We start from the raw sequence: 45130 nt of genomic DNA on the forward strand, positions 1-45130 counted from the left end.
GGGTGTCCGAGGGCAATTGCGCCACCGTATTCATTGACGCGGGGGTCATCGTCCGCGATGCCGAAGTAATCAAGGAAAGCAAGAACCTGAACAGCAAAGGCTTCGTTGACTTCAAAAAGACCAATGTCTGTGATGTCGAGACCTGCCTTGCGCAGGGCTTTTTCTGTAGCAGGAACGGGCCCAATACCCATGACTTCGGGTTCAACGCCGGCAAAGGCGAAGGAAACCATGGTCATCTTGATGCCGAGCCCAAATTCTTCTGCCGCTTGTTCGCTCGCAAGCATGCACACGGTTGCGCCATCGTTGAGGCCGCTGGCATTACCTGCTGTAACCCTTCCATGAGGGCGGAAAGGCGTTTTGAGTGCAGCTAGTCCTTCCAGAGTGGTTTCGGGTCGGGGAGCTTCGTCAACTGTTGCCAAAGTCCAACCCTCGGCAGTCTTGGCTGAAACAGGAATCAAATCTGGCTGAATGAGCCCTGCCGCATATGCGGCTGCAACTTTTTGCTGAGACCGCAGTGCATAGGCATCTGCGCGTTCCTTGGTGAGGTGGGGGAAACGGTCATGCAGTCGCTCCGCGGTGGCACCCATGTTGAGGGCATCAGCACTGACGAGCTTTTCTGCAAGAAAACGAGGGTTGGGATCTGCATTGAAGCCCATAGGGTGACGCCCCATGTGCTCCACACCACCAGCAATAACGATGTTGTAGGCACCCATCGCAATTCCACCGGCAGTCGTCGTCACAGCGGTCATTGCTCCTGCGCACATGCGGTCAATGGCATAACCAGGAACATGGCGGGGGAGCCCGGCAAGAATTCCTGCAGTTCGACCGAGGGTGAGTCCCTGATCTCCCTGCTGTGTTGTGGCAGCAATGGCCACTTCGTCGATTTCCTCTGCAGGTACTGCAGGGTTGCGCTCCAAGAGCCCCATCATTGCTTTGACAATGAGATCGTCAGCTCGGGTTTGCCAGTACATCCCCTTCTCGCCAGCACGGCCAAAAGGTGTCCGCACACCATCGACAAATACGACACGATTTCCCGCTGTCATGATTTCCTCTCGAAGCGTCATTGCTATCTTGATGCTAGTTCGTGGGATTCAGCTGTGAAAGACAGCTGTTGTTCTCTACGAATCCTCTACAGGTTCTTCAGGTACTTTTTGGTCTGCTTCGACAAAAGCGTTGGAAATCAGCGCGCAGGTCTCCGTTATTTGCCAAATTCGGGCACCGTGCTTTTTGAGTGCTTCGGTGATGCTCACTACAGTGATGGGACTGGGTGGCGCCCAGGCCAATTCACGAAGAATACTCGGGGTGAGGAGATTCTCAACGGGCATCGACAGCTCTTCTGCCCTGGCAGAAAGCACCTCACGAGCAAGTTGAAGCCGCTCTAGAGCCTCAGGCTTGCGATCAACCCATGCTCGTGGGGGAGGCAGTGTGTCGCTGGGAACGCGCATCACCGGAAGTGACTCATCCTTGAGCCCAATGAGAACAGCGTCCCACCAGGTATCCAACAAGCTTTTGCTAGCCCTGCCATTGAATTCCTTGAGCCCAATGAGTTCTGACTTGTTGGTCAAAGTTGATCGACTCGCGGCGACGATGGCGCTGTCAGGAATGAGTCGACCTGGAGACACATCTCGTCTCTGAGCAACCTCATCGCGTGCGGTCCATAATGCCCTGGCAACAGCAAGCTGTCGAGGGGTTCTGAGTGTATGAAGTCCAGAAATTCGGCGCCATGGTTCAGCGCTGACAACCTTCTCCGGTTTGTCTAAAGTGGCCTGAAATTCTTCCTGTGCCCAGGCGAGCTTGTCGGATTCAATGAGTAACTTTTCAATCTCATCGCGTACGTCAACGAGTAGCTCAACATCGAGAGCGGCGTATTTGAGCCACGGTTCTGGAAGTGGACGGGTAGACCAGTCTGCAGCGCTGTGTTCCTTGGCAAGGTGAATTCCCAAGAGAGATTCGACGACAGGTCCCAGCCCAACCCGTTCCATTCCGAGAAGTCGAGCAGATAGTTCAGTATCAAAAATGCGGGTCGGTGTGATTCCCACCTCTCGCAAGCAGGCTAGATCCTGGCTTGCAGCGTGGAGAACCCATTCTTGATCTGCGTTTTGCAGGAAGAGTTCTGACATGTCACCAATGGCAGGAGGGTCGAAGAGAAAAGTGCCAGCCTCGCGACGGTGAACCTGAATCAAATAAGCGCGTTGTGAATAGGTGAAACCAGAGGCTCTCTCTGCGTCAATGGCGAGAGGGCCAGTACCTGCTGAGATGACATCACACGCTTCAAGGAACTCTTGTGCGTTATCTATAACGCGAACGCTAACCACGCTCCCTGCGGCGGGCAGTGAGGCTAACAGCATCTGCGGTTGGAGGGAGACCTGCCAACATGCACAGGAGTTCACCCCACGCTTCTGCTTGTTCACCCATGTGAGGGGAGGCGGGAGACCATGATGCGCGAAGTTCTATTTGAGCGCCTTCGCCGGAATCAGCCAGTTCACCAAAACCTGTTGAAAGAATCCGTGTTGCTGTTCCGGAAGCATTGAAATAATCAGCTTCTCGAATGGTGAGAGCATCGGTAAGCCAAGACCAGGCAACATTCGCTAAGAAGGGGTCAAGCCCAATTTCAGCTTCAAGCGGTGCTTGTGCAAAGGCAACTACTCGAAATGGACCGCCCCAGGATTCAGGTTCCGAGGGGTCGTAAAGAAGAATGAATCGACCTGTGCCATGTTGGGATTCGTGCTCATGTTCGGCAATCAGGACATCAGCAGCTAAGGCGTAACTATAAGGAGCGACGCCACCCGGAGAGTCAATCTGGCGAACGGTCAATTCTTCGCGAAAGGTCACGGCGCTGATGCTCTCAACGGCAAGTTTGAATGCCTCGGGCACGTTCTCTGTGACTGTCACATCTCGACCCTAAAGTCGCGGCATTACTGGTGCTCTACGGCTCGCCGCCAATATTGGAAAGTCATTGAGGACTTGCTCTCAGACAAAGTCGATTCGAGATCAAAATCGCCATGGTCGCAGAGAAATGGGGGCAGCGCTACATAGGGGTCATTTCCTATTCGGGTTACAGCAATGTGGTCAAACCCCCACTGTTGACCTATGAGTTGCGCAGTGGTGACGCCGCCCTCACACAAAATGTGTTCATCCTCACTCTTCAGTGAGTGAACAATCGCTTGGACGCTCGGGTATGTCATAACGCGTGCAGGATCCGGACAAGAATCCCAGGGGAGTTCTCCCGACCGAGACAACACGGCAAGGCGTCCGCGAGGAGGAAGGAACCAACCTTCTGCTCGTACAGATTCAGCACCTACGACAACAACGTCTGCGTCGGAACGAAGGATTTTTAATATGCGGCGGTCTTCTACAGATGTCAATGTGTGTGAGGTGGAATCAACACCGCGGGTTTCATCGGCAGGGCTGAGCACCATGTTGAGCCGAACACTGCGACCTAGAGGCCATGCATAGTGCTGTGAGAGCTGTTCATCGGTGAGCGAAGAACTCTCCATCTTTAGGCTTCGGTCTTCTCGCGGATCTGTCTTTTCATGCGCCATAACATTCCTGTCATCCCGCGAACGCGCAGGGGAGAGATCAGCGTATTGAGGCCTAAGGTGCTGGGGAAGTCATCAGGAATACCCAACGCCTCGTCAACAGAAAGCCCGGTAAGTCCTTGGGCAAGAATGCTGGCAAAGCCACGCGTCGTGGGAGCTTGCTCAGGCGCTGTGGCGAAAACGGCAACAGTGTTGTTTTCAACCTCGACAAAGATGTAGACCGGTGACTGACACTCCTCTACTTTTTCCAAAAGCTCGGGGTGATCTGCATACTTTGCAGGGAGATCTGGGAGCTCTTCAGCAAACTCAATGAGGAGTTGAATTTTGTCCTTGTCCCCAAGGTCGAGGAAGTCTTCTCGTGTTTCAGCGAGTACAGATGGCAGGTCAGTCATGATGAAACAATCTTCTCAGGTATTCGAGGGAAGAAAGAATGGGAGCCAACCGAAGTTGACTCCCATCTGTACTAAGCGACTAGTGCGCCGGGTTCTGTTCCCTTGACAATAGGAACGCGAACCGCGGAACCCCATTCAGTCCAAGAGCCGTCATAGTTTCGGACACCAGTGAATCCGAGGAGGTAGTTCAGAACAAACCACGTGTGGCTCGAACGTTCGCCAATACGGCAGTAAGCAATGATGTCGTCGCCTGGCTTGAGGCCAGCACCATCGAGGTAGAGGGCTTCAAGTTCAGCGCGGTCCTTGAACGTGCTGTCTTCGTTTGCTGCACGGGCCCAGGGGACACTTGCTGCGCCGGGAATGTGGCCACCACGAAGGGCGCCTTCTTCTGGATAGGCAGGCATGTGTGTGCGCTCACCGGAATACTCTTCGGGGCTACGAACATCAATCATGGGCTTGCCAATGTGGGCAAGAGTGTCGCTGAGATAAGCGCGAATAGGAGCATCGTTGCGCTCGATGACGGGGTACTGAGATGGAACAAGAGCGGGCTGATCTTTAGTGAGCTCACGTCCCTCTGCGATCCACTTGTCACGGCCGCCATCAAGGAGGCGAACATCTTCGTGGCCAAAAAGTTTGAAAACCCAGAGAGCATAGGCAGCCCACCAGTTGCTCTTGTCGCCATAAATCACAACGGTGCTCTCACGTGAGATTCCCTTAGAGCTCAAGAGTGCTGCGAAAGCCTCACCCTGGACATAATCACGAAGAACAGGGTCGTTGAGGTCGGTGTGCCAGTCAATCTTGACGGCTCCTGGAATGTGTCCGATTTCGTAGAGAAGAACATCCTCATCCGATTCAACAATGACCAAGTTAGGAGTTGAGAGGTGTTCAGCGAGCCATTCGGTGCTCACAATAGCTTCAGGGTGTGCGTATTCGGCGAATTTTGGACTGTTATCGATAGGTACGCTCATAGCTCCATGTTTCTTTCTCAAGGCACGCTACTCAAACCGGGCTGGAATAAAAGCCAATAGGCTTGAGGTGCACTTCGAGACTACGTACTGAAACACCAAGTGCCAACCCCACAGGCTCTATTCACACCTTTTGTTGAGGAATATTTCACGCGATGACTTCCACCGTTTCCCTGGTCGAACGCCATCCGACCCTTGATGCAAGCTCGATTGTGAGCAGTCTGGTTCCTCCGCCCCAGTTTGTGGATGCTCGATTCGACAATTACATCCCCAATCCTGATTTCCCTTCACAAGAAGAAGCTCGCCACATCTTGGAAGAGTTTGCAGCGAAGAACACATCTGTAATCAAACAGGCCAAACTCTTTAGCCGAGCAAAAAAGACTGAAGAAGTTCCACCAGGGGTTTATCTCGATGGTGGCTTTGGTGTGGGAAAAACACACCTACTTGCTGCTGCATGGAATGTCGCTTCCGGAAAGAAATACTTTGGCACCTTCTTGCAATACACCTCACTGGTGGGCGCATTGGGCTATGTCAAAGCAGTTGAAGCGCTCAAAGGTGCCAGCCTGATTTGTATTGATGAGTTTGAACTCGATGATCCAGGCGACACCATGATGATGACCCGCATGCTGGGTGAGCTTGTGGCTGGTGGCACGCGCATTGCTGCAACAAGTAATACACCTCCTGCTGCTTTGGGTGAGGGGCGATTCGCTGCTGCAGATTTCTTGAGAGAAATCCAGGCTTTAGCTTCTAACTTCCGAACTCTCCGCATTGATGGCACTGATTATCGTCAGCGCACAGCAGAAGGCATTTCTCGAGTTTTCAGTGCACATGATCTCACCACGTCGGTTGAGGGTAAAGCCAGCGATGGCCTAACCGTCTCGGTAGATTCCTTTGACGGACTACTTGCTCACCTCGCGACAGTTCACCCTTCTGTCTACGTTCGTTTGCTCGAGAACATTGACGTCATTGCCTTGGAAAATGTTCACGTCATTATGAATCAGACTGATGCCTTGCGTTTGGTTGCTTTCATAGACCGTGTCTATGACGCGCAGATTCCCATCATTGCTTCGGGCTCCCCGCTTTCTGAAGTTTTCGGCGGCGACATGATCAATGGCGGATACCGGAAGAAGTATCTTCGTTGCGTATCCAGGCTGATCGCACTGACAAACTCCTAAAGCGAAACCAGCTGGAAACAAAACTGCCCATTTTGTAACCTCAGCGTCACCTCAGTGAACTCATGCGGTAACCGCAACCGAGCACACTCGTGAATACAGACGGTTCTTTATCCGTCACCATTCGTGAAAGAGGTTGAAATGGATCAAGGCAACACCGCCTTCGTACTCATCAGCGCAGCTCTCGTGCTCCTGATGACTCCCGCCCTGGCATTCTTCTATGGCGGTCTCGTCAAGGCTAAGAGTGTCGTCAGCATGATGATGCTGAGCTTTGGCTCACTCGCACTGATTGGTGTGCTGTGGGTTATCTACGGTTACGCAATTGCTTTCGCTAACGAAGGTTCCGCAACCTTCTACGGCATCGATGGCGTTATCGGTATTGACACCGCCTACATTGGCCTTGAAGGTCTCCTCGAGACTCCTGAAGGCGCTGCTTTCCCACCACTTGCATTCGCTGCCTTCCAGGCAACATTCGCCATCATCACCGTCGCGCTGATCAGCGGTTCTATCGCTGACCGCGCGAAGTTCGGTGCATGGTTGGTCTTCGCGGGCATCTGGGCAACCGTTGTTTACTTCCCCGTAGCATCTTGGGTCTTCAACTTCACCATCGTGGACGGCAAGATCGTGGATGGTGGATGGATCGCCTACAACCTCGGCGCTATCGACTTTGCTGGTGGTACTGCTGTTCACATCAACGCTGGTGCTGCAGCCCTTGCTCTTGCATTGGTTCTCGGGAAGCGCATCGGTTTCGCCAAGGGTGTAGCAAAGCCTCACAACGTGCCACTGGTTCTCCTTGGTGCAGGTCTGCTTTGGTTCGGCTGGTTCGGCTTCAACGCAGGTTCTGAACTCGCTGCTGACGGTATTGCTTCGCTTGCTTTCATTAACACCATTGCCGCTCCTGCTGCTGCTGTTCTTGGATGGCTCCTCATTGAGCGCATCAAGGAAGGTAAGGCGACTTCGGTTGGTGCTGCTTCCGGTGCTGTAGCTGGTCTGGTAGCGATTACCCCTGCATGTGCGAACCTGACTCCAATGTGGGCGATTGTTCTCGGCCTGGTTGCTGGAGCAATCTGTGCACTTGCTATCGAGCTGAAGTTCACCTTCGGCTTCGATGACTCGCTCGACGTCGTGGGTATCCACCTCGTTGGTGGCCTGATTGGAACCTTGTTCCTCGGTTTCTTCGCAACCGACGTAGGACTGCTCTTCTCTGGCTCGTTCGACCAGCTGGGCAAGCAGGCCATCGCAGCCTTCACCGTCCTCATCTTCTCCTTCGTTCTCAGCTACATCATCGGAACGATCATTGAGAAGACCATGGGCTTCCGTATCAAGAACGAAGATGAGCTCGCTGGCATCGACACCATCGTTCACGGTGAAGAGGGCTACGCACTCCAGGACGCATAATCCGCGTTCATAACTGAATAGGTACGCGCTGGGCCCTGCAGAAAACTGCAGGGCTTGGCCGCGTTAACCTGTTCGAAACATAAATGCTTCACAACTGAAACGCTTGTGGCAAAGAATCTCTTCTGGAGGTTCTCATGGATACAGGTAATACCGCTTTTCTGATCATCTGCACGGCTCTCGTTCTGATGATGACGCCTGCGCTGGCCTTCTTCTATGGCGGGCTAGTCCGCGCCAAGAGCGTGATCAGCATGATGATGATGAGCTTTGGCTCCATCGCCATTGTCGGTTTGCTCTGGATTATTTATGGTTATGCCATCGCATTCCCTGCCTTTGACAGCTCTTCTTTCTATGGCATTCCCGGCGTCTTTGGCATTGATATTGCTCACATTGGTCTTGAAGATCTCCTAGTTGTTCCCGACGGCGCTTCCGTTCCTCCTCTTGTTTTTGCTGCTTTCCAGGCAACCTTTGCGATCATTACTGTCGCACTGATTTCGGGAGCTATTGCTGACCGCGCGAAGTTCGGTGCGTGGATGGTCTTTGCCGGGGTCTGGGCCACATTGGTGTATTTCCCTGTTGCGTCCTGGATCTTTAACTTCACCGTGGTGGACGGGGAAATGACCAGCGGTGGATGGCTTGTCTATAACGTGGGAGCTCTTGACTTTGCTGGGGGTACTGCCGTTGAGATCAACTCTGGCGCTGCAGCACTTGCTCTGGCGCTCGTTCTCGGTAAGCGCATTGGTTTTGCCAAGGGAATCCACAAACCTCACAACGTGCCTTTCGTTCTTCTGGGAGCTGGCCTGCTGTGGTTCGGCTGGTTTGGTTTCAATGCAGGATCCGCCATTGCAGCCGACGGTATTGCTGCCATTGCTCTGATCAACACCATGGCTGCTGGCACCACGGGAATTATCGGATGGCTCATTATTGAGCGCGTCAAGGACGGCAAAGCAACTTCGGTTGGAGCGGCATCCGGTGCTGTGGCAGGTTTGGTCGCCATTACGCCCTCCTGTGCCTATCTCACGCCTACCTGGGCGCTTGTTCTCGGTCTTGTCACTGGAGTTCTTTGTGCTCTCGCCGTTGAACTGAAGTTCACTTTTGGCTTTGATGACTCGCTCGACGTCGTGGGTATCCACCTTGTTGGCGGTCTGATTGGAACTTTGTTCCTTGGTTTCTTTGCTGCCGAAGTTGGACTTTTGTACTCCGGTTCATTCGACCAGTTGGGCAAGCAGGCAATCGCAGCCTTCAGTGTCTTGGTTTACTCCTTCGTTCTGACCTTTGCTATCGGCTGGGTCATTGAAAAGACCATGGGCTTCCGTGTTCGTAACGAAGATGAACTTGCAGGCATTGACTTGGTTATGCACGGAGAAGAAAGCTACGACTACTAAACCTGCGTGTCAGGTTTTGCGTTCGGGCAAACTTCTCGATAAAGTTCCAAGGTACTCATTAGAGTGCAACGCGGATGTGGCGCAGTGGTAGCGCATAACCTTGCCAAGGTTAGGGTCGCGAGTTCGAATCTCGTCATCCGCTCGAGTGTGGTCATTCCTAAGACTTACTCATTGTTAGCGTGGGCAACCACCTACGGTGGATTGGCCGAGAGGATAGGCAGCGGCCTGCAAAGCCGTCCACACCGGTTCGAATCCGGTATCCACCTCCAAAACTAGGTAGAAATACTTAGCTTTTGAGCGATTGGCGCAGCGGTAGCGCGCTTCCCTGACACGGAAGAGGTCGCTGGTTCGATCCCAGTATCGCTCACTGAAAACCCTCGGATTTCCGGGGGTTTTTCTTTTGGCTAGGCTGGTAGCTGAGAACAGTTCTAAGAGGAGTTCACTTCGTGTCTGATGTTTCCGGTGCACTAACCGTTCAAGCTTCCAGCGATGGCTTTGCGCTCTACACAGACCGCAGCATCGTTGCCATGCGAGTCAACGGTGAACTGCGTGACCTCGCTCATGTTCTCTCGGCGGGAGATGTCGTCGAGCCCGTCACTATCGATTCTGCTGATGGTCTCAATATTCTTCGCCACTCAGCAGCCCACGTCCTTGCCCAAGCTGTTCAGAACGTCAACCCGGAAGCCAAGCTCGGTATTGGTCCACCCGTAACCGATGGTTTCTACTACGACTTTGACGTTGCTGAAGCTTTCACACCTGAAGACATGAAGGCGCTAGAAAAGGCCATGTCTCGTATTGTGCGCGCTGGTCAACGCTTCATGCGTCGTGTCGTCACCGAAGATGAGGCACGCGCAGAACTCGCTGCTGAGCCCTACAAGCTGGAACTGATCGGTCTCAAGGGCGGAAACACCGGGGATGACAACGAAAGCGTTGAAGTTGGTGGCAATGAGCTGACCATTTACGACAACGTTGATCCCGCCACGGGGGAGACCGTGTGGAAGGACCTCTGCCGTGGTCCTCACATTCCGAACACTCGCATGATCGGTGATGGCTTTGCCCTTACTCGTCTTGCTGCCGCCTACTGGCGCGGTTCTGAGAACAACCCCCAGTTGCAGCGCATTTACGGCACGGCATGGCCTACCAAGGCAGACCTTCGCGCATACCAGGAGCGTCTAGAAGAGGCCGCCAAGCGTGACCACCGTCGTCTCGGTAGTGAGCTGGACTTGTTTAGCTTCCCCGACGAAATCGGCTCAGGACTTCCGGTCTTCCATCCCAAGGGTGGTGTGATTCGCCGCACTATGGAGGATTATTCTCGTCGTCGCCACGAAGAGGGCGGCTACGAGTTCGTCTACTCACCACACATCACGAAGTCGAACCTGTTTGAGACCAGTGGACACCTTGACTGGTATTCCGATGGCATGTTCCCTCCCATGAAGTTGGACGAGATTCGCAATGAGGCTGGAGACGTCACCCGCCAGGGAGTGGACTACTACCTCAAGCCCATGAACTGCCCTTTCCACATTTTGATTTTCAAGTCACGTTCAAAGAGCTACCGCGAATTACCTTTGCGTCTGTTCGAATTCGGTTCTGTCTATCGTTACGAGAAATCTGGTGTTGTTCACGGTTTGACTCGTGTTCGCGGCATGACTCAAGACGATGCGCACATCTTCACCACGCGCGAGAACATGAAAGAAGAGCTCACCAAGGTTCTGAACTTTGTACTCTCGTTGCTGCGTGATTACGGTCTCGATGACTTCTATCTTGAGCTTTCTACCAAGGACCCCAAGAAGTATGTTGGCGACGACGCCATCTGGGATGAAGCGACAGAAACTCTCCGTCAGGTTGCAGAGGATTCTGGTTTGACCTTGGTTCCAGATCCAGGTGGCGCTGCGTTCTATGGCCCCAAGATCTCTGTACAGGCACGTGACGCTATTGGTCGCACCTGGCAGATGTCAACGATTCAGCTTGACTTCAACTTGCCTGAGCGTTTTGATCTTGAATACACCGGGCCTGACGGAAACCGTCACCGCCCCGTGATGATTCACCGCGCACTCTTTGGTTCTATTGAACGCTTCTTCGGTGTGCTGACAGAGCACTATGCCGGCGCATTCCCGCTCTGGTTAGCTCCAGTTCAAGCCATTGGGATTGCTGTTGCTGAAGAGTATGAAGAGTATCTCTCAGGAGTTCTTGACCAACTCAAGGCTGAGGGTCTTCGAGTTCAACTTGATGCCAGCGATGACCGCATGCAGAAGAAGATTCGTAATGCTGCTGCACAGAAGGTTCCTGTTCAGATCATTGCCGGTGAAGAAGACCGAAACAACGGTGCTGTGAGTTTCCGCTTCCGAGATGGAAGCCAGCGCAACGGTATTCCGGTCAGTGAGGCAATCGCACTTCTCGTTGGTGCAGCCAAGGACCACCGTCAGGTGCTGACTGCAGAGGACCTATGAGCCACTACGGAGAGAATGAATTCGAGGGTGTAGACCTTCGATCTGCTTCTTCCTTTGCTGGCGTCCCTGACGAATTCCAGCGCCTGTGGACCCCGCATCGCCTTGCCTACATAGAAAATGGCCAGCAGCCTCCCGAGGCAGATTGTCCGTTTTGTTTGGCACCCCAGATGTCTGATGAAGAAGGCTTAATTGTTCATCGAGGCACCCACGCATTTGTCTTGCTGAACCTGTATCCCTACAACAGCGGACATTTACTTGTCTGTCCCTACAGACACGTTGCGATGTATGACGAAGCAACTGTTGAAGAGACCGCAGAAATAGCTAGTCTTACTCAGGAAGCAATGCGAGTGTTGAAAAAGGTTTCTCGCAATGACGGCTACAACATCGGCATGAATCAAGGTCGTGTTGCTGGAGCCGGAATTGCAGATCATCTTCATCAACATGTAGTGCCTAGATGGGCTACAGACTCAAATTTCTTCCCCATCATTGCCAAGAGCAAAGCTGTTACAGCTCTCCTCGGTGATGTGCGTCACGCCATTGCGCAAGCATGGTCTGAAGGCAACTAAACTTTTTCCTCTCACCCTCCACATAAAGAAGTTGTAGAAAATGACTGAAAAGAACAACGCACCCCTCACTGGTAGCAACCGTGTTAAGCGCGGACTTGCAGAGCAGCTCAAGGGCGGTGTCATCATGGACGTTGTCAACGCTGAACAGGCACGCATTGCTGAAGACGCTGGTGCTATCGCTGTCATGGCTCTCGAGCGTGTTCCTGCAGACATCCGTGCTCAGGGCGGTGTTGCACGTATGAGCGACCCAGACCTCATCGAGGGTATTCAGGCTGCGGTAAAGATTCCGGTCATGGCCAAGGCCCGTATTGGCCACTTTGTTGAAGCTCAGGTTCTTGCAGAGCTCAACGTTGACTTCATTGACGAGTCCGAAGTTCTCAGCCCCGCTGACTACATCAACCACATCGACAAGTGGGCGTTTGATGTTCCTTTCGTCTGTGGTGCAACCAACTTGGGTGAAGCACTCCGTCGTATCAACGAGGGTGCTGCCATGATTCGCTCCAAGGGTGAAGCTGGAACCGGAGACGTTTCTGAAGCTACCAAGCACATTCGTAAGATCAACTCCGAACTGCGCTGGTTGTCCTCCATGTCAAAGGACGAGCTCTACGTTGCTGCAAAGGAGCTTCAGGCTCCCTACGACCTCGTTGTTGAGGTAGCAGCTGCAGGCAAGCTTCCCGTACCCATGTTTACCGCTGGTGGTGTTGCAACCCCAGCTGATGCCGCAATGATGCTTCAGCTTGGTGCTGACGGTGTCTTCGTTGGCTCGGGTATCTTCAAGTCCGGTGACCCTGCAGCTCGCGCTAAGGCCATCGTCAAGGCTGCAGCATTCTTCGATGACCCTAAGGTCATCGTGGAAACCTCTCGTGGCCTCGGTGAAGCAATGGTGGGCATCAATGTCTCTGACATTCCTGCACCACACCGCCTCGCTGATCGTGGCTGGTAAATTTCACCACCTCAGAATTGGCGTTCTCGCCTTTCAAGGTGATGTTCGTGAGCACATCCACGTTCTGGAAGAACTGGGTGCGCAGGTAGTCAAGGTTCGTCGTCCTGACGAGCTTGCCTCCGTGGATGCCTTAGTCATTCCTGGTGGTGAATCCAGCGTGATGGACAAGCTGGTGCGCTTGTTTGGCATGCAGCTGCCACTGCGTGAAGCTATCGCCTCAGGACTACCGGTATTTGGAACCTGTGCAGGACTCATCATGATGGCTGACCACATTGTGGACGCAATCGCTGAGCAAGAATCTCTTGGTGGACTTCACGTTGATGTTCGTCGTAACGCTTTTGGTACACAGATTGATTCATTTGAAGTTGATCTAGAAATGCCTGGCGTTACTGCTGAGCCAGTTCCCGCAACATTTATTCGGGCACCGATTGTAGAACGTGTGGGCGAGGGTGTCCGGGTTATCTCACAGCTGGAAGATGGCCGAATTGTCGCTGTGGAGCAGGGATACCTTCTGGGTATCTCTTTCCATCCCGAGGTGAACGGGGATACCCGAGTTCACGAATACTTCCTTGGGCGCGTAGCCCAATCTGTTACTGAGAAGAAAGCTAGTATCTAAGGCATGTCTGGACATTCCAAATGGGCAACCACCAAGCACAAGAAGGCGATCATTGACTCTCGCCGTGCGAAGTCTTTTGCCAAACTGATTAAGAACATTGAAGTTGCGGCCAAGCTCGGTGGTGCTGATCTTTCGGGTAACCCCACCTTGGTGGATGCAATCCAGAAGGCTAAGAAGACCAGCGTTCCTAACGACAACATCGACCGCGCCGTCAAGCGTGGTGCTGGCCTGTCCGGTGAAACCGTCGAGTACACCACCATCATGTACGAAGGTTACGGACCCAACGGTGTAGCTCTGTTGATCGAATGTTTGACCGACAACAAGAACCGTGCAGCTGCAGAGGTTCGTACCGCGATGAGCCGCAACGGTGGAAACATGGCAGACCCAGGTTCTGTTGCCTATAACTTCAGTCGTAAGGGTGTCATCCGTGTTTCTGCACAAACAGGAATCGATGAAGACTCGATTTTGGCTGCTGTTCTCGACGCAGGTGCCGAAGATGTTGAAACACACAACGGTTCTTTCGAAATCACCTCAGAGCCACAGGACCTCGTCAAGGTTCGTGAAGCTTTGCAGGCTGCGGGTATCGACTACGACTCCGCTGATGCTGAGTTTGTACCCAACCTCGAAGTCGAAGTTGATGCTGACACTGCTCGAAAAGTTTTCAAACTGATTGATGCACTTGAAGACTCTGATGACGTACAGAACGTTTTCAGCAACTTCGACTTGAGCGAATCAGTTCTCGCTGAGCTCGAGCAGGACTAACTTGCGCATTCTCGGAGTTGATCCGGGTCTCACTCGTTGTGGTGTGGGCATCATTGATGCCAATCCTGATCGTTCTGTCTCTTTGGTCACGGTAACTGTGCTCAAGACGGATAAAGATCTTGAACTGCCTCAGAGGCTGTTGCAGTTGCGTTCCGAACTCGCTTTGTTGATTGAGGAGTTCAAACCAGAGCGCATCGCTGTTGAGCGAGTGTTTGCTCAGCACAATCTTCGAACTGTAATGGGAACTGCCCAGGCAAGTGCGGTTGCATTTGTTGAAGCTGCTGAGCGTGGCATTCCAGTGGATATGCACACTCCTAGCGAAGTGAAAGCATCAGTCACGGGAACAGGTCGAGCCAATAAAGTTCAGGTCGCCACCATGGTTGGGCGATTGTTGACATTGCCTGAAGGCAAGCTGCTACCTGACGCTACGGATGCACTCGCGCTTGCTATCTGCAATGCCTGGCGTGGGGGAGCAGGAACAGCTCCGAAGGGAACATTGACGCCTGCCCAGCAGCGTTGGCGCGATGCGGAGCGTCAGGCGAAGAAACGCGGCTAAGACCACTTAAGCTGGGCAGGTGATTGCCTCCCTGCGTGGCACCGTTCTTTCGGTGCGAGAGAACACCTGCATTGTTGATGTGCATGGTGTTGGTTATGCAGTGAACGTCACACCCTCACACAAGCTTTCATTGCGTATCGGAAATGAACACACTTTCCTCACCTCACTGATTGTCCGTGAGGATTCAATGACGCTCTTTGGTTTTGAAAACCCAGAAAGTCTTGAGCTTTTTGAGCTGCTTCTTTCTGTCTCAGGTGTTGGTCCTCGATCAGCTTTGGCCGTCCTTGCTGAGCTTTCCCCGGCAGATATTTTGACTGCGGTAGTTAACGAAGACGACACAGCGTTCAAGAAGGTTTCTGGCGTTGGTCCAAAGACGGCCAAGCTCATTATTGTTCAGCTCGCAGGAAAGCTCACTGCGCTTTCTCACACCGACGCCGTTGCCTCTGCAATTCCAGCAAGTTCAGCGATCACATTGAGTGTTGTTCAAGCACTGGTGGGTCTGGGCTGGAACGAGAAAACAGCGCGCGACGCTGTCGATTCGCTTGATACATCCGCCCCTACTGCAACGACAGCATCAGTTCTCAAAGACGCTTTAGCTGCCTTGGCAAGGAATAGCTAATGTCGGACAGCGACATCACCTCAGTTGAGCCACTCGACGATGCTGAGCTCGATTTCGAAGGGGCACTCCGACCTGCATCATTAGGAGAATTCGTCGGTCAGCGCCGCGTAGTTGGTCAGCTTGATCTCCTACTCAAGGCAGCAGAGATGGATGGACGCACTCCAGATCACATCTTGTTGGCAGGCCCTCCAGGTCTTGGAAAGACCACGTTGGCCATGATTGTGGCTCATGAAACTGGTCGAGCCCTGCGCATGTCCAGTGGCCCTGCTATTTCTCACGCTGGTGATTTGGCGGCGCTTCTGTCGTCTTTGGTCCCCGGTGAAGTGTTATTCATCGACGAAATCCACCGCATGGCTCGCTCGGCGGAGGAGATGCTCTATCTGGCGATGGAAGATTTCCGGATTGACATCATGGTGGGCAAGGGTGTCGGTGCTTCAAGCATTCCGCTTGAATTGCCTCCGTTTACCTTGGTTGGTGCCACAACTCGAACTGGCTTACTTGCAAACCCTTTGCGTGACCGTTTTGGTTTCACCGGCCATCTGGAATTTTATGAAACCGAAGAGCTGCTTCGAGTGCTCACGCGTTCAGCTGCACTTCTCGGGCTAGAGATTCCACAGCCCGCGCTTGCAGAAATTGCTGGACGAAGCCGAGGAACGCCTCGAATTGCAAACCGTTTGTTGCGTCGCGTCCGTGACTACATGACTGTTCACTCCTCAGAAACCGCTATTGATGCAGTGAATAACGCCCTGGCTTTGTATGACGTAGACCCCCGTGGGCTTGATCGTCTTGATAGGTCTGTTCTTGAAGTGTTGATCAACAGGTTTGCTGGGGGACCGGTGGGGGTTTCCTCACTCGCCGTCTCGATTGGTGAAGATGCTGAAACGATCGAAGCCGTTGTAGAACCTTTCTTGATCCGTGAAGGTCTCGTTGTTCGCACCCCTCGTGGGCGCGTAGCTACGGCAGCGGGTTGGCAACACCTGGGTCTCACCCCACCTGCCAATGACCCCACTCTTCTGTGACCTATACTCAATTAGCGGTGATATTTCACCAAACTTCAGCAATAACTAAGGACTTCTCGTGGATGCAATGACACTCTTCATGATGGCTGTTCTCGCCGTCTTGGTCTTCTTTATGTTCCGTAATGGACAGAAGCGTAAAAAGGCAGCTGCAGAACTGCAGAACCAAGTAGTTGTCGGCGCACACGTCATGACCACTTTTGGTGTCTACGGCACTATCAAGTCCATCGACGAAGTAGAAAACATTGTTGTTCTGGAGACCTCACCCAAGAACACTCTCAAGCTTCACCGTCAGGCAATCGCCCGTGTTGTTGAGTCTGCTGCTGTTACTCCTTCTGCAGGAGAAGCAATCGGTGCTGATCTGACTAACTTGGCTCTCAACCCTGAAGCTGAAGCCGGCAAGCTTGAAATCGACCCTCAGTTCGGTGAGCGTAAGCCTAAAAACTCGAAGTAATGGCTAAATCTCAGTCGTCGCGCAAAGCGCTGCGCTCTTTGACGTGGCTTCTTGTCCTCGTTGCGGGCCTTTTTGGAATTAACGCTGCAGGTGTCCTGTGGGGTGGCGGTTCGTGGACTCCTAAGCTCGCGCTTGACCTCGAGGGTGGAACTCAGATTGTTCTCTCGCCTCAGCTTGAAAGCGGACAAACGGTCACGACCGAACAGATGGCTCAAGCCGTCTCTATCATTCGTCAGCGTATTGACGCTGCTGGTGTCTCTGAAGCAGAAATCAACACTCAGGGCAACAACAACATTGTGGTGTCCATCCCAGGAACACCAGACGATGCAACGCTTGCTCGTATTGAAGCATCAGCAAAACTAGATTTCCGCGCTGTTCTTGAAGCTGGTGCACCAACTTCAACTTCGGTTGGGGCAGATGGTGTGGCGACTCCTGTACCTGTAGGAACGGTAGACCCTAGCCTCTCGAGTGTTCCTGCCGTCTCGCCTTCTAACGGTAGTGACCTCAACTGGGTCACCCCTGCGTTGCAGGCTCAGTATGAACAGTTTGACTGTGCATCTGAGAATGCTCAGGTAGCAAATACTGCTCCGGAAGATCAGCCGCTGATTACGTGTGACTTCACAAACACAGTGAAGTACATTCTCGGCCCTGTTGAAGTTTCTGGTGCCGATATTTCCAATGCCGGAGCAAGTATGGTCACCACCTCAACTGGTGCCACCACCGGTCAATGGGCAGTTGACCTCGCTTTCAACGGCAAGGGAACGAAAGACTTTGGTGATGTAACCACTCGACTCAATGGTCTGACGGGATCTCAGAACCAGTTCGCCATTGTTCTCGATGGCCGTGTGCTGACAGCTCCTTCCACGAACGCTGCCATCACGAACGGTAGTGCGCAGATCACCGGTGGCTTCACTCAGACCAGTGCAAAGACTCTGGCAGATCAGCTCAAGTACGGTGCTCTTCCCATTGGTTTCCAGGTGCAGTCCTCAGACACCATCTCGGCAACCCTGGGTTCGACTCAACTGATGAGCGGTCTCCTCGCAGGAGCAATTGGTCTCATCTTGGTCGTTCTTTACTCGCTGTTCCAATACCGAACCCTTGGTTTGGTCACCGTTGCTTCACTTATTGTCGCGGCAATTCTGACCTACCTGGTTGTGACAATCCTGTCTTGGCGTGAGGGCTATCGCTTGTCTCTTGCCGGTGTCGCCGGTTTGATTGTGGCCATCGGTATCACGGCAGACTCGTTCATCGTTTACTTCGAACGTATTCGTGACGAACTCCGTGATGGACGTGGCCTTGAGTCCGCAGTCGAATCAGCGTGGAAGCGTGCAATTCGAACCATTATCGCCAGTGACGCTGTGAACTTCCTTGCTGCAATTGTGCTTTTCATCCTCGCCGTTGGAAACGTTCGAGGCTTTGCATTGACACTGGGTCTGACCACTGTTGTTGACCTCTTTGTCGTGTCACTGTTTACTCACCCTGTTCTCCAGCTATTGGCTAAGACAAACTACTTCGCCAGTGGTCACAAGCTTTCTGGGCTTGACCCGCAGGCTTTGGGCGCTACCTACCGTGGCCGCGCTCAGTTCGCGCCTTCGACCTCGGTTTCTTCCGGAAAGCTCGCAAAGTCTTCTAAGGAAGCTGTGAAGCGTCAAACCATTGCGGAACGAAAAGCTCAACAATCCTCCGGTGAGAAGGGTGAGAACTAATGGCAAGTTTTTCTCAGTTCGGTAATGACCTTTACACCGGCGCTCGTTCAATCAACATTGTTGGCCGCCGTAAACTCTGGTATTCAATTTCAGCAATCCTGATTTTGATCAGCATTGTGGGTCCAATTCTTCGTGGCGGGTTCAACTTTGGAATTGAGTTCACCGGCGGTAGCGAATTCGTTGTGTCGAATGTCTCTGATACTTCACAGGCATTGGCAACAGACGCTGTTCAAGCTGTTGATCCCAACATGGTTCCCAAGGTTTCACGCCTCGGTGATTCCAGCGTTCGAGTACAGACTGAACAACTAACTGACGCTGAAACTCGTGAAATCCGTAATGGCCTAGCCGGCGCTTATTCAGTTCCTGTTGAAAACGTCACCAGCTCGTTTATTGGTGCCAGCTGGGGTCAGGACATCACTGCTCAGGCTATTCGCGGTCTTCTTGTCTTCCTTGTACTAGCTGCGTTAGTTATGGCCATTTACTTCCGCACCTGGAAGATGTCTCTCGTTGCCATCATCGCTTTGCTGCACGACTTGGTCATCACCGCGGGAATCTACGGAATCTCTGGCTTTGAGGTGACTCCTGGGGCCGTGATTGGTTTGCTCACCATTCTTGGTTACTCGCTTTATGACACCGTGGTTGTCTTCGACAAGATTCGTGAGAACACTCGAGGAACCACTCGTGAAGCTGGATATACCTTCGCTCAACAGGTGAACTTGGCTGTGAACCAAACCTTGGTTCGCTCAATCAATACCTCTGTTGTTGCGGCTCTCCCCGTGGCTTCCATCCTCTTCATCGGTGCTTTTGTGCTTGGAGCGGGAACTCTGCGAGACATTTCTTTGGCTCTGCTCATCGGAATCATCGTGGGTACCTACTCCACGATCTTCCTGGCAACGCCTCTCTACGCTCAGATTCGCTCCAGTGAGCCTGAGATCCGTAAGAGCGATAAGAAGGTTCTTGCAGCACAGGGTAAGGCTGACGCGGCTTCTGAGCCTGTTTCTGCCTAAGTGCAGATAACCCCGTCATAATGGAAACCTCAAGGAGGCGACATGGTTGATACAACGGGTTCAACATCACTGCGTCGCCTTGTGCCACGAATCTTTAGTCGTGCGCAACCTGCAGATGGTTTTGAAAAACTTCTCAAAACAGTTCGGCAGCATCATCCTCGAGCTGATCTTCTTCAACTTGAAGAGGCACATGATGTTGCCCGCAAGGCACATGAAGGCCAGAAGAGACGCTCAGGTGAGCCCTACATCACTCACCCCATCGCAGTGGCACAAATCCTGGCGGAGCTCGGCATCGGACCCAAAACAATCATTGCCGCCCTGCTTCATGACACTGTAGAAGACACCGAATACACGCTTGAACAGTGTCGTGCTCAGTTTGGCGCCGAAGTGGCCATGTTGGTCGACGGGGTCACCAAGCTTGACAAAGTGAAGTACGGCGACAGTGCACAGGCTGAAACCGTCCGCAAAATGATTGTCGCAATGTCGAAAGACATTCGTGTTCTAGTCATCAAGCTTGCAGATCGCCTTCACAACGCCCGCACCTGGGGCTTTATGCCTGTTGAATCTGCACAGCGCAAGGCTCGCGAAACACTCGAGATCTATACTCCGCTTGCTCATCGTTTAGGTATCCAGACGCTGAAGTGGGAACTGGAAGATCTCTCGTTTGCTGTTTTGCATCCCAAGATTTATCAAGAGATTGAAAACCTCGTCACTCAGCGCACCCCTCAGCGCGAATCGTTTGTTCAGTCCGTCATCAAGGACGTGGAGAACGACCTTAAAGCAGCTCGTATTCGTGGTGAGGTCAAGGGGCGCCCCAAGCAGTTCTATTCGATTTATCAAAAGATGGTTCTTCGCGGACGAGAGTTTGATGAAATTTATGACTTAGTTGGTATCCGAGTCATTGTGAACAGTGTTCGTGATTGCTATGGCATCCTCGGCTCAATTCACGCACGTTGGAACCCTATTCCTGGTCGTTTCAAGGACTACATCGCCACCCCTAAGTTCAACCTGTATCAATCTCTTCACACCACGGTGATGGGGCCGTCCGGGCGTCCGGTTGAAATTCAGATCCGCACCCCTGAAATGCATCACCGTGCAGAATTCGGTGTTGCTGCGCACTGGATGTACAAAGACCGAATGAACAGCGGTAAGAGTGATGACACGTTGGCTGTTCAAGATACCGACATGGCGTGGCTTGCTCACATCTCTGACTGGCAGGCAGAAACAGAAGACCCAGGAGAGTTCCTTGACTCTCTACGCTTTGAAATTGGCGCCAAGGAGGTTTATGTCTTCACGCCTAAGGGGCGAGTAATCGGACTGCCTTCAGGTGCTACTCCCATTGACTTTGCCTATGCTGTTCACACCGAAATCGGTCACCGGACCATGGGGGCAAAGGTCAATGGTCGCCTTGTTCCCCTTGAAAGCAAGCTTTCCAGCGGAGACGTCATTGAGGTTCTTACTTCGAAGAACCCAGATGCTGGCCCCAGCCAAGACTGGTTGAACTTCGTCCAAAGCACACGAACCCGCAACAAGATCAAGCAGTGGTTTACCAAAGAACGCCGCGATGAAGCCATCGAGCAAGGCAAAGACGCCATTGCTCGGGCAATGCGTAAACAAAACCTTCCCCTGCAGAAACTCATGACTCAGGACTCCTTAGCTGAGGTTGCAAGCAACCTTCGCTATGAAGATGTGTCCATGCTCTATGCAGCAGTGGGTGAAGGACATGTTTCTACGCAGAGTGTGATTGAGAAGATTCTCGCCAGCATCCATGAAGATGGAGACACCGAAGAGGTCGAGTTCGTCTTACCTTCGCGAGGACCTTCAAAACCACTTTTGCACAGTGACTCAGGTGTTCTTGTTCGTGGTGCGCCGGATATCTTGGTGAAGTTAGCCAAGTGCTGCACACCAGTACCTGGTGATGCCATTTCAGGCTTCGTCACTCGAGGTCAGGGTGTTTCTGTTCACCAAACAAGTTGCCACAATGTGTCGAACATGCTCAATGAGCCTGAGCGCATGATTGAGGTTGAATGGTCACCTTCGTCAAAGAGCGTCTTCTTGGTTCAGATTCAAATTGAAGCACTGGATCGCTCCGGACTGCTTTCTGACGTGACACGTGTTCTGTCAGAACACCACGTCAATATTTTGTCTGCGACGGTCAGCACAACCCAGGATCGCTTAGCTCTCAGCAGATTCGTTTTTGAGATGAGCGAAGTAACACATCTTGATCGGGTACTCAATGCCGTTCGCCGTATTGATGCGGTCTATGACGTTTATCGCGTCTCTGAGGGCTAGTTCATTAACTTCTCTAACCGTGCCAGCGCCCTGCGCTTGTGAGGAATAGACGCCATATTCTGGATAGTTCTTTCAACCAGTGCGTGTGAAAGATCAAACCTCTGCATCAATAATCGAAGTGAATCGCTTATCAACGTCGATTCATGAGCGTCAGCTTTCAACACGTCAGTCAACGTCCTCAGGGGAGTAGTCACCCCATGATTGCCGGTGAGCCAGATGTCTGAAGCTGAGAGAGTTCTTTCTTCAATTCGTAACTGAGGATTATTGGGCTCACGAATTCGTTTCCCTTTCAACGTCGATGCTGAATGGATTGGGGGCTCTGGCACTACTTGATGCGCCCAGAGAGCAGAATTCACGGTGAGAACCACAGGATGTCTTTCTCGACCAAGAACTAATGAACTCCTCGAACGCCAATCATCAACCTCGTCCCACAACAGCAGCTTGTTGTTGATTTCTCCATCAAGGCGAAGAGCAGAGAGCTCAGCCAGTGAGTAATAGTCCTGAAATGAAAAGTGGCCCATCCGCACATAATGCGTGATGGGCCACTCATAAAGTGATTACTCACTTCAAAATGTGGACAACTTACTTCAGAACAGCAAGCCATTCCTTCTGCGTTGCAATTGCTTCTTCAAGTTCTTTTGTCTTTTTGGTGTCCTTGGCTGCTTTGGCAGTGGCAAGTTCAGTTTCGAGCTTCTCAATCTTCTCTTCAAGTTGACCAGCAAGACCCTCTGAACGTGCCTGCTTTTCTGGGTTAGAGGCATTCCAGTGGTTGTCTTCTAGCTTGCGAACAGCTTGTTCAACCTTGCGCATGCGTTCTTCGGTGGGCTTGAGCTGTGCACGTGGAACTTTGCCAGCAGCGTCCCACTTCTTTTGAAGAGCGTTGAGCTTGTTGCGAGCGTCAACTCGATCTGTTGCTTCCAGAAGTGCTTCAGCTTCTAAGAGGATTGCAAGCTTCACTTCCAGGTTTCCTGCGAAGGAAGCGTCCTCAACTTCATCCTGTTCCTTCTTGGCAGCGTAGAGAGCATCTCCAGCTGCTTTGAAGCGGGTCCAGAGTGCATCATCAATCTTTTTACCTGCACGAGGGGCAAGCTTCCACTGATCTAGCAACCCGCGATACGCGGCTACTCCGTTGGAACCCTGCGAAAGGAGGGCCTCTGCCTTGGCAATGAGTTCTTCCTTTGCAGACTTGGCACCCTTGTTTTTTGAATCCAATTCAGCAAAGAATGCACGGCGGTGCTGATCGAGTTTCTGGCGCGCATCACGGAACCGCTTCCACAGTTCGTTCGACTCAGTCTTTGACAGACGTGGTCCACTCTTCTGAGCTGCCTGCCACGCTGCGAACAATTCATCTACTTTTGCCGTGGTTGTTTTCCACTGAATCTTTGCAGGGTCGGTCGAAGCAAGAGCCTCAATTTGTTCAACGATTGCTACACGTGCAAGACGAGATGCCTCAACTGCGGCAGCATTCTTCTCTTTCTCAGCTTCACTGAGTTCACTGAGAGAGGCGACGAGCTTGTCGAGGCGTTCCTGCAGAGCCGCGTAGTTACCAATCCCGTTGCGAGCTTCAATCTGCTCTGCAATCTTCTTGGAGCTTTCGCTGATCTCGGAAGCTGGTGCTCCACGCTTGGCACGCTGTTCGAGAAGAACAAGCGCCGAATTGGTGTCGTTGAACTTGCGTTCAAAGAAAGCAAGAGCTTCTTCGGGAGTGACGTCGGCATACTGACCGATCAGACGCTCGCCATCAGCTTCGACGACATACACATGGCCGGCTTCGTCGACACGCGCCGTTGTCTTTTCAGACATAACAATCCACCTCGTTGGGATAGGGAACAACCAGCCTCAAGCCTAGAGCAAGGCATCCTTCACTGGGGACTGTTACTTAACGCTGACTCCGGTCAGCGTGACAGGAACCTTTGGAGCACCATCTGCACCACCATTGGCTGTGCCTTGGCTTGTCACCTGGGCAACGAGTTCTGGTAGCCCACTGGTTATGCGGCCAATGACGGTGTAGCCGCCGGCAGCATCACTGGGGATTGTGCTGTCTTCATAAACCAAAAAGAACTGACTCCCCATTGAGTTGCCATTTCCGCCCTGACGGGCCATCGCAATAGTTCCTGCAGGATAAACGTTGTCTGCGGGAGCATTCTCTACGGGGCCATAAGAATAACCAGGTCCACCGGTTCCATCTCCTACAGGATCACCACACTGGAGGACATAGATTCCTTCAGTGGTGAGGCGGTGGCAGCTAATACCTTCATAGAACCCACTACCGATGAGAGAGATTGTGCTGGCCACAGCTTTGGGGGCCGCTTCGCCGTTGAGTTCAAAAGTAATGGGGACACCCGCAACATCCATTGCTCCGTTCCACACGCGGTATTCGCTGAGTGCAGCATCGGGGGAGCCATCGGCTGAAGCTGAGGGAGTAGAGGTCACTTCGGGGGCAGGTGAGGTGATGGAAAGAACTGCTGACGTAACCCCAATACCAACAGCGAGTGCCGTCACTCCAGAGATAGACCAGATGATGGCTCTATTCCTGGCCTTCTTAGCCTTTTGCGCGCGTTCATGAGCAGCTTTACGATCTGCATAAGACTTGATTCTGTCTCGGTCTTCTTTGGTTACGCGGTTGTCGCTCATCTTCGCCATAGGAAGCAACGCTAATCTAAAGTCCATGGCACAGGGCGATTCGACACTCGGGGGACACACAGCTCCTCTAGCTGTTCGCATGAGACCTCGGAGCCTGGCTGAAGTAGCGGGCCAAGATCAACTCCTCAAGACGGGCTCACCTCTTCAAGTGTTGGCAGCACCAGGATCGCAGAGTGCTGTGTCCGTCATTTTGTGGGGCCCTCCCGGTACGGGTAAAACCTCCTTGGCGCACGCCATTGCGACATCCTCTGATCGTCGATGTGTCGAACTTTCCGCCGTCACAGCTGGGGTGAAAGACGTCCGTACCGTCATGGAGGAGGCTCAATCCCAACGTGACTTATACGGCGTTCGCACATTGCTCTTTCTTGATGAGATTCATCGCTTTAGTAAGGCGCAACAAGATGCCCTGTTACCTGGCGTTGAAAACGGCTGGGTCACACTCATTGCTGCCACGACAGAGAATCCTTCGTTCAGTGTCGTAACTCCTTTACTTTCACGCTCACTCTTGTTACGCCTCGAGCCACTTTCAGATGCCGCATTAGATGCACTGATTCAGCGTGCTCTTGATGAACCATTTGGCCTGGCAGGAAAATTCAGCGTCGATGAACAAGCTCGAGCAGCAATCATCAATTTCGCTTCTGGGGATGCTCGACGGGTGCTGACTTCCTTAGAGGCGGCCTCTGCTATTGCCCAGCAAACCTCAAAGAAGAAAACCGGCATTATTGCGGTGACGGCTGAACATGTTTCTGCAGCAGTGGATTCGGCTCTTCTTCGCTACGACCGCAATGGTGACGAGCATTACGACGTCATTAGTGCCTTTATCAAGTCAATTCGTGGCTCTGATCCTGATGCAGCTGTTCATTATCTTGCACGCATGATTGCAGCGGGGGAGGATCCTCGGTTTATTGCTCGAAGGCTGATCATTTCTGCGTCTGAAGATATTGGTTTAGCTGACCCTCATGCACTCTCCGTGGCAACTGCTGCTGCGGATGCCGTTGCCTTTATTGGCATGCCTGAAGGCCGAATTCCTCTTTCAGAAGCCACCATATATTTAGCTACTGCCCCTAAATCGAACGCTGCCTACAATGCCATCAATGCTGCGTTAGCAGATGTTCAAGCTGGTAAATCTGGTTCTGTTCCTAAGCATCTTCGAGACGCTCATTACGCCGGCGCAAAGAAACTTGGACACGGTAAGGGATATCTGTATCCACATGACTCAGCTCTCGGCGTTGTGGAACAGCAATACCTGCCCGACACCCTGGCATCAACCGAGTACTACAAGCCCACAGACCACGGTTCTGAACGTGACGTCAAAGCGCGTTTGGAGAAACTTCGAGCCATCACAAAGAAGCGTCGATAGCCACACGTCAATAGTGATAAGGTTTTAATGTCTATTTCGACTGTGAAGCGCGGCTGCAACACAGTAACGAAAGAACTGGATGGCCCTGTAGCCGGGCACCATGACAAACCCCTCGATTTTTCGCTCTCTATGAGCGTGTTCATTTTGTTTGTTCAATCGAAAAGGAAATTGTGTCTACTAAGTCACGTACCCGTAGCAAGACCCGTCTGTCGCGTGCCCTCGGCATCGCGCTGACCCCCAAGGCAGCAAAGTACCTGGAAAAGCGTCCCTACGCTCCAGGTGAGCACGGCCGCACCAAGCGCAAGGCTGACTCTGACTACGCAGTTCGTCTGCGTGAGAAGCAGCGTCTACGCGCTCAGTACGGTATTCGCGAAGCTCAGCTGCGCAACGTATTCCAGGAAGCTCGTAAGACCCAGGGTCTGACCGGTGAGAACCTGGTTGAGCTTCTCGAAATGCGTCTCGACGCTCTCGTATTGCGTGCAGGTTTTGCTCGCACCACCGCTCAGGCACGTCAGCTGGTTGTGCACCGTCACATCCTCGTTGACGGTCAGCTGGTTGACCGTCCATCTTTCCGCGTAAAGCCTGGACAGCTCATCCACGTCAAGCCACGCTCCGAGGTTCTTGAGCCACTGCAGGTAGCTGCAGCTGGTGGCCACGCAGAGGTTCTTCCTCCCGTGCCTGCTTACCTCGAGGTTGAGCTCGACAAGCTTCACGCAACCTTGGTGCGTCGCCCCAAGCGTGCAGAAGTTCCCGTCACCTGTGACGTTCAGCTCGTGGTTGAGTACTACGCAGCTCGCTAAATACTTAGCTCAGAAAGGGTGTGGATCTTCGGATCTGCACCCTTTCTTGTTTTAGTGGATGCATATCGCTCCCGTAGACTGGAGTCTCGCATTTGCACCGTTCATCTGGAGAAATCATGAAGCAGCTCTTTTGGCTTACCGTAGGCGTTATCGCCGGCTTCTTTGTCGCGCACAAAGTAAACCAGACAGAAGAGGGCAAGGCATTCTTCGCCAACCTCGACGCCAAGACTCGTGACTTCACTGATGCACTAGTTGAGGGCTACAAAGAGCGTGAGGCAGAGCTGCGTGCAGCTCGTAACAAGTAACTATGCAAACTGCTGAAATTCGCCAACGTTGGCTTGACTTTTTTGCTGCGCGTGAGCACACCGTAGTTCCTTCTGCATCACTTGTTAGTGATGATCCCACCCTTCTTTTCACTGTGGCAGGAATGGTTCCTTTCATTCCCTACCTATCTGGTGTTGTGCCTCCGCCATACCCACGTGCCACCAGCGTTCAGAAGTGCATTCGTACTCTGGACATTGAAGAAGTAGGAAAGACCACACGTCACGGTACTTTCTTCCAAATGAACGGAAATTTCTCGTTCGGTGACTACTTCAAAGAGCAGGCAATTGAATACGCCTGGGAACTTCTCACGACCCCCGAAAATGATGGTGGACTAGGTTTCGCTGAAAAGGACCTGTGGGTCACTGTCTATGAAGACGATGACGAAGCCATCGCGTTCTGGAAGAAGACCGCTGGTCTTCCTGACGAGCGCATCCAACGACGTGGCAAGGAAGACAACTACTGGTCAACCGGCCAGCCAGGTCCTGCTGGTCCGTGTTCTGAAATTTACTTCGACCGTGGTCCTGCCTATGGCATCGAGGGTGGTCCTGTCGCTGACGAAGACCGCTACATCGAAATCTGGAACCTTGTGTTCATGCAGTACCTCCGTGGTGAGGGAACAAGCAAGACCGAGTTTGAAATCTTGGGTGAACTTCCCAACAAAAACATCGACACCGGAATGGGTCTGGAACGTGTTGCTTTCCTCAAGCAGGGCGTAGAAAACCTTTACGAAATCGACCAGGTTCGCCCAGTGCTCGATCGAGCAGCTGAACTCGCTGGAGTAACTTACGGCGCAAACCACGAGAACGATGTTCGTCTTCGTGTAGTCGCTGACCACGTTCGTTCCGCTCTCATGCTCATGGCAGATGGAGTTCAAGCTTCTAACGAAGGCCGCGGATATATCTTGCGTCGTTTGTTGCGTCGCTCTGTTCGTGCAATGCGTTTGCTCGGCGTTGACTCTGTGACCTTCCCCGAGCTGTTCACTGCTTCACGCGATGCCATGAAGTCTGCTTATCCCGATGTTGAGAACGAATACGCTCGTATTTCTCAGATCGCCTACGGTGAGGAAGAAACATTCCTCAAGACTTTGGCTTCTGGAACCACCATTCTTGATACTGCAGTGACCGAAACAAAGAAGTCTGGTGCAAAGGCGCTTGCGGGCGACACTGCATTCTTGCTCCACGACACCTTCGGTTTCCCCATCGACCTCACCCTCGAAATGGCTGAAGAAGCTGGACTGAGCGTTGATCGTGCCGCTTTCGACACTCTGATGCTGGATCAGCGCACTCGTGCCAAGGCAGATGCCAAAGCAAAGAAGTCGATTCTTGCTGACCTCTCGATTTACACCGACCTTCGCTCCAAGGGCGAAACAGTCTTTACCGGTTACACCGACTTAGAGACTGAAACCAGCATTCTTGGATTGCTCAAAGACGGCCTTCCTGTGCAGAGCGCATCAACCGGAGACATCGTTGAAGTCATCGTGGGAGCAACTTCCCTCTATGCAGAATCGGGTGGTCAAGTTTCTGACGCTGGTTCCATCATTGGTGACGGTTTTGACCTTGAAGTTCTTGATGTGCAGAAGCCTGTTAAGGGTCTCGTTTCCCACACGGTTGAGGTTCGAAGTGGTCAGGTAAACGCTGGCGCTCCTGCAACCACAGTTGTAGACAAGGCATACCGTGCTGCAGCTGCAGCTGCTCACTCTGCTACTCACCTTGTTCACGCAGCACTGCGTGAGGTTCTCGGAGAAACAGCCCACCAGGCAGGTTCCTTGAACAAGGCTGGCTACATGCGTTTCGATTTCTCGTGGAATGAAGCACTTTCTGCGGAAACACGGACTGAAATCGAAGAGATTGCCAACAATGCAATCCTGTCCGACTTCGAAGTAGTCACTCGCGAGATGGCACTCGATGACGCCAAAAAGATGGGTGCAATGGCACTCTTTGGTGAGAAGTATGGCGAGACCGTCCGCATGGTTGACATTGGAGGCCCTTGGTCCCGTGAACTGTGTGCTGGAACTCACGTTGCTCACTCCTCACAAGTAGGCCTCATCAACCTGGTGAGTGAAGCATCTGTTGGATCTTCAAACCGACGCGTTGAAGCACTCGTGGGTGCAGATGCCTTCAAGTCGTTGGCTGCTGAACGTGCCATTGTGCACGAGTTGTCCTCATCTCTGAAGGCACCCCGCGAGCAGGTCACTTCTCGTGTTGCGGACCTCGTTGCCAACCTCAAAGCTGCAGAGCGCAAGATTGCTGAATTTGAAGCAGCGGCTGTTCGCGAGCAGATTCCCGCTCTAGTGTCCAAAGCAGCTCCTGTAGGTAAGGTCACCGCAATCGTGGAGACGGTTACTGGAGTTGCTTCTGTCGATGATCTTCGTAACTTGGTTACCGGTGTTCGCGAGAAGGTTCAGTCCACCAACACCGTTATTGCTTTAGGTGCCGTTGTCGACGGCAAGCCTGCCGTGATTGTTGCCACTACAGAGGCTTCTCGAGGTGAAGGTGCAAAAGCTGGTGCTCTTGCCAAGCTCGCTGCGGGAATCCTTGGCGGTGGCGGCGGCGGTCGTGATGACATGGCTCAAGGTGGCGGAACGAATGTCGCAGAGCTTGGTTCTGCTCTTCAGGCAATCATCTCGGAGCTTCGCGGCCTCTAATGCGCACTGGCGTTCGAGTCGGCATAGATATCGGTACCGTTCGCATAGGCGTTTCCCGAAGTGATCGTGACGGCTATTTAGCGACGCCGGTAGAAACGGTAGATCGTGGTTCCGAGGCTCCACTTTCGCGACTAGTTGCACTCGTTGACGAACTTGACGCCATCGAGATCATTGTGGGATTACCGTTGTCTCTCAACGGCTCTCACACTGCCTCGACAGACGATGCACTCATGATGGCTCACGAGCTCTCGATGCAGACACGCGTGCCAATTCGTCTCATTGATGAGCGTCTGACGACTGTCTCTGCGCATTCAGCCATGCGTGCCGTGGGGAAGAAGCAAAAGCAAACTCGTTCGGTTATCGATCAGGTAGCAGCAGTCATGATTTTGCAGCACGCACTGGATTCAGAGCGTTCAACGGGAAAGCTCCCTGGTAAAGACCTCAGCGAGTTTCCAGCTCAGTCCTAAGGTGCCTCGGTAGGCTGTCAACAGTCCATTCCACGAAACAGGCTGTGATGTTAGACGAAGAATTCTCACCAAGCTCAAATTCTCCTTTGGGTTCTGCACTTCCCGATACCCCTTCCCACGCGGCCGGTAAACGAAGGAAGTCTCCTCGCAACAAAACTGCCCTGGTGATCGGTTCGATCATCGGTGTACTAGTTCTCGTTGGTGCAGTACTTGGTGGTCTTTTTTACACCGGCATTATTGGCGGTTCACAAAATGACTATTCAGGTGGGGGACATGGTGAAGTCATTTTCACTATCGGTGAAGGTGAAATTGGTGATCAAATTGCCAACAATCTTGTCGAAGCTGGCGTGACCAAAAGTTTCGATTCTTTCTACCAACTGCTCTTGGAAACCAAGCCAGAACCTGTGTTCACTCCAGGTGTCTACAAGCTGAAGCTAGAAATGTCATCTCAAGCAGCCCTTGATGCTCTTCTTGACCCCGCTAACAGGGTAGAACTCACCGTGACAATCCCTGAGGGCACCACAGAGAAGAACGTTCTCAAGATGCTTGCTGAAGGCCTCTCAATTCCATTGGCAGATTTCCAGGCTGCCGTGGCAAATCCAGCTGAATATGGAGTTCCAGCAGAAGCCACCACCCTTGAAGGTTTCTTGTTCCCCGCTACCTACACTTTTTCTCCAGGTGTAACGGCGACCGAAGTTATTCAGAGACTTGTCGATGAATCTCTCGCCGCACTTGACGCAGCAGGTGTTCCCGCTGATCAGCGCTGGGAAACAATCATTATGGCGTCGGTAATTCAGCGTGAAAGCGGTCCTGATCCCGAGGACATGTACAAAATCTCACGTGTGTTCCACAACCGTTTGGAACAAGGCATGACGATGGGGTCCGACGTCACAACCTGTTACGGAGCGGGTTTGATCGGCAAGGATTGCCTGCTCATTACGCAAGCGGCTTTAGACGACACCAGCAACCTCTACAACACCAGAATTCTGCCGGGTTTACCCATTGGTCCCATTTCAAATCCTGGTGCTGTTGCTATTGATGCTGCATTCAACCCCACTGAGGGGCCTTGGTTATTCTTTGTCACCGTAAATCTGACCACGGGTGAAACTGTCTTTACTGAGACAGCGGCAGATCATGAGGCAGCCGTAGAGCAGTATTACGCCTGGCTTGAAGCTCACCCTGAAGCTGTCGGGTAATGCGATGACGCCACAACCTCGCACTCTTGCAGTGGTCGGTCATCCCATTTCGCACTCACTTTCTCCTGCTCTGCATCAAGCCGCCTATTCACAGCTGGGGCTTTCGTGGAGCTATGAAGCTGTTGATGTTGCTCCTGGTGAGTTTGACTCCTTCTTAGCTTCGAGAGATTCGACCTTGCACGGCATATCCGTGACTATGCCTCATAAGGCTTCAGCGCTCGAAGCTGCTGACAATGTTGATTTGCTTTCAGAGCGAACAGGATCTGTGAACACGTTGTTGTGTGAATACAACGATGATGGTGTCCGTTCACTTCGGGGTTTCAATACCGACGTTTTTGGAATCGTCAATGCTCTCAAGGACAGTCAACGTGAAAATGCCCGACATGTTGCCGTTATTGGAAGTGGAGCAACAGCCTCCTCGGCAGTTGCAGCGGCGGCAGAACTTGGGGCAGAGCACGTCTCCATCATCGCGAGAACTCCTCAAAAAGCCTTCTATCTCGAAACGGTAGGCCAAGAATGTGGCGTGAATGTCTCTGTTCATTCGATTGAAGACATTTCTTCTATTTCTGAAGTTGATGTTGCGATTTCAACCCTTCCCGGAAATGTTGTTCAATCACTTTCATCGCTTTCTAGGACAACTCAGGCCACGTTGTTGGACGTCGCATACAGTCCGTGGCCGAGTTTGAGAGCAACTGAATGGGCAAGTGCTGGGGGAGAAGTGGTCAGCGGTCTTCGAATGCTTGCTCACCAAGCACTCATGCAGGTTCGAATATTCGTCGGGGGATCTCCTTTTGAAGTTCTTGCGGACGAAGAAGCTGTGAAAAGTGCAATGTTCGCTTCTGTAGGGCTTGAAACTCTCTAGAGTGCAATTCCTTCCTCCGCGTCTATGACAAACTTGATACATGCTTAGATGGCTTACCGCAGGTGAATCTCACGGACCAGAACTGATTGCTGTTCTCGAGGGATTGCCTGCTGGCGTGCCTGTGTTGGCCGAAGACATTCAGCTCGATCTTCAACGCCGTCGTCTCGGCTATGGTCGTGGTGCACGGATGAAGTTCGAGCAAGACGAACTCAACATTTCAGGTGGTGTTCGACACGGTAAAAGCCTCGGTGGACCGATTGCTCTTCGCGTGGGAAACAGTGAATGGTCTAAATGGGTCGAGGTAATGAACCCAGCTCCAGTAGACGCCTCCGTTCTTGAATCCGGTCGTGGAGCTGCACTTACCAGACCACGTCCAGGCCACGCAGACCTCGTCGGCATGCAAAAGTATGACTTTGATGAGTCACGCCCCATCTTGGAACGTGCAAGTGCACGAGAAACAGCAGCCCGTGTTGCCCTCGGCGCTGTCGCACGCTCCTTCTTGAACGAGCTGGGTATTACTCTCGTCAGTCACACGATTGCCATTGGCCCTGTTTCGGTTCCAGATGGAACTCCGCTTCCACATGCTTCAGATGTTGATGCACTCGATGCTGATCCACTCCGTTGCTTTGATAAAGCAACCAGTGACTTGATGTATGCCGAAGTGGAACAAACCCACAAGGATGGCGACACTATTGGTGGCGTTGTTGAGGTGTTGGCATATGGTTTGCCACCCGGGCTTGGTTCTCACGTTCACTGGGACCGTCGCTTAGATTCACAGCTTGCTGCAGCACTGATGGGCATTCAGGCCATCAAGGGTGTTGAAGTGGGAGATGGATTCGAGACCACCCGACGCCGTGGCTCCGTTGCACATGACGAACTCTTTGCTTCTGATGAGGGAATTGTTCGTGAAACTGATCGTGCTGGAGGCATCGAAGGTGGAATGAGCACAGGGACCGTTCTGCGTGTTCGTGCCGGAATGAAGCCCATCGCGACTGTTCCTCACGCCTTGCGCACAATCGATACTTCTACCGGAGAAGCAGCCCCTGCTCACCACCAGCGTTCTGATGTGTGTGCTGTTCCAGCTGCTGGCGTTGTTGCTGAAGCGATGGTCGCATTGACACTTGCGAATGCTGTTCTGGAGAAGTTCGGTGGCGACAGCATCGGCGAGACCAAGCGCAATCTTGAAAGCTACCTCGCCCACATTCCGGACTCCGTCCACACTGTCGGCAAGTAAGCCCGTGGCTTCGCCTGTCGTCGTCTTTATCGGTGCTCCTGCTTCGGGTAAATCAAAAATCGCCAAGCGGGTTTCGGCACTTCTCGATATTCCCAGAATTGATACCGACAAAGTAGTTGTTGAGAAGTACGGTCCCATCGCCGACATTTTCGATTCCTCTGGCGAAGCAACTTTCCGCAATTACGAACGTGCTGCCGTTGTTGATGCTCTTGCGCAGAAGGCCATTGTGAGTTTGGGTGGGGGAGCAGTGCTAGATCCTGCAACTCAGGCAGATCTCAAATCTGTTCCCGTTGTTCTCCTCTCCGTTTCCGAAGAAGCCGTTGAAGCCAGAATTCAAGACCCCAAACGCCCGCTTCTGAGGGGTGGAATTGATTCCTGGAACAAGCTTGTTGCTGCCCGCATGCCGATTTATACAGAACTGGCATGGAATACTTTTGATACATCGGCAGGCGATCTGGACAAGATAGCTGAAGACATCGTTACTTGGATCAATTCCGGCACTCCACGACAGGGCAGCGCATCATGAGTATTTCCCAGATTCACGTCACTGGTGGTGGCGACTACATGGTGAACATTGGTCGAGGAATGTTGGCCAATCCCGAACCGTTTTTTGCACCGATTTTTGGCCCTGCCGTCAATAAAGTTCTGATTATTCACCCGCCTACCATGGGTGCTATCGCGAATAAACTTCGCGAACAATTGATGGGCGAACGAGAAGTTCTTCTGGCTGAAGTTCCCGATGCTGAAAACGCTAAACGCGTAGAAGTTGCGGCGTTCTGTTGGCAAGTATTGGGGCAGGCAGACTTCACTCGTTCCGACGCCATTATTGGGCTTGGTGGTGGAGCAGTAACTGACCTTGCTGGCTTTGTTGCCGCTACGTGGCTTCGCGGAGTGAAGTTGATTCAGGTACCCACGACTGTATTGGCCATGGTTGATGCATCTGTCGGTGGAAAAACTGGTATCAATACAGCTGAGGGAAAGAACCTTGTCGGTTCTTTCTATGCGCCACATGCGGTTGTGTGTGACCTAGATGTTCTGGAAAAGCTTCCCCGTAATGAACTTCTTGCTGGTTTTGCCGAGGTAGTGAAGTGTGGATTCATTGCTGAACCTGAAATTCTCGACATCCTCGAAGCTGATGTTGATGTTGCGACTGATCCCTCTTCTCCTGAATTCCAGCGCCTCATTGAACTTTCTGTCGGCATTAAGGCCCGAGTCGTTTCTGAAGACTTCACTGAGCAGGGTCAGCGTGAAATCCTCAACTACGGTCACACTTTGGGCCATGCTATCGAGCACGCTGAGCGATACACCTGGCGTCATGGTGCAGCAATTAGTATCGGTATGGTCTTTGCGGCTGAGCTCTCTCGCATGACTCAGAATCTGCCCGATGAGGTTGTTGATCGTCATCGACGCATCCTTGAATCTCTCACTTTGCCTACGACATACGGGGCAGAGGCCTGGGAGCATTTGTTGACCACGATGAAGCGTGACAAGAAGGCGCGTGGTTCCATGTTGCGCTTTGTTGTTCTGCGCGATGTGGGGCAGCCCACCATCTTGAACGTGCCAGACACGTCGGTACTGTTCACTGCCTACCAAGAACTGACTGCGTAAGTTTCGTTAGGCTTAGCTCTATGGCACGCATTCTTGTTCTCAACGGCCCCAATCTGGGTCGTTTAGGTTCTCGTGAACCCGATGTTTACGGCAACCAAGATCTTGCTGCCCTCAAAGTTCTGCTCGAGGCAGATGCGCCTTCTCACCAAATTGATCTTCGTCAGACTGATTCAGAGCCTGAACTGATGTCTTGGTTATTCGAAGCTGTCGATTCGAAGACCCCTGTGATTTTGAACCCTGCCGCATTCACTCACTATTCCTACGCGCTGCGCGACGCAGCTGCCATGGTGACCAAAGCTGGCGTACCTCTCATAGAGGTACACATTTCCAATCCTCACTCTCGTGAAGAATTCCGCCATAACAGCGTCATTTCTGCGGTGGCCACTGGTGTTATTGCGGGCTTTGGCTTTGATTCTTACCGTTTAGCTCTGTCTCAACTCATTCGCTAGCGCTGCGATGTGCTCGTAATACTGGGCGCACACGTAGACTTATCTGTTGGGTCACTACCCATAGTTTTGCCCTCGGGCATTTTGATTCGTAAAAAAGGAACACTCATGGCTTCTACCGCTGATATCAAGAACGGCATTGTCCTCAACATTGATGGTGCTCTCTGGACAATCATTGAATTCCAGCACGTCAAGCCAGGCAAGGGTGGAGCTTTCGTTCGCACCAAGATGAAGAACCTGATGACTGGCAAGGTTGTCGACAAGACCTACAACGCTGGTACCAAGATCGACATCACGAACGTTGACCGCCGTGACTTCCAGTACCTCTACAACGATGGCAACGAATACGTTTTCATGGACAAGGGCAACTACGAGCAGCTTTCTGTCTCCGAAGTAGTTGTCGGCGATGCAAAGAACTTCATGCTGGAGAACCAGGATGTACAGATTGCACTCCACGAAGGAACTCCACTGTATGTTGAGCTTCCTGCCTCTGTCGTACTCGAGATCACCTATACCGAGCCTGGCCTCCAGGGTGATCGTTCAACCGGTGGAAACAAGCCTGCAACTGTTGAAACAGGCTTTGAAATTCAGGTTCCTTTGTTCCTGGAAATCGGCACCAAGGTTAAGGTCGACACTCGTGACGGCTCATACCAGGGTCGCGTAAACGACTAATTCATGAGTGCACGTACTAAAGCGCGCAAGCGCGCTCTCGATGTACTGTTTTCAGCTGATGTGAGAGATATCTCAATCTCTGATGCGTTGGAAGCAGAAGCAGAAAGAGCGGCCAGCGAGCCGGAGCGTTCTGCTTCATGGCTCTATGCCCGTGAAATTCTTGACGGTGTTATTGACCACAGTGTGGAAATCGATGAAACCATCGAAACTTATGCTCGTGGCTGGTCTCTGGAGCGTATGCCGGCTGTAGATCGTGCAATTGTGCGCATTGCTGTCTGGGAAATCCTTTACAACCCAGAGGTTCCGAGCGCTGTTGCGGTGGATGAAGCTGTTGAAGCAGCAAAGACCCTCTCCACGGATGAATCTTCTGGATACGTCAACGGTCTGTTGGCTACTATCGCTTCGACTGCAAACTGATACACTAACAACAACACCGACATCCTTTAATTTCCGTCCAGAGAGGCGGGGAAGGAGGTCAGAATGACTGCACGAGCCATCATGCAGGCGACTGACATGCAACGCGCACTGACGCGGATTGCTCACGAGATCCTCGAATCTAATCGAGGCGCTCAGTCCCTCATCCTTCTCGGCATTCCCACACGCGGCGTCACACTCGCTCATCGCCTTGCTGAAATCCTCGAATCAATCGTTCCCGGTTCCTCAGTACCTGTTGGTTCTCTTGATGTCACGATGTACCGCGATGATCTGTATCAGCAGCCCACACGCTCCACCGCACCGACAGAGGTGCCTGCCAGTATCGATGACATGACCGTTGTCCTGGTTGATGATGTTCTCTACAGCGGCCGAACAGTTCGCGCAGCGCTCGACGCCCTGACCGACCTTGGCCGTCCAAAGGCTGTCCGTCTTGCAGTTCTAGCTGATCGTGGTCACCGCGAACTTCCGATCAGAGCAGATTTTGTTGGCAAAAACCTTCCTTCCGCACACGGCGAGCGCATTAATGTTCGCTTGGTCGAACATGACGGAGAAGATGGCGTTGAAATAGACGAGGTGATGAGCGCATGAAGCATCTGTTGAGTACTCGTGACGTTTCTCGCGAAGAAGCAATACAGCTTCTCGATATCGCAGAGGACATGTCTGCAGTCAACGAGCGTGAGGTCAAGAAACTACCCGCGCTGCGCGGTAAGACTGTCGTGAACCTCTTCTTCGAAGACTCCACCCGCACTCGCATCTCTTTTGAAGCAGCTGAAAAGCGCCTCTCTGCAGATGTCATCAACTTTGCTGCCAAGGGTTCAAGCGTTTCTAAGGGTGAAAGCCTCAAGGATACGACCCAAACTCTCGCCGCTATGGGAATCGATGCAGTTGTCATCCGCCATGGCGCATCTGGAGCACCTCAGGTTCTTGCGCAAAGCGGATGGATTGATGCTCCCGTCATCAACGCGGGAGACGGTACGCACGAACACCCCACACAGGCGCTTCTTGATGCATTCACCATGCGAAAGCGCCTTCATGGTGCTGGTTCACGTGGGAAAGGTCTTGACGGGGTCAAGGTCACCATCGTCGGAGACATTCTGCACTCACGTGTCGCGCGCTCAAACGTGTGGCTCCTAGAAACTCTTGGCGCTGAAGTTAAATTAGTAGCTCCACCGACACTGCTTCCACATGCCGTCGACACCTGGCCTGTCTCTGTCAGCTATGACCTGGATGATGCACTTGCTCAGAGCAAGCCTGATGTGGTCATGATGCTGCGCATTCAGCAAGAACGTATGCAGGATGCTTTCTTCCCAAATGAGCGGGAATACTCCAACATGTGGGGTCTTACACAGGAACGATTCTTCTCACTGCCAGCTAAAACAATGGTGATGCACCCCGGTCCCATGAATCGTGGCTTAGAAATTAGCTCGGCTGCAGCAGATTCCCCACAATCAACAGTCCTGGAACAAGTAGCCAACGGTGTCTCTGTTCGAATGGCAGCGCTTTATATGGTTCTTACCGGCGAACGAGAGGTAACTCATGACTAATCCAGATTTGCTCATCAAAGGAGCCACGCTTCCGGATGGTTCTCGTGCTGACATTCTCATTGAAGGAATGCAGATAACTGCTGTTGGTCAGGGATTGAGTTCTGCCTCTGCAACAACTATTGATGCAGATGGCCTTGTAGTTCTGCCAGGACTTGTCGATCTGCACACACACCTGCGCGAACCGGGATATGAACAATCAGAAACTGTTCTCACCGGAACACAAGCAGCAGCACTAGGTGGTTTCACTTCTGTTTTCGCGATGGCGAACACACTTCCTGTTGCGGACACTGCAGGAGTTGTCGAACAGGTACTTCGTCTTGGTGACGAAGCAGGCTATGCCACTGTTCGTCCTATCGGTGCCGTAACCAAGGGGCTTGAGGGACTTCAGCTGGCAGAGCTGGGTGCGATGGCCAATTCACGTGCGGCAGTTCGTGTCTTCTCCGATGATGGTAAGTGTGTCTTCGATCCCTTAATCATGCGCAGAGCGCTTGAATACGTGAAAACTTTCGGTGGCGTTATCGCCCAGCATGCTCAAGAGCCTCGACTGACCGTTGATGCTCAGATGAACGAGGGTGAAGTTTCGGCTCGCCTCGGTCTTGCTGGCTGGCCTGCAGTTGCTGAAGAATCCATCATCGCTCGAGATGTGCTCTTGGCCGAGCACACTGGCTCTCGTCTCCACATTTGTCACCTCTCTACTGCTGGTTCTGTTGACGTCATTCGCTGGGCAAAGAAGCGTGGAATCAACGTCACGGCTGAAGTGACCCCGCACCACCTTTTGCTTACTGACGAACGTGCTGAAAGTTACGACGCAAGATTCAAGGTGAACCCACCACTGCGCCGTGCTGAAGATGTCATGGCACTTCGTGACGCATTAGCTGACGGAACAATCGATATTGTCGCAACTGACCACGCACCACACCCCATCGAGTCCAAAGACTGTGAATGGGGAGCTGCTGCGTTCGGCATGGTGGGACTTGAGTCAGCTCTAGCTGTAGTTCAGACCACCATGGTTGAGACCGGTTTGATTGGCTGGGCAGATGTTGCTCGGGTTCTCTCAGAAACACCTGCTCGGATTGGTGGACTTGCAACTCACGGTCAGAAGATTCAGCCAGGTATCCAAGCTGAACTTGTCTTGGTTGATCCTGCTACCCGCCGCAACTTCGGGGTTGAAGACCTCGCAAGCCTGTCTCACAACTCTCCCTACCTGGGTATTGAGCTTGCTGGTCAGGTTGTCGCCACAATCCACCAGGGATATCTCACGACCGCTGACCGAACTGTGGTTGCTGCTGATGTTGTTGCTGCACAAGCTGAGGTGGTGGCCCGTGGATAAAGTCCTCGCCACAGTTGTGGTTCTTGCTCTCATAGCTCTTGCCCTCACGGGAATGGCCATTGCGTGGCGCAAGCGCGTAGCTCGGGACAGTAGATTCCAGATCATTGCGCCCGGTGCTCCGATTGTTTCTCACAGTTCAGCACCAGCAGAGTTCTCTGGCCTGTATGTCGCAACTACTCTGGCAACTGACCCGCTACAGCGCGTAACTCTTCCGGGTCTTTCATTTCGCGCTGATGCTCATGTTCTCGTGAGCATGGACGGGCTTTCAATCGCTCCACGTGGAGAAAAGTCGACATTTATCCCTGCCGCGCAGATTGTTCAGATTCATCGCACTCAGGTAGCAATCGACAAAGCTGTAGAAAAAGATGGACTGACCGCGATTTCCTGGACAGCTTGGGACACCCTCGCTCAGGAAGATGTTGAGTTCACGTCCTTCTTCCGCTTCTCCATTCCCGAAGTTCGTCTCGCCTGCGAGAACGCCCTCACCAGTAGTTTCCCCAACGCCAAAGCCACATCGAAAGAGGTTGCCTCGTGAGTCTCACGACCCCCAATGCCGTATTAGTTCTCGAAGACGGTTCACGTTATGAAGGTCGCGCCTATGGTGCAGAAGGAACCACCTTCGGTGAGATTGTTTTTGCAACCGGCATGTCTGGTTACCAGGAGACACTCACAGACCCTTCCTATGCAGGTCAGATCGTGTTGATGACCGCTCCTCACATCGGCAATACCGGTATGAACGATAAGGACATGGAGTCTCGTCGCATTTGGGTTGCTGGCTATGCCGTACGTGACGCTTCACGCATCGTCTCTAACTTCCGTGCAGAACGAAGTCTGGATAACGATTTAGACCATGAAAGCATCGTGGGTATTCAGGGCATCGATACACGTGCCGTCACGCGCCACATTCGCTCAAAGGGCTCCATGCGCGCAGGAATCTTCTCAGGCTCTGCAGCAGCAGAATCTGCAGAAACACAGCTGACCAAGGTTCTTGAAGCAGATCAGATGGCAGGGAAGAATCTTTCCGCTCAGGTTTCAACTCAAGAAGAATACGTCGTGCCAGCCGTGGGGGAGAAGATTGGCTCGGTTGCCATTCTCGACCTCGGTGTGAAGACTTCGACAGTCAACTACATCGCTGAACGTGGCTTTGATGCCCACGTACTCCCACAGACGGTAACGGCAGAACAAATTCTGGCTATGAAGCCATCAGCCTTGTTTTTCTCGAATGGTCCAGGTGACCCTGCGGCAAGTGACAAGCACGTTGAACTCCTCAGTACTGTCCTCAAAGCAGGGATTCCCTTCTTTGGTATCTGCTTTGGAAACCAGTTGCTCGGTCGTGCGCTTGGTTTCAAGACCTACAAGTTGCCCTTCGGACACCGAGGAATCAACCAACCTGTGCTTGATAAGGCAACCGGCCGCGTTGAGATCACCAGTCAGAACCACGGTTTCGCAGTGGACGCACCGATCGAAGGTGTGCTCGAGTCTCCTTCAGGTTTCGGCCGTGTAGAAGTCAGCCACTACAGCCTGAACGATCAAGTAGTTGAGGGTTTACGCTGCCTCGACATCAATGCTTTCTCTGTCCAGTACCACCCTGAAGCTGCATCGGGACCTCACGATAGCAACTATCTCTTCGACCGATTCCGCGACATGGTCCTCGCATCCGCTACTACCTCGGGAGCATCGAACTAATGCCACGTCGTCCAGACATCAAATCAGTCCTCGTCATTGGCTCCGGTCCGATTGTTATCGGTCAGGCCTGTGAGTTTGACTACTCAGGAACTCAGGCGTGCCGCGTTCTTCGCGAAGAAGGCATCCGTGTGATCTTGGTTAACTCCAACCCGGCCACCATCATGACCGATCCTGACTTTGCCGATGCAACCTATGTGGAGCCCATCACTCCTGAGGTCATCGAAGCCATCATCATCAAGGAAAAGCCTGACGCTATTCTGCCCACCCTCGGTGGTCAGACTGCACTCAACGCTGCCATCTCACTCCACGAGAACGGTGCTCTTGAGCGTCACGGCGTTGAGCTCATTGGTGCCAAGGTGGAGGCAATTCGCAAGGGTGAAGATCGTCAGATTTTCAAGGAACTTGTTCTTGCCTCTGGTGCTGATGTTGCTAAGTCATTCATTGCTCACACACTCGAAGAGTGCATTGAAGCAGCCAAAGAATTGGGTTACCCACTCGTTGTTCGCCCCTCATTCACTATGGGTGGACTTGGCTCTGGTTTTGCCTACAACGAAGAAGATCTCATCCGCATTGCTGGTGACGGTATTCACTCCAGCCCCACTAGTGAAGTTCTTCTCGAAGAGAGCATCTTGGGTTGGAAGGAATATGAGCTCGAGCTCATGCGAGACACCGCCGACAACACTGTTGTCGTCTGTTCTATTGAAAACGTTGATCCCGTAGGTGTCCACACTGGTGACTCCATCACCGTGGCACCCGCATTGACGCTGACTGACCGCGAATACCAGAACCTCCGCGACATTGGTATTGAAATCATTCGCCTTGTTGGCGTCGATACTGGTGGTTGCAACATTCAGTTCGCCATCGATCCCAAGGATGGCCGTGTCATCGTGATCGAGATGAACCCTCGTGTATCTCGCTCCTCTGCACTTGCTTCCAAGGCAACAGGATTCCCGATCGCAAAGATCGCTGCCAAGCTGGCCATTGGTTACCGTCTGGATGAAATCCCTAACGACATCACCAAGGTGACTCCTGCGTCCTTTGAGCCGACACTTGACTATGTCGTGGTGAAGGTTCCCCGCTTCGCTTTTGAAAAGTTCCCCGCTGCTGATGCGACACTGACGACCACTATGAAGTCTGTTGGTGAGGCCATGGCAATTGGTCGCAACTACGCAACAGCACTTCAGAAAGCGCTACGTTCACTTGAAAAGCGTGGCAGCTCTTTCCACTGGGGTGAGGAATCACGTTCAGTCGATGAACTGCTCACCATCTCTCAGGTTCCTACTGACGGTCGTATCGTGACCGTTCAGCAGGCACTGCGCAAGGGTGCATCTCTTGAGCAGGTCTTTGAGGCAACCAAAATTGATCCGTGGTTCATAGACCAAATCGTTCTCATCAACGAGGTTGCTTCAGAAGTTCAGGCCGCGCCGTCCCTGGATGCGTCTGTCATTCGTTATGCGAAGGATTTCGGATTCTCTGATGCTCAAATTGCTGAACTTCGTGGACTGACTGAGCAGGAAGTGCGCGATCAGCGTCATGCGCTCGACATCCGCCCCGTGTTCAAGACTGTGGATACCTGTGCTGGTGAATTCCCGGCGTTGACCCCGTATCACTACTCGAGTTATGACCTGGAAACTGAAGTCATGCCGAGTGATCGTAAAAAGGTCGTCATCCTGGGATCTGGCCCCAACCGTATTGGTCAGGGTGTGGAGTTCGACTACTCCTGTGTTCACGCATCCTTCGCACTTTCAGATGCTGGTTATGAAACCATCATGATCAACTGCAACCCTGAGACTGTTTCGACGGACTACGACACTAGTGACCGTCTCTACTTCGAGCCCCTCACATTGGAAGACGTCCTTGAGGTCATTCACGCTGAGAGCAAATCTGGCGAACTTGTGGGTGTCGTTGTCCAGCTTGGTGGACAGACCGCACTGGGCCTTGCAAAGGGTCTCAAGGCAGCTGGAGTCCCAATCTTGGGAACTACTCCTGAAGCAATCGACCTTGCAGAAGAACGTGGTGAATTCAGCCGTATCCTCGACGCAGCAAACTTGCTTGCTCCACGCAACGGCACTGCCACCGATGTTGAAGGTGCTGTGAAGGTCGCTGAAGAGATCGGTTACCCCGTCCTTGTCCGTCCGTCCTATGTTCTTGGTGGTCGCGGCATGGAGATTGTCTTCGACACAGCAACGCTGCGAGACTACTTTGTTCGAATCGATGGTCAGGCAATTGTCGGACCAGATTCTCCACTCCTGGTGGATCGTTTCCTCGATGACGCGATCGAAATCGACGTAGATGCCCTCTTTGACGGAGAGCAACTCTATGTCGGTGGCGTGATGGAACACATCGAAGAGGCGGGTGTTCACTCCGGTGACTCGGCTTGTACTCTTCCACCCATCTCACTGGGCAAGAAAGATGTCGACCGCGTTCGCGAAGCAACCCTCGCTATAGCTCAGGGAATTGGCGTCAGAGGTCTTCTCAACGTCCAGTTCGCTATCGGTGCAGGAGTTCTCTACGTTCTAGAAGCAAACCCTCGTGCATCTCGCACTGTGCCTTTCGTTTCCAAGGCGTTGGGTATTCCTCTGGCTAAGGCTGCCAGCCGCATCATGGTGGGGGAGAGCATTCGAGATCTCATCTCTGAAGGTCTCCTTCCTATCCAGGACGGCTCTGTTGTCCCCATGGATGCACCCATCGCAGTGAAGGAAGCAGTTCTTCCCTTCAAGCGCTTCCGCACACCTGCGGGCAAGGTTGTTGACTCGCTCCTCGGCCCTGAAATGCGCTCAACTGGAGAGGTTATGGGTATGGATGTGAACTTCCCCATAGCTTTCGCCAAGGCACAAGCCGGTGCGTATGGCGGATTGCCTTCCTCAGGAACCGTGTTCATCTCTGTTGCAGACCGCGACAAGCGAAACATCATCTTGCCCGCGCTGCGTTTCTCTCAGCTGGGCTTCAAGATTGTGGCTACTGAGGGCACTGCAGAGATTCTTCAGCGCAACGGTATTCCAGCAACCATCATCGGTAAGGTCAGCGCCAAGTTAGGTGATGACACCATCGTTGAGCTCATCAACCGCAACGAAGTAGACATTGTGATCAACACTCCAAGTGGATCAGCGGCACGTGCAGATGGATACGAAATCCGCGCCTCAGCTATTGCTGCTGATAAGCCTTTGTTTACGAACATGGCTCAAGTGAGTGCTGCTGTTGCTTCTATCGACACAATCCGCGAGGGTTTTGATGTGTGCAGCTTGCAGGAATACGCCATTAAGCGTCGTGAGGCCTTGGCTCGCGCATGAGTGAATTAGGTTTCGGAGATCGACTCCAGACTGCTTTCGGGCAGTTTGGACATCTTTGCGTCGGTATTGATCCGCACCCATTCCTCTTGAACGAGTGGGAATTCGACGACACTTCAGTCAGCTTGCGTGAATTTTCCTTACGTGTCATCGATGCCTGCGTTGGACAGGTGGGGATTATTAAGCCTCAGGTTGCGTTCTATGAACGCCATGGTGCCAAGGGAATGGAAGCTCTCGAATACGTCATTAGACGTGCACGTGATGCCGGATTGATCGTTATTTCTGACTGCAAGCGCGGAGATATTGGCAGCACCATGGAGGCGTATGCTCAGGCCTGGCTCACTCCCGGTTGGAATCTCGAATCAGATGCCATCACTGTGAGCCCATACCTTGGCTCAGGAGCGCTTTCGCAGACTGTTGACTATGCCTTGTCTCATAACAAGGGAGTCTTTATTCTCGCTGCGACCAGCAACCCTGAAGCGGCAGTTCTGCAGACGGCTCAGGTTACCCAGGGTATTCATCAAGGAAAGACCGTTGCTGCAGCCATGCTCAGTGACGTCGCACGATGGTCAACCGAAGCAACACCAGCCAACTCTGTTGGTGCTGTGTTGGGCGCGACGCTAGACCTTCCCTCCTTGGGGATTCAACCCGATGACTATCCAGCGCTTCCCGTTCTCGCACCTGGCTTCGGTTTCCAAGGTGCTCGCGTTGAGGATGCTCAGCGATTATTTGGAAATCTTTCGACCAATCTGATCGTGTC

Annotated in this window: 44 protein-coding genes and 3 tRNA genes; 38 read left to right on the top strand and 9 right to left on the bottom strand. The window is 52.6% G+C overall.

The genetic code is table 11. The features are described from left to right. From Q0362_RS05510 to Q0362_RS05535, 6 genes are all read right to left on the bottom strand, one after another. Positions 1 to 1043, bottom strand: a 1043-nt coding sequence (locus Q0362_RS05510; RefSeq protein ID WP_298120939.1) for a thiolase family protein, incomplete at its 3' end; no start/stop codon positions are given. 75 nt (positions 1044 to 1118) lie between these two features. Next, positions 1119 to 2315 (bottom strand): ribonuclease D, encoded by a 1197-nt coding sequence (locus tag Q0362_RS05515; RefSeq protein ID WP_298120943.1) that lies wholly within the window; start codon positions 2313 to 2315, stop codon positions 1119 to 1121. Next, complete coding sequence (locus Q0362_RS05520) at positions 2308 to 2892, bottom strand: DUF3000 domain-containing protein (RefSeq protein WP_298120946.1); 585 nt, start codon at positions 2890 to 2892, stop codon at positions 2308 to 2310. The genes Q0362_RS05515 and Q0362_RS05520 overlap by 8 nt, the downstream gene beginning before the upstream one ends. Positions 2893 to 2915: 23 nt before the next feature. Beyond that, positions 2916 to 3497 carry a hypothetical protein gene (locus Q0362_RS05525; protein ID WP_298120949.1) on the bottom strand — a complete coding sequence of 194 codons (582 nt, stop codon included), beginning with the start codon at positions 3495 to 3497 and terminating at the stop codon, positions 2916 to 2918. 2 nt (positions 3498 to 3499) lie between these two features. Beyond that, complete coding sequence (locus Q0362_RS05530) at positions 3500 to 3931, bottom strand: SufE family protein (RefSeq protein WP_280795077.1); 432 nt, start codon at positions 3929 to 3931, stop codon at positions 3500 to 3502. A 71-nt stretch (positions 3932 to 4002) separates the two neighbouring features. After that, positions 4003 to 4899 (bottom strand): sulfurtransferase, encoded by an 897-nt coding sequence (locus tag Q0362_RS05535; protein ID WP_298120959.1) that lies wholly within the window; start codon positions 4897 to 4899, stop codon positions 4003 to 4005. A gap of 152 nt (positions 4900 to 5051) precedes the next feature. Between Q0362_RS05535 and zapE the strand changes: the two genes are divergently transcribed. The 18 genes from zapE (at position 5052) to Q0362_RS05625 (ending at position 21832) form a co-directional block, all read left to right on the top strand. Continuing rightward, entirely contained in the window at positions 5052 to 6071 is a 1020-nt protein-coding gene (gene zapE / locus Q0362_RS05540; protein WP_298120962.1) for a cell division protein ZapE, read from the top strand. A 138-nt stretch (positions 6072 to 6209) separates the two neighbouring features. Further along, the gene (locus tag Q0362_RS05545) at positions 6210 to 7466 is read left to right on the top strand and encodes an ammonium transporter (protein ID WP_298120966.1); all 1257 of its coding nucleotides are present in this window, start codon (positions 6210 to 6212) and stop codon (positions 7464 to 7466) included. A gap of 134 nt (positions 7467 to 7600) precedes the next feature. Further along, positions 7601 to 8848, top strand: a complete 1248-nt coding sequence (locus Q0362_RS05550) for an ammonium transporter (RefSeq protein ID WP_298120969.1) — start codon at positions 7601 to 7603, stop codon at positions 8846 to 8848. 70 nt (positions 8849 to 8918) lie between these two features. After that, positions 8919 to 8990, top strand: a tRNA-Gly gene (locus Q0362_RS05555). A gap of 53 nt (positions 8991 to 9043) precedes the next feature. Further along, a tRNA-Cys gene (locus Q0362_RS05560) sits at positions 9044 to 9117 on the top strand. Between the two features lie 26 nt (positions 9118 to 9143). Then, positions 9144 to 9215, top strand: a tRNA-Val gene (locus Q0362_RS05565). Positions 9216 to 9375: 160 nt separating this feature from the next. Beyond that, a complete protein-coding gene (thrS, locus tag Q0362_RS05570; RefSeq protein WP_298121063.1) occupies positions 9376 to 11295 on the top strand; it encodes a threonine--tRNA ligase in 1920 nt (639 codons plus the stop codon). Beyond that, entirely contained in the window at positions 11292 to 11861 is a 570-nt protein-coding gene (locus Q0362_RS05575; protein WP_298120971.1) for an HIT domain-containing protein, read from the top strand. Before thrS ends, Q0362_RS05575 begins: the two co-directional genes overlap by 4 nt. A gap of 40 nt (positions 11862 to 11901) precedes the next feature. Further along, positions 11902 to 12804, top strand: coding sequence for a pyridoxal 5'-phosphate synthase lyase subunit PdxS (gene pdxS / locus Q0362_RS05580; RefSeq protein ID WP_298120973.1), 903 nt, complete (start codon positions 11902 to 11904; stop codon positions 12802 to 12804). Continuing rightward, on the top strand, positions 12794 to 13420 hold the full coding sequence (gene pdxT, locus Q0362_RS05585) for a pyridoxal 5'-phosphate synthase glutaminase subunit PdxT (protein WP_298120975.1): 627 nt from the start codon (positions 12794 to 12796) through the stop codon (positions 13418 to 13420). The genes pdxS and pdxT overlap by 11 nt, the downstream gene beginning before the upstream one ends. A 3-nt stretch (positions 13421 to 13423) precedes the next feature. After that, on the top strand, positions 13424 to 14182 hold the full coding sequence (locus tag Q0362_RS05590; RefSeq protein ID WP_298120978.1) for a YebC/PmpR family DNA-binding transcriptional regulator: 759 nt from the start codon (positions 13424 to 13426) through the stop codon (positions 14180 to 14182). Position 14183: 1 nt separating this feature from the next. Continuing rightward, complete coding sequence (ruvC, locus tag Q0362_RS05595; protein WP_298120981.1) at positions 14184 to 14738, top strand: crossover junction endodeoxyribonuclease RuvC; 555 nt, start codon at positions 14184 to 14186, stop codon at positions 14736 to 14738. Positions 14739 to 14757: 19 nt separating this feature from the next. Continuing rightward, on the top strand, positions 14758 to 15357 hold the full coding sequence (ruvA, locus tag Q0362_RS05600) for a Holliday junction branch migration protein RuvA (RefSeq protein ID WP_298120984.1): 600 nt from the start codon (positions 14758 to 14760) through the stop codon (positions 15355 to 15357). After that, a complete protein-coding gene (gene ruvB, locus Q0362_RS05605) occupies positions 15357 to 16376 on the top strand; it encodes a Holliday junction branch migration DNA helicase RuvB (RefSeq protein ID WP_298120987.1) in 1020 nt (339 codons plus the stop codon). The genes ruvA and ruvB overlap by 1 nt, the downstream gene beginning before the upstream one ends. Positions 16377 to 16443: 67 nt before the next feature. Then, the gene (gene yajC / locus Q0362_RS05610; RefSeq protein WP_298121066.1) at positions 16444 to 16827 is read left to right on the top strand and encodes a preprotein translocase subunit YajC; all 384 of its coding nucleotides are present in this window, start codon (positions 16444 to 16446) and stop codon (positions 16825 to 16827) included. Further along, positions 16827 to 18533, top strand: coding sequence for a protein translocase subunit SecD (gene secD / locus Q0362_RS05615; RefSeq protein ID WP_298120990.1), 1707 nt, complete (start codon positions 16827 to 16829; stop codon positions 18531 to 18533). The genes yajC and secD overlap by 1 nt, the downstream gene beginning before the upstream one ends. Next, positions 18533 to 19540 carry a protein translocase subunit SecF gene (secF, locus tag Q0362_RS05620; protein WP_298120992.1) on the top strand — a complete coding sequence of 336 codons (1008 nt, stop codon included), beginning with the start codon at positions 18533 to 18535 and terminating at the stop codon, positions 19538 to 19540. The genes secD and secF overlap by 1 nt, the downstream gene beginning before the upstream one ends. 42 nt (positions 19541 to 19582) lie before the next feature. After that, on the top strand, positions 19583 to 21832 hold the full coding sequence (locus Q0362_RS05625) for a bifunctional (p)ppGpp synthetase/guanosine-3',5'-bis(diphosphate) 3'-pyrophosphohydrolase (protein WP_298120994.1): 2250 nt from the start codon (positions 19583 to 19585) through the stop codon (positions 21830 to 21832). On the opposite strand, the gene Q0362_RS05630 is transcribed toward Q0362_RS05625, so the two are convergent. The 3 genes from Q0362_RS05630 to Q0362_RS05640 all read right to left on the bottom strand — a co-directional run bounded on the left by Q0362_RS05630 (position 21829) and on the right by Q0362_RS05640 (position 24502). Continuing rightward, positions 21829 to 22353, bottom strand: coding sequence for a hypothetical protein (locus Q0362_RS05630; RefSeq protein ID WP_298120996.1), 525 nt, complete (start codon positions 22351 to 22353; stop codon positions 21829 to 21831). The two genes, Q0362_RS05625 and Q0362_RS05630, sit on opposite strands and share 4 nt — an antisense overlap. Positions 22354 to 22414: 61 nt before the next feature. Beyond that, positions 22415 to 23635: a DUF349 domain-containing protein gene (locus Q0362_RS05635; protein WP_298120999.1), complete on the bottom strand. Its 1221-nt coding sequence runs from the start codon at positions 23633 to 23635 to the stop codon at positions 22415 to 22417. Positions 23636 to 23707: 72 nt separating this feature from the next. Continuing rightward, on the bottom strand, positions 23708 to 24502 hold the full coding sequence (locus Q0362_RS05640) for a peptidylprolyl isomerase (protein WP_298121002.1): 795 nt from the start codon (positions 24500 to 24502) through the stop codon (positions 23708 to 23710). Here Q0362_RS05640 and Q0362_RS05645 point away from each other — a divergent pair. From Q0362_RS05645 to pyrF, 20 genes are all read left to right on the top strand, one after another. After that, a complete protein-coding gene (locus tag Q0362_RS05645; RefSeq protein WP_298121005.1) occupies positions 24501 to 25835 on the top strand; it encodes a replication-associated recombination protein A in 1335 nt (444 codons plus the stop codon). The genes Q0362_RS05640 and Q0362_RS05645 overlap by 2 nt on opposite strands. Positions 25836 to 26005: 170 nt before the next feature. Next, positions 26006 to 26635: a 30S ribosomal protein S4 gene (gene rpsD, locus Q0362_RS05650; protein WP_096381021.1), complete on the top strand. Its 630-nt coding sequence runs from the start codon at positions 26006 to 26008 to the stop codon at positions 26633 to 26635. Positions 26636 to 26751: 116 nt separating this feature from the next. Further along, entirely contained in the window at positions 26752 to 26940 is a 189-nt protein-coding gene (locus tag Q0362_RS05655; RefSeq protein ID WP_298121017.1) for a hypothetical protein, read from the top strand. A 2-nt stretch (positions 26941 to 26942) separates the two neighbouring features. After that, positions 26943 to 29603, top strand: coding sequence for an alanine--tRNA ligase (alaS, locus tag Q0362_RS05660; RefSeq protein WP_298121020.1), 2661 nt, complete (start codon positions 26943 to 26945; stop codon positions 29601 to 29603). Continuing rightward, a complete protein-coding gene (ruvX, locus tag Q0362_RS05665; RefSeq protein WP_298121023.1) occupies positions 29603 to 30070 on the top strand; it encodes a Holliday junction resolvase RuvX in 468 nt (155 codons plus the stop codon). The genes alaS and ruvX overlap by 1 nt, the downstream gene beginning before the upstream one ends. 86 nt (positions 30071 to 30156) lie before the next feature. Beyond that, the gene (mltG, locus tag Q0362_RS05670; protein WP_298121026.1) at positions 30157 to 31266 is read left to right on the top strand and encodes an endolytic transglycosylase MltG; all 1110 of its coding nucleotides are present in this window, start codon (positions 30157 to 30159) and stop codon (positions 31264 to 31266) included. Positions 31267 to 31270: 4 nt separating this feature from the next. Then, positions 31271 to 32128, top strand: coding sequence for a shikimate dehydrogenase (locus Q0362_RS05675; protein WP_298121029.1), 858 nt, complete (start codon positions 31271 to 31273; stop codon positions 32126 to 32128). 40 nt (positions 32129 to 32168) lie between these two features. Beyond that, a complete protein-coding gene (gene aroC / locus Q0362_RS05680) occupies positions 32169 to 33362 on the top strand; it encodes a chorismate synthase (protein WP_298121032.1) in 1194 nt (397 codons plus the stop codon). A 4-nt stretch (positions 33363 to 33366) separates the two neighbouring features. Then, a complete protein-coding gene (locus tag Q0362_RS05685; protein WP_298121035.1) occupies positions 33367 to 33888 on the top strand; it encodes a shikimate kinase in 522 nt (173 codons plus the stop codon). After that, positions 33885 to 34970 carry a 3-dehydroquinate synthase gene (aroB, locus tag Q0362_RS05690; protein WP_298121038.1) on the top strand — a complete coding sequence of 362 codons (1086 nt, stop codon included), beginning with the start codon at positions 33885 to 33887 and terminating at the stop codon, positions 34968 to 34970. Before Q0362_RS05685 ends, aroB begins: the two co-directional genes overlap by 4 nt. A gap of 20 nt (positions 34971 to 34990) precedes the next feature. After that, a complete protein-coding gene (locus Q0362_RS05695; protein ID WP_298121040.1) occupies positions 34991 to 35419 on the top strand; it encodes a type II 3-dehydroquinate dehydratase in 429 nt (142 codons plus the stop codon). Between the two features lie 105 nt (positions 35420 to 35524). Further along, complete coding sequence (gene efp, locus Q0362_RS05700) at positions 35525 to 36088, top strand: elongation factor P (RefSeq protein ID WP_110233253.1); 564 nt, start codon at positions 35525 to 35527, stop codon at positions 36086 to 36088. A 3-nt stretch (positions 36089 to 36091) separates the two neighbouring features. Next, positions 36092 to 36505 carry a transcription antitermination factor NusB gene (gene nusB / locus Q0362_RS05705; protein ID WP_280795104.1) on the top strand — a complete coding sequence of 138 codons (414 nt, stop codon included), beginning with the start codon at positions 36092 to 36094 and terminating at the stop codon, positions 36503 to 36505. 63 nt (positions 36506 to 36568) lie between these two features. Further along, complete coding sequence (pyrR, locus tag Q0362_RS05710; protein WP_298121044.1) at positions 36569 to 37111, top strand: bifunctional pyr operon transcriptional regulator/uracil phosphoribosyltransferase PyrR; 543 nt, start codon at positions 36569 to 36571, stop codon at positions 37109 to 37111. Continuing rightward, complete coding sequence (locus tag Q0362_RS05715) at positions 37108 to 38067, top strand: aspartate carbamoyltransferase catalytic subunit (protein ID WP_298121045.1); 960 nt, start codon at positions 37108 to 37110, stop codon at positions 38065 to 38067. The genes pyrR and Q0362_RS05715 overlap by 4 nt, the downstream gene beginning before the upstream one ends. Next, on the top strand, positions 38060 to 39397 hold the full coding sequence (locus tag Q0362_RS05720) for a dihydroorotase (RefSeq protein WP_298121049.1): 1338 nt from the start codon (positions 38060 to 38062) through the stop codon (positions 39395 to 39397). The genes Q0362_RS05715 and Q0362_RS05720 overlap by 8 nt, the downstream gene beginning before the upstream one ends. Beyond that, positions 39390 to 39932, top strand: a complete 543-nt coding sequence (locus tag Q0362_RS05725; protein ID WP_298121053.1) for a hypothetical protein — start codon at positions 39390 to 39392, stop codon at positions 39930 to 39932. Before Q0362_RS05720 ends, Q0362_RS05725 begins: the two co-directional genes overlap by 8 nt. Continuing rightward, complete coding sequence (carA, locus tag Q0362_RS05730) at positions 39929 to 41083, top strand: glutamine-hydrolyzing carbamoyl-phosphate synthase small subunit (RefSeq protein ID WP_298121056.1); 1155 nt, start codon at positions 39929 to 39931, stop codon at positions 41081 to 41083. Before Q0362_RS05725 ends, carA begins: the two co-directional genes overlap by 4 nt. Further along, positions 41083 to 44373, top strand: a complete 3291-nt coding sequence (gene carB, locus Q0362_RS05735) for a carbamoyl-phosphate synthase large subunit (protein ID WP_298121058.1) — start codon at positions 41083 to 41085, stop codon at positions 44371 to 44373. Before carA ends, carB begins: the two co-directional genes overlap by 1 nt. Next, the coding region (pyrF, locus tag Q0362_RS05740; RefSeq protein ID WP_298121061.1) for an orotidine-5'-phosphate decarboxylase at positions 44370 to 45130 on the top strand (761 nt) is incomplete at its 3' end. The genes carB and pyrF, both read left to right, overlap by 4 nt.

It is taken from the genome of uncultured Aurantimicrobium sp., assembly GCF_936931525.1.
Taxonomy (GTDB): Bacteria; Actinomycetota; Actinomycetes; order Actinomycetales; family Microbacteriaceae; genus Aurantimicrobium.

What these genes read in the sequence shown, in the direction of transcription:
- Q0362_RS05625 (WP_298120994.1), top strand. Translation starts at nt 19,583, where the DNA reads ATGGTTGATACAACGGGTTCAACATCACTGCGTCGCCTTGTGCCACGA.
- Q0362_RS05645 (WP_298121005.1), top strand. Translation starts at nt 24,501, where the DNA reads ATGGCACAGGGCGATTCGACACTCGGGGGACACACAGCTCCTCTAGCT.
- Q0362_RS05640 (WP_298121002.1), bottom strand. Translation starts at nt 24,502, where the DNA reads ATGGACTTTAGATTAGCGTTGCTTCCTATGGCGAAGATGAGCGACAAC.
- Q0362_RS05695 (WP_298121040.1), top strand. Translation starts at nt 34,991, where the DNA reads ATGGCACGCATTCTTGTTCTCAACGGCCCCAATCTGGGTCGTTTAGGT.
- Q0362_RS05545 (WP_298120966.1), top strand. Translation starts at nt 6,210, where the DNA reads ATGGATCAAGGCAACACCGCCTTCGTACTCATCAGCGCAGCTCTCGTG.
- Q0362_RS05675 (WP_298121029.1), top strand. Translation starts at nt 31,271, where the DNA reads ATGACGCCACAACCTCGCACTCTTGCAGTGGTCGGTCATCCCATTTCG.
- pdxS (WP_298120973.1), top strand. Translation starts at nt 11,902, where the DNA reads ATGACTGAAAAGAACAACGCACCCCTCACTGGTAGCAACCGTGTTAAG.
- ruvX (WP_298121023.1), top strand. Translation starts at nt 29,603, where the DNA reads ATGCGCACTGGCGTTCGAGTCGGCATAGATATCGGTACCGTTCGCATA.
- alaS (WP_298121020.1), top strand. Translation starts at nt 26,943, where the DNA reads ATGCAAACTGCTGAAATTCGCCAACGTTGGCTTGACTTTTTTGCTGCG.
- carB (WP_298121058.1), top strand. Translation starts at nt 41,083, where the DNA reads ATGCCACGTCGTCCAGACATCAAATCAGTCCTCGTCATTGGCTCCGGT.
- pyrR (WP_298121044.1), top strand. Translation starts at nt 36,569, where the DNA reads ATGACTGCACGAGCCATCATGCAGGCGACTGACATGCAACGCGCACTG.
- zapE (WP_298120962.1), top strand. Translation starts at nt 5,052, where the DNA reads ATGACTTCCACCGTTTCCCTGGTCGAACGCCATCCGACCCTTGATGCA.
- Q0362_RS05715 (WP_298121045.1), top strand. Translation starts at nt 37,108, where the DNA reads ATGAAGCATCTGTTGAGTACTCGTGACGTTTCTCGCGAAGAAGCAATA.
- Q0362_RS05630 (WP_298120996.1), bottom strand. Translation starts at nt 22,353, where the DNA reads ATGGGCCACTTTTCATTTCAGGACTATTACTCACTGGCTGAGCTCTCT.
- secF (WP_298120992.1), top strand. Translation starts at nt 18,533, where the DNA reads ATGGCAAGTTTTTCTCAGTTCGGTAATGACCTTTACACCGGCGCTCGT.
- Q0362_RS05530 (WP_280795077.1), bottom strand. Translation starts at nt 3,931, where the DNA reads ATGACTGACCTGCCATCTGTACTCGCTGAAACACGAGAAGACTTCCTC.
- yajC (WP_298121066.1), top strand. Translation starts at nt 16,444, where the DNA reads ATGACACTCTTCATGATGGCTGTTCTCGCCGTCTTGGTCTTCTTTATG.
- Q0362_RS05590 (WP_298120978.1), top strand. Translation starts at nt 13,424, where the DNA reads ATGTCTGGACATTCCAAATGGGCAACCACCAAGCACAAGAAGGCGATC.
- Q0362_RS05525 (WP_298120949.1), bottom strand. Translation starts at nt 3,497, where the DNA reads ATGGAGAGTTCTTCGCTCACCGATGAACAGCTCTCACAGCACTATGCA.
- Q0362_RS05575 (WP_298120971.1), top strand. Translation starts at nt 11,292, where the DNA reads ATGAGCCACTACGGAGAGAATGAATTCGAGGGTGTAGACCTTCGATCT.
- Q0362_RS05655 (WP_298121017.1), top strand. Translation starts at nt 26,752, where the DNA reads ATGAAGCAGCTCTTTTGGCTTACCGTAGGCGTTATCGCCGGCTTCTTT.
- ruvB (WP_298120987.1), top strand. Translation starts at nt 15,357, where the DNA reads ATGTCGGACAGCGACATCACCTCAGTTGAGCCACTCGACGATGCTGAG.
- secD (WP_298120990.1), top strand. Translation starts at nt 16,827, where the DNA reads ATGGCTAAATCTCAGTCGTCGCGCAAAGCGCTGCGCTCTTTGACGTGG.
- Q0362_RS05550 (WP_298120969.1), top strand. Translation starts at nt 7,601, where the DNA reads ATGGATACAGGTAATACCGCTTTTCTGATCATCTGCACGGCTCTCGTT.
- thrS (WP_298121063.1), top strand. Translation starts at nt 9,376, where the DNA reads ATGCGAGTCAACGGTGAACTGCGTGACCTCGCTCATGTTCTCTCGGCG.
- nusB (WP_280795104.1), top strand. Translation starts at nt 36,092, where the DNA reads ATGAGTGCACGTACTAAAGCGCGCAAGCGCGCTCTCGATGTACTGTTT.
- aroB (WP_298121038.1), top strand. Translation starts at nt 33,885, where the DNA reads ATGAGTATTTCCCAGATTCACGTCACTGGTGGTGGCGACTACATGGTG.
- aroC (WP_298121032.1), top strand. Translation starts at nt 32,169, where the DNA reads ATGCTTAGATGGCTTACCGCAGGTGAATCTCACGGACCAGAACTGATT.
- Q0362_RS05635 (WP_298120999.1), bottom strand. Translation starts at nt 23,635, where the DNA reads ATGTCTGAAAAGACAACGGCGCGTGTCGACGAAGCCGGCCATGTGTAT.
- efp (WP_110233253.1), top strand. Translation starts at nt 35,525, where the DNA reads ATGGCTTCTACCGCTGATATCAAGAACGGCATTGTCCTCAACATTGAT.
- Q0362_RS05535 (WP_298120959.1), bottom strand. Translation starts at nt 4,899, where the DNA reads ATGAGCGTACCTATCGATAACAGTCCAAAATTCGCCGAATACGCACAC.
- Q0362_RS05720 (WP_298121049.1), top strand. Translation starts at nt 38,060, where the DNA reads ATGACTAATCCAGATTTGCTCATCAAAGGAGCCACGCTTCCGGATGGT.